The 57,088-nt window shown below is 46.2% G+C and carries 54 protein-coding genes, 1 other RNA gene and 4 pseudogenes (2 of these 59 running past the window's edge); 32 read left to right on the top strand and 27 right to left on the bottom strand.

Going from position 1 to position 57,088, the window contains the following annotated elements:
* From JCM23214_RS04320 to JCM23214_RS23905, 4 genes are all read right to left on the bottom strand, one after another.
* Window positions 1-325, bottom strand: the beginning of a protein-coding gene (locus tag JCM23214_RS04320; protein ID WP_025897758.1) for a sensor histidine kinase. Its footprint begins 470 nt before the window's first position; the window shows 325 of its 795 coding nt (coding positions 1-325); its start codon is at window positions 323-325; its stop codon lies off the left edge, out of view.
* Window positions 325-726 (bottom strand): CBS domain-containing protein, encoded by a 402-nt coding sequence (locus tag JCM23214_RS04325; RefSeq protein ID WP_148301764.1) that lies wholly within the window; start codon window positions 724-726, stop codon window positions 325-327. Before JCM23214_RS04325 ends, JCM23214_RS04320 begins: the two co-directional genes overlap by 1 nt.
* 313 nt (window positions 727-1,039) lie before the next feature.
* Window positions 1,040-2,026 carry a chromate transporter gene (locus JCM23214_RS19020; RefSeq protein WP_199899285.1) on the bottom strand — a complete coding sequence of 329 codons (987 nt, stop codon included), beginning with the start codon at window positions 2,024-2,026 and terminating at the stop codon, window positions 1,040-1,042.
* Window positions 2,026-2,313 carry a chromate transporter gene (locus JCM23214_RS23905; protein ID WP_199899286.1) on the bottom strand — a complete coding sequence of 96 codons (288 nt, stop codon included), beginning with the start codon at window positions 2,311-2,313 and terminating at the stop codon, window positions 2,026-2,028. The genes JCM23214_RS19020 and JCM23214_RS23905 overlap by 1 nt, the downstream gene beginning before the upstream one ends.
* Before the next feature lie 376 nt (window positions 2,314-2,689).
* Here JCM23214_RS23905 and JCM23214_RS04335 point away from each other — a divergent pair, with 376 nt between their 5' ends.
* The 5 genes from JCM23214_RS04335 to JCM23214_RS22075 are packed head-to-tail and all read left to right on the top strand — an operon-like array spanning window position 2,690 to window position 8,506.
* Window positions 2,690-4,702, top strand: coding sequence for a hypothetical protein (locus JCM23214_RS04335; protein WP_148301765.1), 2,013 nt, complete (start codon window positions 2,690-2,692; stop codon window positions 4,700-4,702).
* On the top strand, window positions 4,692-5,792 hold the full coding sequence (locus tag JCM23214_RS04340) for a hypothetical protein (protein WP_025897761.1): 1,101 nt from the start codon (window positions 4,692-4,694) through the stop codon (window positions 5,790-5,792). The genes JCM23214_RS04335 and JCM23214_RS04340 overlap by 11 nt, the downstream gene beginning before the upstream one ends.
* 11 nt (window positions 5,793-5,803) lie before the next feature.
* The gene (locus JCM23214_RS04345; RefSeq protein ID WP_025897763.1) at window positions 5,804-6,355 is read left to right on the top strand and encodes an RNA polymerase sigma factor; all 552 of its coding nucleotides are present in this window, start codon (window positions 5,804-5,806) and stop codon (window positions 6,353-6,355) included.
* Window positions 6,352-6,897, top strand: a complete 546-nt coding sequence (locus JCM23214_RS04350; RefSeq protein WP_025897765.1) for a zf-HC2 domain-containing protein — start codon at window positions 6,352-6,354, stop codon at window positions 6,895-6,897. Before JCM23214_RS04345 ends, JCM23214_RS04350 begins: the two co-directional genes overlap by 4 nt.
* A gap of 58 nt (window positions 6,898-6,955) precedes the next feature.
* The gene (locus JCM23214_RS22075; RefSeq protein WP_025897767.1) at window positions 6,956-8,506 is read left to right on the top strand and encodes a S8 family serine peptidase; all 1,551 of its coding nucleotides are present in this window, start codon (window positions 6,956-6,958) and stop codon (window positions 8,504-8,506) included.
* Window positions 8,507-8,508: 2 nt separating this feature from the next.
* On the opposite strand, the gene JCM23214_RS04360 is transcribed toward JCM23214_RS22075, so the two are convergent.
* Window positions 8,509-9,384: a dienelactone hydrolase family protein gene (locus tag JCM23214_RS04360; protein WP_025897769.1), complete on the bottom strand. Its 876-nt coding sequence runs from the start codon at window positions 9,382-9,384 to the stop codon at window positions 8,509-8,511.
* Window positions 9,385-9,521: 137 nt separating this feature from the next.
* Here JCM23214_RS04360 and JCM23214_RS04365 point away from each other — a divergent pair, with 137 nt between their 5' ends.
* The 5 genes from JCM23214_RS04365 to JCM23214_RS04390 all read left to right on the top strand — a co-directional run bounded on the left by JCM23214_RS04365 (window position 9,522) and on the right by JCM23214_RS04390 (window position 13,113).
* Complete coding sequence (locus JCM23214_RS04365) at window positions 9,522-9,863, top strand: hypothetical protein (RefSeq protein ID WP_025897771.1); 342 nt, start codon at window positions 9,522-9,524, stop codon at window positions 9,861-9,863.
* Between the two features lie 75 nt (window positions 9,864-9,938).
* Window positions 9,939-10,334, top strand: a complete 396-nt coding sequence (locus JCM23214_RS04370; RefSeq protein WP_025897772.1) for a c-type cytochrome — start codon at window positions 9,939-9,941, stop codon at window positions 10,332-10,334.
* 162 nt (window positions 10,335-10,496) lie between these two features.
* Window positions 10,497-10,985, top strand: a complete 489-nt coding sequence (locus JCM23214_RS04375) for a hypothetical protein (RefSeq protein ID WP_025897773.1) — start codon at window positions 10,497-10,499, stop codon at window positions 10,983-10,985.
* 441 nt (window positions 10,986-11,426) lie between these two features.
* Window positions 11,427-12,206: an IclR family transcriptional regulator gene (locus tag JCM23214_RS04380; protein WP_025897774.1), complete on the top strand. Its 780-nt coding sequence runs from the start codon at window positions 11,427-11,429 to the stop codon at window positions 12,204-12,206.
* Window positions 12,207-12,339: 133 nt separating this feature from the next.
* Window positions 12,340-13,113, top strand: a complete 774-nt coding sequence (locus JCM23214_RS04390; protein WP_025897775.1) for an SDR family NAD(P)-dependent oxidoreductase — start codon at window positions 12,340-12,342, stop codon at window positions 13,111-13,113.
* A gap of 53 nt (window positions 13,114-13,166) precedes the next feature.
* Here JCM23214_RS04390 and JCM23214_RS04395 read toward each other — a convergent pair whose 3' ends face one another.
* The 4 genes from JCM23214_RS04395 to JCM23214_RS04410 form a co-directional block, all read right to left on the bottom strand.
* Complete coding sequence (locus tag JCM23214_RS04395) at window positions 13,167-14,120, bottom strand: cyclase family protein (protein WP_025897776.1); 954 nt, start codon at window positions 14,118-14,120, stop codon at window positions 13,167-13,169.
* A 172-nt stretch (window positions 14,121-14,292) separates the two neighbouring features.
* Window positions 14,293-15,489 (bottom strand): quaternary amine ABC transporter ATP-binding protein, encoded by a 1,197-nt coding sequence (locus JCM23214_RS04400; RefSeq protein WP_025897777.1) that lies wholly within the window; start codon window positions 15,487-15,489, stop codon window positions 14,293-14,295.
* On the bottom strand, window positions 15,486-16,382 hold the full coding sequence (locus JCM23214_RS04405) for an ABC transporter permease (protein ID WP_025897778.1): 897 nt from the start codon (window positions 16,380-16,382) through the stop codon (window positions 15,486-15,488). The genes JCM23214_RS04400 and JCM23214_RS04405 overlap by 4 nt, the downstream gene beginning before the upstream one ends.
* A gap of 66 nt (window positions 16,383-16,448) precedes the next feature.
* Window positions 16,449-17,450 (bottom strand): ABC transporter substrate-binding protein, encoded by a 1,002-nt coding sequence (locus tag JCM23214_RS04410; RefSeq protein WP_025897779.1) that lies wholly within the window; start codon window positions 17,448-17,450, stop codon window positions 16,449-16,451.
* Window positions 17,451-17,953: 503 nt separating this feature from the next.
* Between JCM23214_RS04410 and guaD the strand changes: the two genes are divergently transcribed.
* Window positions 17,954-19,318: a guanine deaminase gene (gene guaD, locus JCM23214_RS19030; protein WP_199899287.1), complete on the top strand. Its 1,365-nt coding sequence runs from the start codon at window positions 17,954-17,956 to the stop codon at window positions 19,316-19,318.
* Here the strand turns inward: guaD and JCM23214_RS23910 are convergent.
* Together JCM23214_RS23910 and JCM23214_RS23915 are read right to left on the bottom strand one after the other, a co-directional pair.
* The gene (locus tag JCM23214_RS23910; protein ID WP_199899288.1) at window positions 19,287-19,772 is read right to left on the bottom strand and encodes an IclR family transcriptional regulator; all 486 of its coding nucleotides are present in this window, start codon (window positions 19,770-19,772) and stop codon (window positions 19,287-19,289) included. The genes guaD and JCM23214_RS23910 overlap by 32 nt on opposite strands.
* Window positions 19,748-20,080, bottom strand: a complete 333-nt coding sequence (locus tag JCM23214_RS23915; protein WP_199899289.1) for a helix-turn-helix domain-containing protein — start codon at window positions 20,078-20,080, stop codon at window positions 19,748-19,750. Before JCM23214_RS23915 ends, JCM23214_RS23910 begins: the two co-directional genes overlap by 25 nt.
* 122 nt (window positions 20,081-20,202) lie before the next feature.
* Between JCM23214_RS23915 and JCM23214_RS04425 the strand changes: the two genes are divergently transcribed.
* The 9 genes from JCM23214_RS04425 (at window position 20,203) to JCM23214_RS04465 (ending at window position 29,383) form a co-directional block, all read left to right on the top strand.
* Window positions 20,203-22,374: a malate synthase G gene (locus tag JCM23214_RS04425; protein ID WP_025897780.1), complete on the top strand. Its 2,172-nt coding sequence runs from the start codon at window positions 20,203-20,205 to the stop codon at window positions 22,372-22,374.
* Window positions 22,375-22,554: 180 nt separating this feature from the next.
* Window positions 22,555-23,034 (top strand): MarR family winged helix-turn-helix transcriptional regulator, encoded by a 480-nt coding sequence (locus tag JCM23214_RS22080; protein ID WP_159104297.1) that lies wholly within the window; start codon window positions 22,555-22,557, stop codon window positions 23,032-23,034.
* A 609-nt stretch (window positions 23,035-23,643) separates the two neighbouring features.
* The gene (locus tag JCM23214_RS19045) at window positions 23,644-24,222 is read left to right on the top strand and encodes a hypothetical protein (protein ID WP_025897783.1); all 579 of its coding nucleotides are present in this window, start codon (window positions 23,644-23,646) and stop codon (window positions 24,220-24,222) included.
* Between the two features lie 18 nt (window positions 24,223-24,240).
* Entirely contained in the window at window positions 24,241-24,945 is a 705-nt protein-coding gene (locus JCM23214_RS04440; RefSeq protein WP_025897785.1) for a hypothetical protein, read from the top strand.
* 94 nt (window positions 24,946-25,039) lie between these two features.
* On the top strand, window positions 25,040-25,438 hold the full coding sequence (locus tag JCM23214_RS04445) for a PilZ domain-containing protein (protein ID WP_025897786.1): 399 nt from the start codon (window positions 25,040-25,042) through the stop codon (window positions 25,436-25,438).
* A gap of 15 nt (window positions 25,439-25,453) precedes the next feature.
* Window positions 25,454-26,392, top strand: coding sequence for a response regulator (locus JCM23214_RS04450; RefSeq protein ID WP_025897788.1), 939 nt, complete (start codon window positions 25,454-25,456; stop codon window positions 26,390-26,392).
* A gap of 84 nt (window positions 26,393-26,476) precedes the next feature.
* The gene (locus JCM23214_RS19050; protein WP_199899290.1) at window positions 26,477-27,406 is read left to right on the top strand and encodes a TAXI family TRAP transporter solute-binding subunit; all 930 of its coding nucleotides are present in this window, start codon (window positions 26,477-26,479) and stop codon (window positions 27,404-27,406) included.
* 176 nt (window positions 27,407-27,582) lie between these two features.
* Entirely contained in the window at window positions 27,583-28,965 is a 1,383-nt protein-coding gene (locus JCM23214_RS04460) for a leucyl aminopeptidase family protein (protein ID WP_025897789.1), read from the top strand.
* Window positions 28,966-29,035: 70 nt separating this feature from the next.
* Window positions 29,036-29,383, top strand: coding sequence for a MarR family transcriptional regulator (locus JCM23214_RS04465; RefSeq protein WP_025897791.1), 348 nt, complete (start codon window positions 29,036-29,038; stop codon window positions 29,381-29,383).
* A gap of 13 nt (window positions 29,384-29,396) precedes the next feature.
* Here JCM23214_RS04465 and JCM23214_RS04470 read toward each other — a convergent pair whose 3' ends face one another.
* From JCM23214_RS04470 to JCM23214_RS04505, 8 genes and pseudogenes are all read right to left on the bottom strand, one after another.
* Entirely contained in the window at window positions 29,397-30,326 is a 930-nt protein-coding gene (locus JCM23214_RS04470; RefSeq protein WP_025897792.1) for a 2-hydroxyacid dehydrogenase, read from the bottom strand.
* A gap of 16 nt (window positions 30,327-30,342) precedes the next feature.
* Window positions 30,343-31,948, bottom strand: a pseudogene (locus JCM23214_RS19055) (ABC transporter ATP-binding protein).
* Complete coding sequence (locus JCM23214_RS04480) at window positions 31,948-32,976, bottom strand: ABC transporter permease (protein WP_025897793.1); 1,029 nt, start codon at window positions 32,974-32,976, stop codon at window positions 31,948-31,950. Before JCM23214_RS04480 ends, JCM23214_RS19055 begins: the two are co-directional and overlap by 1 nt.
* A gap of 2 nt (window positions 32,977-32,978) precedes the next feature.
* A complete protein-coding gene (locus tag JCM23214_RS04485) occupies window positions 32,979-34,085 on the bottom strand; it encodes a microcin C ABC transporter permease YejB (RefSeq protein ID WP_025897794.1) in 1,107 nt (368 codons plus the stop codon).
* Between the two features lie 9 nt (window positions 34,086-34,094).
* Entirely contained in the window at window positions 34,095-35,972 is a 1,878-nt protein-coding gene (locus JCM23214_RS04490) for an extracellular solute-binding protein (protein ID WP_025897795.1), read from the bottom strand.
* Between the two features lie 18 nt (window positions 35,973-35,990).
* The gene (locus JCM23214_RS04495) at window positions 35,991-37,844 is read right to left on the bottom strand and encodes an extracellular solute-binding protein (RefSeq protein WP_025897796.1); all 1,854 of its coding nucleotides are present in this window, start codon (window positions 37,842-37,844) and stop codon (window positions 35,991-35,993) included.
* Between the two features lie 75 nt (window positions 37,845-37,919).
* Window positions 37,920-38,699 carry an inositol monophosphatase family protein gene (locus JCM23214_RS04500; RefSeq protein ID WP_025897797.1) on the bottom strand — a complete coding sequence of 260 codons (780 nt, stop codon included), beginning with the start codon at window positions 38,697-38,699 and terminating at the stop codon, window positions 37,920-37,922.
* 14 nt (window positions 38,700-38,713) lie between these two features.
* Window positions 38,714-39,259 (bottom strand): c-type cytochrome, encoded by a 546-nt coding sequence (locus tag JCM23214_RS04505; protein ID WP_025897799.1) that lies wholly within the window; start codon window positions 39,257-39,259, stop codon window positions 38,714-38,716.
* Window positions 39,260-39,415: 156 nt separating this feature from the next.
* Here JCM23214_RS04505 and JCM23214_RS04510 point away from each other — a divergent pair, with 156 nt between their 5' ends.
* The 3 genes from JCM23214_RS04510 to JCM23214_RS04520 all read left to right on the top strand — a co-directional run bounded on the left by JCM23214_RS04510 (window position 39,416) and on the right by JCM23214_RS04520 (window position 41,733).
* Window positions 39,416-40,177, top strand: coding sequence for a 3-deoxy-manno-octulosonate cytidylyltransferase (locus JCM23214_RS04510; RefSeq protein WP_025897802.1), 762 nt, complete (start codon window positions 39,416-39,418; stop codon window positions 40,175-40,177).
* 35 nt (window positions 40,178-40,212) lie between these two features.
* The gene (locus JCM23214_RS04515; RefSeq protein ID WP_025897803.1) at window positions 40,213-41,073 is read left to right on the top strand and encodes a prephenate dehydratase; all 861 of its coding nucleotides are present in this window, start codon (window positions 40,213-40,215) and stop codon (window positions 41,071-41,073) included.
* 96 nt (window positions 41,074-41,169) lie between these two features.
* Window positions 41,170-41,733, top strand: coding sequence for a VUT family protein (locus tag JCM23214_RS04520; RefSeq protein WP_025897804.1), 564 nt, complete (start codon window positions 41,170-41,172; stop codon window positions 41,731-41,733).
* A gap of 408 nt (window positions 41,734-42,141) precedes the next feature.
* Here JCM23214_RS04520 and nudC read toward each other — a convergent pair whose 3' ends face one another.
* Window positions 42,142-42,747, bottom strand: a complete 606-nt coding sequence (gene nudC / locus JCM23214_RS19060; protein ID WP_084264555.1) for an NAD(+) diphosphatase — start codon at window positions 42,745-42,747, stop codon at window positions 42,142-42,144.
* Between the two features lie 451 nt (window positions 42,748-43,198).
* Between nudC and ffs the strand changes: the two genes are divergently transcribed.
* The 5 genes and pseudogenes from ffs to recR all read left to right on the top strand — a co-directional run bounded on the left by ffs (window position 43,199) and on the right by recR (window position 46,159).
* An RNA gene (ffs, locus tag JCM23214_RS23020) (signal recognition particle sRNA small type) lies at window positions 43,199-43,289 on the top strand.
* Window positions 43,290-43,380: 91 nt separating this feature from the next.
* Window positions 43,381-44,640 (top strand): annotated as a pseudogene (locus JCM23214_RS19065) (DNA polymerase III subunit gamma/tau); the annotation flags it as partial.
* Between the two features lie 173 nt (window positions 44,641-44,813).
* On the top strand, window positions 44,814-45,209 hold the full coding sequence (locus tag JCM23214_RS19070) for a hypothetical protein (RefSeq protein ID WP_148301766.1): 396 nt from the start codon (window positions 44,814-44,816) through the stop codon (window positions 45,207-45,209).
* A gap of 13 nt (window positions 45,210-45,222) precedes the next feature.
* Complete coding sequence (locus JCM23214_RS04545; RefSeq protein WP_025897805.1) at window positions 45,223-45,546, top strand: YbaB/EbfC family nucleoid-associated protein; 324 nt, start codon at window positions 45,223-45,225, stop codon at window positions 45,544-45,546.
* A gap of 16 nt (window positions 45,547-45,562) precedes the next feature.
* Window positions 45,563-46,159 (top strand): recombination mediator RecR, encoded by a 597-nt coding sequence (gene recR / locus JCM23214_RS04550; protein ID WP_025897806.1) that lies wholly within the window; start codon window positions 45,563-45,565, stop codon window positions 46,157-46,159.
* On the opposite strand, the gene JCM23214_RS04555 is transcribed toward recR, so the two are convergent.
* Window positions 46,160-47,359: a DNA recombination protein RmuC gene (locus JCM23214_RS04555; protein ID WP_025897808.1), complete on the bottom strand. Its 1,200-nt coding sequence runs from the start codon at window positions 47,357-47,359 to the stop codon at window positions 46,160-46,162. It abuts the gene before it with no gap.
* 117 nt (window positions 47,360-47,476) lie between these two features.
* On the opposite strand from JCM23214_RS04555, the gene def reads away from it, so the two are divergent.
* The 3 genes and pseudogenes from def (at window position 47,477) to truA (ending at window position 49,671) form a co-directional block, all read left to right on the top strand.
* On the top strand, window positions 47,477-47,998 hold the full coding sequence (def, locus tag JCM23214_RS04560) for a peptide deformylase (protein WP_025897810.1): 522 nt from the start codon (window positions 47,477-47,479) through the stop codon (window positions 47,996-47,998).
* Between the two features lie 16 nt (window positions 47,999-48,014).
* A pseudogene (gene fmt, locus JCM23214_RS19075) lies at window positions 48,015-48,928 on the top strand (methionyl-tRNA formyltransferase).
* Entirely contained in the window at window positions 48,928-49,671 is a 744-nt protein-coding gene (gene truA / locus JCM23214_RS04570; RefSeq protein ID WP_025897811.1) for a tRNA pseudouridine(38-40) synthase TruA, read from the top strand. The pseudogene fmt and the gene truA overlap by 1 nt, the downstream one beginning before the upstream one ends.
* On the opposite strand, the gene astB is transcribed toward truA, so the two are convergent.
* From astB to JCM23214_RS04595, 5 genes and pseudogenes are all read right to left on the bottom strand, one after another.
* Window positions 49,659-51,002 (bottom strand): N-succinylarginine dihydrolase, encoded by a 1,344-nt coding sequence (astB, locus tag JCM23214_RS04575; protein WP_025897812.1) that lies wholly within the window; start codon window positions 51,000-51,002, stop codon window positions 49,659-49,661. The genes truA and astB overlap by 13 nt on opposite strands.
* Window positions 51,002-52,470 (bottom strand): annotated as a pseudogene (gene astD, locus JCM23214_RS19080) (succinylglutamate-semialdehyde dehydrogenase). The gene astB and the pseudogene astD overlap by 1 nt, the downstream one beginning before the upstream one ends.
* Before the next feature lie 4 nt (window positions 52,471-52,474).
* Window positions 52,475-53,500 (bottom strand): arginine N-succinyltransferase, encoded by a 1,026-nt coding sequence (locus JCM23214_RS04585; protein WP_025897813.1) that lies wholly within the window; start codon window positions 53,498-53,500, stop codon window positions 52,475-52,477.
* Window positions 53,497-54,723 (bottom strand): hydrolase, encoded by a 1,227-nt coding sequence (locus JCM23214_RS04590; protein WP_025897814.1) that lies wholly within the window; start codon window positions 54,721-54,723, stop codon window positions 53,497-53,499. The genes JCM23214_RS04585 and JCM23214_RS04590 overlap by 4 nt, the downstream gene beginning before the upstream one ends.
* Before the next feature lie 7 nt (window positions 54,724-54,730).
* Window positions 54,731-55,906: an aspartate aminotransferase family protein gene (locus JCM23214_RS04595; RefSeq protein WP_025897816.1), complete on the bottom strand. Its 1,176-nt coding sequence runs from the start codon at window positions 55,904-55,906 to the stop codon at window positions 54,731-54,733.
* 261 nt (window positions 55,907-56,167) lie between these two features.
* Here JCM23214_RS04595 and JCM23214_RS04600 point away from each other — a divergent pair, with 261 nt between their 5' ends.
* Window positions 56,168-56,653 (top strand): Lrp/AsnC family transcriptional regulator, encoded by a 486-nt coding sequence (locus JCM23214_RS04600; protein WP_025897817.1) that lies wholly within the window; start codon window positions 56,168-56,170, stop codon window positions 56,651-56,653.
* Between the two features lies 1 nt (window position 56,654).
* On the opposite strand, the gene JCM23214_RS04605 is transcribed toward JCM23214_RS04600, so the two are convergent.
* A protein-coding gene (locus tag JCM23214_RS04605) for a hypothetical protein (RefSeq protein ID WP_025897819.1) crosses the window boundary here: on the bottom strand, window positions 56,655-57,088 show its 3' portion. It continues 145 nt past the right edge of the window; only the last 434 of its 579 coding nucleotides appear in the window; its start codon lies beyond the right edge, outside the window; its stop codon occupies window positions 56,655-56,657.

Here is a 57,088-nt window from a genome sequence, read left to right on the forward strand (position 1 = left end):
CAACGTCAATCAACTGCTCATTAAGGTTGTAGCGACCAGCTTCAATTTTGCTCATGTCCAGAATATCACTGATCATGGCCAGAAGATGCTTGCCGCTTTCTAGTATGTCTTCAGCATATTGCCGATAGCGCGGTGGTTCGACCGGTCCGAAAGCTTCCTGGCTGATAAGCTCTGAAAAACCGATAATTGCGTTTAGCGGCGTGCGCAGCTCGTGGCTCATGCCAGCCAGAAATTGCGATTTAACCAGATTTGCATGGTTGGCAAGTTCAGTACTTTTGGCAAGTTGGCGGTTTTGCAGGCGAGTTCGTTTGACGCTTTCTTTCATCAAGCCAACGCGTTACCCATTCCCACATACTGACCGTTGTCAGTGATGATAAATCCGGCAGTCAGCGCGGTTTCATATCCGGTTGTTATCATATGCTCAACCGTATCAATCGTCTCACTTATTTCGACGATCAGAGGTTCTTTGAACATTAATTCTGCTACAGAGCGCTTCCCGTAAACTGCATGTCCAAATTGTGTTGCAAGTTTGATTGTAAGGTCGTCACGGCCAATCAAACCGATTGGATAACCATCCTGTAACACTGCAAAACCGGTAGCACCCGCCAGTCTCCTAAAAAGCTCTGCGGTTTCATGGCAGGTCGTTGTGCTTTGCAGAGCCGGAACGTTGTCCAGTATCACGGCCATTGTCGCCGGTTTATTTTTTGACAGTTCTGATACATTCAATTCTCTGTCTCCAAAACGTGGTAAGCAAACGCGTTTATTGGCGGTTGTTTCAATTTCAGAAACTACACAGATGAAAGCAAAGGCTGTCAAAGGATGTGTTGTGAATTTATTGTGACAAATTAAGTCTTTGTTAAATATCGTAAAAATCAAATTTAGATGGCGCGGCTTTATGTGGGGTTTGGCAGCTTATTTTTTTAACGTTTAACGCTGATTTTAAGAAATTACATTCGTCCCGGTTGGAAAGTGGGTCAGGTTTACAGCGCCGCAATTAGGTGCAGCGTGACTAAACGAATGGAATCGCTATCGCGTCAGATCATAATAGTGTTGCAAGAAATGCGGTAGTTGCGGCAACGATCAGAAGGATTGTAATTCCCCATTTCAAGGCAAAAAGCAAAAACAGGCTGAGTATGAAGATTGAAAGCGCATGCAGGTTAAGTGAGGTTGGATCGGGGATCCAGAAGTAAAACAATCCTGCTTTTTCAAGCGTCACCGATGAAAACAAGACATGTAGTGAAAACCAGACTGACAGGTTTAATATCACACCGACAACTACTGCGGTTATGGCTTTAAGGGCGCCTGAAAGCCGGGGCATTGTGGTCAGTTGTTCAATATAGGGGGCGCCAGCAAAGATCCAGATAAAGCAGGGAACAAACGTGACCCATAATGTGACACCTGCCGCAATAATCCCCCCCATTAAGCCAAATTCTTTGTAACCGGCAATAAAACCAACGAATTCAGTTACAAGGATGAGCGGCCCCGGTGTCGTTTCCGCAAGTCCTAATCCATCAAGCATTTCAGCAGCGGTTAGCCATCCCAGTTGCGTGACTACTTCCTGGCTCATATAGGCCAGAACGGCATAGGCCCCCCCAAATGTAACCATTGCCAGCTTGGAGAAAAATATGCCGATATCTGACAGCAGCGGATAGGGAAAAAATAAATCTATGATAAGAATTGGCGAAAACCAGATTACGGCTCCCACAATGCAGATGGCAATTGTGCGCACAAAGTTTGCTTGCGGCTCTTCGACTGCCAGGGTTTCAGAGCTTTCCAAATTCCAGAAAAAGAAACCAATGACAGCGGCAGAAGCGATCAGCAAAGGAAAGGGGATTGCCAGAAAAAATATGGCACAAAATCCAAGGACAGCTATCATCCAGGCGCCAATACCCTGAAGCGCTTTTCGTGAAATGTTCAAGAGGGCCTGCAGTACAATTGCAAGAACAGCGGCTTTAATCCCAAGGAAGAGAGTTTGCGTGATTTGAAGGTCGCCATAAGAGGTGTAGAGCAGGGCGAGGATAAGCATCACCCGGCGCCCGGCAAAACAAACAGAAGGCCAGCGATTATTCCACCTGATATACCGCGTAACCGCCAACCGGCATAGGTTGCAAGCTGCATGGCTTCAGGTCCTGGCAGTAACATGCAAAAACTCAGAGCTCTGAGAAACTGGGCTTCGGTTAAAAGCTTGCGATCTTCAACCAGCTTTTGATGCATAATAGAAATTTGCGCCGCGGGTCCGCCAAAAGATTGCAATCCAATTTGAGAAAACAGTTTCCAGAAATTTTTGGCGTCTACGGAGTTGAAGCTATTCATTCTGTTGTGCCGGGTAAAACAAGGTTTGTAAATTCGATATAAGTTCAGGGTCGCTTTTAGTGTTCGTGATTACCCTTTTAGGTCAGCTTTGGAAATTTTTTAAAGATTTTTTGAACTTGCGCGTGCTGATCCACGTCAGACTGACAAGGTTTGTGAGTTCTATGACCCAGATTACCGCGGGTTAGAATTCGACAGAAACTGTGGGTAAAAGGCAACACCAGTTCAGGGTTGGAGACTAATTGTGCGCATTGTTGAGCTTTCGCTTATTTGTTTTGTGGGTTGAGAGGTAAAACTACTTAAAATTCCGATTATGACGGGAGGCGGGGACATTTTTCGGAACTTATCGATTTTAGCAATAACCTGCATTTTTTTAATTGTGGGACAAGGTTCAGTAGGTGCTGCCGTACAGGCAGAATTTGTTGCGCCGTCTGCGGGATCAGATGTTGTCCGGATCAAACTTCCAGAAGATATTGATATTTTAACTCTCACCACGTTGGCGGTGGAACTGGATGCGATTGATGTAACCGCAATTTTGTCACTTGATGGAACCGATTTTGTTCTCAAACCATTGAAGCCATTTGCGGCGGGTATTCATCAGGTGCGATTGCTCGATATTACGAACGCTGAAAACCCTGTGGAACTTGGTTCGTGGATTTTCGAAATTCATGGCGGCTCATCTTCAAATGCTGGCGCATTGGCGGATTTACCAGATGAGACTGAATTGTCGCGTGCAGAAGCCATGCTCACAAGTGGCAGTATTCGTTTTGATAGCCTGACAGAGACGAGCCTCAGGTTGGCTGAACGGAATATTACAAATGCCCCGGACAAGGGTATCCTGAGCGGCGCTGGTGATTTCAATGCAAATCTGGAAGTTGGTAAACTGCAACTGCAGTCGCGCGCAAATTACTTCTTGCAAACGGATAACGACAAATCTCTCACCGGGAATGCGCTGGACTTGGGTGAATATGAGCTGTCTTTGAATTATTCAGGAGAAGATCTCGCATTGGGGGCGACGCTTGGCCATCATGATATCGGTGTCCAATCTTTAACGATGAGCGGGTTTTACCGTCGGGGCGCTTCCGTGCAGATTGGTGACGCTGCCGGCCATGTCCGTGCGAAAGCATTTTCGCTTGGCACTGAGTCAATTGCCGGCGGGGAAAACTTTAGCGGATTGAATAACGGTGATGAGCGGATTTCTGGCGGAAGCCTGACAGTGCAGCCCTTTTCGCTTGAGCCGGGGGCATTGAAAATTACGGGTATTTTCTATGATGGCAAGGGTGCGGGTATTGGCGATGGCATAATGGTGACAGAGCCGGTGGCTGAGGGGCGGGGCTGGAGTGCTATTGTTGAAAAATCATTTGCAGATCAACGCATTGTTGCTCGGGGAGAATACGCCCATTCAATCTATGATCAGGATGGTGATGCCGGGTCTGCACCAACCAAAGACAGTGATGCGATTTCAATTTCACTGGACCTGAGGCCGTTTGCATCTCCGCCGATCTGGTTGGGAGATACGGCCGATATATCTCTAGGTGTTTCTTACAACCGGTTGGGAACCTATTTCCAGTCGTTGGCCAACGCAGGCGTTGCAGCTGATCGCGAAGCATATGCGCTCTATGGTTCAATGAACTGGGGCAAGTCTTCGAGTAATCTTCAGTATATTTATGAGACCAACAATGTGGATGGTCTGGAAGCTGTTGCAACGGATTATCTGCATAACCTGTCCTTTTCGACCAATTATGCGATGGAGCCATTCGAAGGCGCAATGAGCTGGTTAGGTACGCCAAGTGTGTATCTGTCGGGGTTTGTCGCAGATGCTGGACGGCTGGATACTCCCAGTGGCTATCTTGGGCCAGGTACAAACAATCTCACGAAATCGCTTACGCTTGGCGGAAATACAAGTGTAGGAAACTGGTCATGGGGAGTGTCACATACTATTTCATCTTATGAAGACTTTACGAACACAAGTAGTGATACGCTGAATAATGGGACTGCTTTTAATGTAAACTGGACAGACTTTGATCGCTTTAACTTTGGAGGCGCAATCCAGTTTAATGTGTTTGAAGATCTGGACGAGAATACAAGTAATTTCGGTACAAATATCGGTGTAGATGTTTCCGCAGCAATAATTCGCGATATTCTGGATCTGAACCTGGATTATAATTTGAACCTTTCAGCGGGAAGCGGCGACCAACCAGATACACATTTGGTAAATGGTGAAATTGAATGGACTTTCCTGCAAGCGGAACCCAATAACCCTGGGATGGCGTTGGCATTGGGCGGTTCGATGGAGAGTAGCAATGGAAATGCTGACAGCGCCGATGATGAAACAATCTACCAGGTCTTCCTTGTTTTTCGAGTTAAGGCTCCTTTCGCCTATGATTACTAGACTTATTGCATTTCTTCTTTTTATTTTGGCACCGGCACTTGCTCAGGCAAATGTTAACAGTGTCACGCCCTCACCTTCCTCTGTAGCCGTTGCTGTTGTTGGCGCTCCTCGCGTGACGGTGACATGGACGGTGAACCGAACAGCAGCTACCACAGCCACAGTTTCAGTTACATCCGCCAATGCTGATCTTAGAGTGGGCGGCGTTGTGGTCTCTACGCTTGGAAATATTTTGTCGCAAAGTTCCTCTTTGATTGGCGGGCAATCCGAAACTTTAAGATTTACCGAAACCCTTGTGTTAACTCCTGCGCAAGCAAACACTGTAGCAACCTCTGATGCGGGTAGTGTTACCATCACCCGAACATTCACCGATACTGAGACTACGCTTGTTGGAACAATGCAAGTCGCGGCAGGGGGCGGCAATACAGGTGATTTGCAGCTAAGACGAATTGATCTGTCGTTTGAAAATGATGCAAGAGCAGACGTCATCCGGCAAGGAGATAGGCAGCGCGCAGTTGCTCGGGTCAGTTATCGCAGTTCGGGTTTGCTCAAAGGAGAGTGGAGAATTGTTGACCCCACGAGCAATTATGGTTCTGCCCGATATCGGATATTGCAGGTGGTCCGTCAGCAATTGGTCAGCTCGGGTCAGGGTGAGACACGTATCGTCAGTCCACCTTTACCAACTCAAAAAAATGGATTGTATCTGGTTACTTTCGTTGCCGAAGATGAGAGCGGAGTTCTTGATTTTCCGGTCTTGCGTTATTTCGTGTTACAAGGATCAACTGAAGCACCGGTTGAAAATCTGGATGTTGTATCGCCTGCTGAGGGGGCTATCCTTGCAACAGATACAGTTTTTTCGTGGTCATATGTGAAGGGCGCCTACGCCTACCAAATCGAACTGTTCGAGCCTGCCAGTGAAGATATCGTTACTGGAAAACTAGTTGGAGCCGAAACTCAGAATTTGAACTTTTCTGTATTCTCACTGGATCGATTAAAGCCCGGTCAAGTCTATGATTGGCGTCTTAGAGCTATTGATCGAGGTGGAAAAATCTTGGGTGTATCAGCGCGCCGTAAAATTATGATGCCCCAATAGGCAGCTAACATATGACAGCAACGGACACAGAATTGATCAGGAAAATCAGTGAAGGCGATGAGAAGGCTTTCGCTGATTTTTATCGTATGTTTGAAAAACGCCTTTACCATTTTATCAAACAAAAATTGAACGATCCGTTTGAAGCAGCCGACATACTAAATGAAACTTTCTTGGAAGTCTGGCGTAAAGCAGCGACATTCGAAGGAAGATCTAAAGTATCAACCTGGCTATTTGGAATAGCTTATTTCAAAACGGTGGATCGGATGCGTAAAAACGGCAAACTGGTTGTTGGAGATGAGGAAATACCGGAGCAGGTTGATGAAACGGCTGATGCAATGGCGTGTCTCCTCGCCAAGGAAAATGGTGCACATATTCAATTTTGTCTCGAGCAACTAAAACTCGCTCATCGTACTGTTATAGAGTTGGCCTTTCTCAATGACATGGCCTATGGCGAAATAGCAAAAATTGTAAGCTGCCCGGAGAATACGGTGAAAACCCGCATGTTCCATGCAAAGCAGTTGATGAAAAACTGCTTGTCCAACCGATTGGGAGGCACCGCATGAGCAGAAAAATAGAAGAATTGCTTCCGTTTTATGTGAACAACACCCTTGATGAGACGGAGCGAGCGGAGGTTGAAAAGGCGCTGGATAACAGTGAGCGTCTTCGCGAAGAGTTGGAGATTTTGCGTAAATTGCGAAGCGAGATGCAGCAGATTGAACTGGAACAGTCACCAGGCGAATTTGGGCTTAAGCGATTGCAAAATAGTCTGAAGAGTGAAATCGATAAGCCTTCCGCCGAAATAGCAAATGACAACAGGTCAGCTGTATTCTGGCGAGTTGGAGCTGTGGCGGCTTGTTTGTTGCTTGCAATTCAGACTGTGATGTTTGTACCAGATTGGAGCGGCGAAGACCTGGATGCGGCGAGTGGTGTGAGCGTTCAGCCTCATGGAGTGCTTTACAGTATTACCTTCGCCCCGGATGCCCGTGAAGAAAATATGCGATCGTTGATGCTTTCGCTAAATGCTCGGTTTGTTGACGGCCCATCAGTCTTGGTGTTTACAGAGTATCCATTCCAGGAGAGAGGGAAGCTGTGCTCAAGAACTTGAGAGCTCGCATCCACCTGATTGAAAGTGTTCAGGTTGATCAGCCTGAAAAACTGGAAAAATGAAACGGGTTCTGATCAGTTTATGCTTTGTATTTTCCCTGGCAGGGTTAGCCGTAGCACAAACAGGGACCAGTCAGCCTGACCCAGTGACGCGGTCCAATGATTTTCAAGTGGTTGATCCCGATAGGGAACCGAAGAGAAGAATTCCCGCTACAGGCCCGGCCTCAACTTTACCAGGAGCTGCTCCTCATCGTCTGAGTACGGATAATGAACCAGCCTTTTTGGCAAGTAGTCCCGGTTGTATCCGACCCAATGAAATTCTGTTGGTTTCAGGTGAGCGATTATCTGTTTTGCAGATTGAAAACGCTTATTTACAGCAGGGCTCTTTATCCATTCCGCTCAAATTGCTCAATCGGAGTGATCGCCAACTGGCGTTTAGATTGCCAGCAGCAATCCCGGATGAAAATAGTGAATATAGCCTAAGTCTCCATGATAAACGCAGAGGGAATATTCTCTCAGGTTTAAAGGTGAGTGCATGTCCGGTAATCACAGTTGCACAAGTAGAAAGCGGTCAAGAGTTACTGGTATTTGGCGCACTGGAAGTGCAGGACCCTGTGCGGGCAGAGCTTGAAAATTTGGGAGTGGTGATCGGGCAAAGTTACTCTCTTGTCGGGTTAGGCCAGTTCATGTTTGTCATACGCAGTCAGGAGCTCACAAGTCTGAGAGATCAACTGAAGGATAAATTTCCGGATGTATTGATTGATCAAAATCTGGATTTAGAAGCGTCGGCTGCTAAACCGCGTCTATATGCAGCCCGCATGATTGGCTGGGAAAATAGTCAGCGTTGCGGCGATACTAATGCTTCTTTGAAAATCGGGTTGCTTGATGGAGAAATAGAAATTTCACATCCTGCCTTTAAGGGAGGTGGAATTGTTACTCATGATTTCATTGTTGGGCGCGAAAAAGACAATTCACATGCAACGGCAATCGCGTCCGCTCTGATTGGTCATGCGCCGGAATTGGGTATACAGGGATTATTGCAAAACATAATTTTGCATAATGCGATTGTTCTGCGTCAAAGGCAGGACGGAGTGGCAAAAGCAAGTGTAGAAGCAATAGTGCTCGGGATGGACTGGATGATAACCAGTGGCGTTCGCGTTGTAGGGATTTCACTGGCAACTTTACAAGAAAACAGGGTTTTGGAAAAAGTGGTTTCGATAGCGAATTCCAAAAGCCTGCTGATTTTTGCCGCGGCGGGTAACTTTGGGCCTGAAGCAAGGCCTTCTTACCCGGCAGCCTTGCCGGATGTTTTTGCGATTACGGCAGTGGATGCTGCGTTTCGTTTGTTTTCAGGAGCTAATACCGGACGATATATCGATTTTGCTGCACCCGGTGTTGATGTTTGGCTCGCGATGGCGGATGGAAAAGCTGGTTATCAAACAGGTACCAGCTTCGCGGTGCCCTACGCGATGGCAGTTGCTGCCAATTATTTGAAGCGAAATACTGCTCTTTCAAGGCAGGTGCTTGAAAAAGTTTTGCAGCAAGGATCTCGTACCTTAAGCGCGAACAGCGAGTTATTTCAACTACGTCTCATTCAGGTGGCATGCTGATCCTATTTCAAATGTTTTCCAAGAAACTCGGATATTAGGTCCTTGGCTTTATTATGTGCGTTTTCAGAGTAATGATTGCTTTCGAACCACAAGGGTTCAAGTTCCGTCTTTAAGGGTTTGCGATATGCTGGATCATCGAAAAAGTGGGTTGCACCTTTGAGCAGATGCAATTCAATCTGCTCTCCTTTTGAAGAAGAACTTTTTGACAGTTTTTTGCAGGTGTCGATCGTCATTAAATGATCCCGATCGCCCGCCAGCATCATAACTGGTGCTGAAAATACCCGGTCAGATGAACAGTTTGGGTATAGGGCTACACCTGCCGTGAAGCCTTTGTTGGTTTGAGCAAAAGGGTGGTTTTTGCTGAGAATGGCGAGGGTTCGGCTGGCTCCTTGATCAAATCCGAGTAGGGCGATCTTGTTTGGTGCCGCATATTGGTTGCTGATAAGATATTGGGCTGCGCCCAGTGTGTCCTCGATTGTCGGGACTGAGGCGAGGTCCTTAAAATTGCGCGCGCGCCGTGAGCCATAGTGGTCAATTACCAACGCATTATAACCCAACTCGTTAAGATGTTGCGCCCAATCGAGATGCGAAGCCTGCAGTCCGTTTACGCCAGGAAGTATGATAACGGCGGCATCGCTGTTCGGAACTACTGCCAGTTTACCACGTACATCGCTGTTGGATTTCTGAATATCTTCGATAGCTTCTTTTCCCAATCGTTGCTGGCGGAATTCAGAAATGTCGTACCGGGCCCCGGCAAACGAAACATCTGTGAGTGCATTCTTTGCAGGTAGCTGTGAAGGCGTGTAATTGCTGATGAAAATAATTAACGCCAGAATGACGAAGCGTAACCGGAACGGCCTGGTTGAAACGGTCTGCATTTCTTACCTCGAAGGAAAAGAACGACATGTATTCAACTCATATAGAGCGAAATAAAAGGGAAGGAATACTGATTGTTTATTGGATCTAAATTTCCTGCTAATTAGATGAGAGTCCCAATTTTTTGCAAGTATCACCTATGATTTCACGGATACAACCCGCCATTGTTAAAGTTACTATTCTTGTTGCACTTATTTTTAATGTAACTTTGTTGGAAACAGTAAATAAGCTGGCGCTTGCATGTGAGGCTGGTTCCGTTCTTGAGATGGCTCAGATGATCGGCACTGACGTTGGTGTTGAAACGAATGATAACGGCGCGATAAAGTCCAAAATATGCGGGATGCTTTTTTGCGATATTCAGTTAATTCAAGAAAATTACCTGTTAAATAGTCACCCTTATAATGTAGTTCAGTATAGCTTTATGATGAGTGAGCTTGCCGGACATGTCTTGCAGCCTCCTAAAGCACCGCCGAAATACTGAAACTGTGGTTACAGAGGCGCTACTTCGCCTCTGGTTCATATTTGCAGTTTTTATATTCGCGGTGGAGGTGAAATCGTGAAATTAACTATTATCATCGTAAGTGTCTTAGGCGTTCTATTCGGTTTGTACTTTTTGGTCTCCAAAGCTGGAGAAGAGGAGGAAGCCATTGTTACGCAAAATCGGGTGTCTCAGGTTTCAGCGATTAATGGGCGGAGTTTGTATGAGGAAAACTGTGCTTCCTGTCATAGTGTGAATGGGCGAGGAACCGAGAACGGCCCTCCTTTTCTGCATAAGGTCTATGAAAGCAGTCACCATTCTGATGCCGCTTTTTTGCGCGCGCCGAAGCAGGGGGTGAGAGCGCATCACTGGAAATTTGGTGATATGCCGCCAATTCCCGGGTTGGATGATGAGGAGATAGTTGCAATTACAGCATACATCCGGCAAATGCAGCGAATGGTAGGCATCAAGTAGTTGTGCTTTTCAATAAACTGTTTTAAATCTTCGGGCAGGTGCTGATGGGGCGCCTGCCCGCGAAAGATGAAGTCACCCATTTTAATATTCAATGCTCACAAATGCAGTTTGCTTTTGAGTTGGCGAAGCGGGAGAGCCAGTCAATAACTTGAAGGTGAAACCATGACCGAGCTTATTCAGGAATTAAAAATTCGTGCGCGTCTGCGCCATAAGTCGCTGCTAGCTGGCGATCATCATGTTTTTAGGCGTCTACGCAAGCGTTTTCCACACGAGCAGGAATTCAGACTCAAACACAGTTTGCATCTTGTCGCTTATGAGAGCGGTTTTGCAGATTGGCCGATGGCATTACGTTATCTGCAGGGCCGATCAAATAACCCGGCTGATGCGGGCAGCTTTTGGTACAGTACAGCCTGTATGACGATCCTTAATCATTGGTTCGCGGATTATGAAGAGGCAAGCGCATTTCTCGAAGATAATGCTATGCACTTTCTGGTTCCGTATAAAAGGCAATTTGTCGTCGTGGACAGAAATTACATGTTGTTAATCGGATGTAATGGATGTGAGACGGCTGGCCGGGGTGTAAATTTAGTAACGGATTATGGCAGTCCGCTTTGGCAACAGTTTGCGGCGCAGCGAATTGGCTTAACCTAAATCAAAACCTAGATGGATGCGGTTTTTGCCGCATCTGTCAATTAGAGCGGAATAGGTAACTTTGCTGTTTAGACTGAATTTCTGGACCAATCGTTCAACATGGGTATTGACGCCCATTTAACCGCCTCATATAGTCTTTCCGGTAAATTTCACATAAACGTGATGTTTAGAGTTAATGAGACGCCGAGATGGGGGCTTCGGCTTTGGCTGCCAGTATATGGGGGTATATTAGGCGCCGGTTGAACCAAGCGGCTTAGCTGGCCGAAGTCACCCAACCGTCTCTACAGTCTTACAGAAAGTATGATTTTCTGTAAACGAGTGTTGCATCAAATTGTGATGGTGGTGACACTCTTTCTAAGAATAGGCCGGTTTTTGACTTCCATAACCCATAATAATTCGTATATTCGCATTTAGTCTAAATATGCGAATATGGAGTCCGCGATGTCAGCTGCTCGAAATGAAGGTCCTATGGTCTTGCCGCGCGCGTTTTCCTTGTTGCGTCTACTTTCAAACATGCAGGATGGGTTGAATTTATCCCAAATTTCCAATCGCTTGGACGTTCCCAAGAGTTCGTTGTTAGCAACTTTGAAGGCTTTAACCGATCAAGGGTTTCTTGTGCGGAGGGGGACGATATATCAATTGGGACCTGAAGCATTTTCACTGGCATCCATCATTCTGGCAGGAAGGTCATTGCGGCAGATTGCCAGGCCATTCCTTGAGAAATCCATGGAGGACTGCGGCGAGACGGTTTTGCTAGCTGAGTTGGCCGCAGATCGTCGAAATGCAATTTATGTAGATTTGGTTGAAAGTCCAAAATCGGTTCGGTTCTCCGTGTCCGTTGGTACTCAGCGACCCCTCTATGCGTCTTCCAGTGGGCGTTTGTTGCTGGCACACATGTCAGACGAAGAGAGGGATGAATATTTATCGACTGTCGAGTTTAAGAAATGGACAGAAGTAACGATAGTCGATCCTGATGAACTTCGAACTCACCTGAAAGAAACTGTGATTAAGGGAGTAGCCGAGACTTATGGGGACTTTACTGCAGACGCGAGTGGGTTTTCATCCCCGGTTTTTAATTCAGATGGGGATGTGGTTGCGGCGCTAACTATTGCAGTTCCGATCTCAAGAGCCTTGCGGGAAAAAGAGAAATTCGCAAAAGCTGCTGTTCATTCTGCGGCGGAAATTTCAAAAATTCTGGGCTTTAAAGGAAGTGTTGAATAATTCGGTTGCGCTCTTATTCAGTTGACAATAAACCGTGTAATTGATTTAATTTTCGAAATTTTTTCCAATAACGGAAAATATTTGGACGTTACTCCAAAAACCCGCAAAACAAAAAACAACAAACGGGATCAAAATGAAAAATCCAATGAGCCTGCAGGGGCATAATATTATCGTAACTGGTGCCGCACAGGGTATCGGCGAAGCTGTTTCCAGACTGGTTGTTGACCTTGGTGGTCATGTAACCATGGTTGATATGCAAGGGGATAAGCTGGAAGCTTTGACGTCGGATTTGGGATCCGAAAATGCTGATTATTATGTAGGATCTGTCGCTGAGCCTGCATTTGTGCAGGATTTTGTTCAGTCCACAATTGAAAAACATGAACGTATCAATGGTCTTGTCAATAATGCCGGTATTGTTCGTGCAGCGATGATCAATAAAATGCCGATTGAGACATGGCAGCAGGTTATCGACGTGAATTTGTCTGGTGTTTTTTACTGTTTGCAGGCAGTGGGCCGTCATATGACGGAACGGGCAAAAGCTGGCGATACCAGTCCGTCGTCAATCGTCAATATTTCAAGTGATGCAGGCAGACGTGGAACCATCGGTCAGATCAACTACGGGGCCGCAAAATCTGGTGTTATGGGCATTACAATGAGTGCTGCTCGTGAATATGCTGCGGATCAAATCCGCGTAAACTCGGTTTGTTTCGGTATTGTTGAGACAGAAATGACAGAGACTATCCGTTCGGACAAATTCCGGGATGGAGTAATGGCGCAAGTCCCAATGAGGCGCTTCTCAACACCTTCAGAGGTTTCAGAGCCGGTCTGTTTCCTGTTGTCAGGTGCCGCAAGTTACATAACGGGTCAACATTTGTCAGTAAATGGCGGTTATACCATTAGTTCTTAACGGTTGCTGAAGTCTTGCCCGGCTTATTTGCTGTAAACCGGGCAAGGCAAATTTTACCACATGGCGACGGGATTAATGATCATTTGCACTGTTCCGCGAATGCGGGCCTGTCCCAGTACAAACATAAACTCTGACACATTTTCCTGTGCCAAGCGCCCGGTATTCATTGTTTCCAGAATGTAGATACCATGATCTTTAAGCAGGGTTACATGGCCATAAAAAAGTTTGTCTCCTTTTTTGGGGGGAACTGCTTCTAATCCCCAGGTGTCTGCGCCAACGGCCATAACATCCAGTTCAGCCAGATAGACGGCTGCGTCATTTGATAGGCCCGGCTCACCTGAAACCCACGCCTTTGGGTCGCTTTTCAATTTGCCATCGGTCCAACCCGTGTGAAAAAGAACCACATCACCTTTTTCAATTTGAACGGATTGCGCCTGTGCGGCTGCCTTGATGTCATCTGCGGTGATGGCCTGTCCAGCGGTCATCACATCCACACCAAAATGTTTAGCCATATTTATCAGAACGGCGCGGCCGACAAGAGGAGGGATTTGATGGACACCCAGTTTGGTCAGTCCAGTAAGTTGTGAAATTTCTTTTTCATCATTGCAATTGTAGTAGTAGCCATCTTCTCCCAGATGACCAAGACCATCAATCTGCGGTCCAATCCCGAACCAAAGTTGAGCGATATCGTCATTATAGTTCCCGGCATATCCAAAGTCTGTCAGTTTTTGGCCGCCTTGCTGATTGGGTTGCACAACTTGAAGCATCATTCCGCGCGGTGGGAAGGCAGGTGTATTTGGATCAATAACGATCCCAAGTGGATGGCTTTCTCCTTTTTTAATGAGCTTGCTCGCTTTGAGAACTTGCTCCGGTGTTACGTGATTTGCGGCACCTATTTCGTCATCGGCCCCCCATTTGGACGGTTTACAGTGATCGTCTGCAACAGCATTGCCTGAAAGCAACAAGCCAAATAGGCCCGCGCCCAATGTTCGAGTAAACTTGTTCATGATTTCTCCCTTGTGAGTGCATTTCCGGAAAGTTTTTGGCCGGAAATTTTCGTTATTATTTGGGTGTACTCACTACTACTTCGGTAACTTTGAAGTAATTTAAGTATATCCTAAATAATAATTCCTGCAAGGAAGTGAGATGGGGCGTGTGTTGGCGGCGTTAAAAAGGGGGCTAGCCCCCTTTTTCCTGTTCGCCGGATAGCACTTCGGCTACCGAGGATCTGGGGAGCTCCCCTGTCAAATCACCTTTGTCATCAACAACAGGCAACGCATATCTGCTCTCCATGCTATCTGGGATGACTTCTTCAAGCACAGTATCGGGTGAAATTGTCGCGACATCCTCATACAGTTTCTCATCAATGGCAGTGTTCGATCCGGCTTTGGCTGCAGCTTCCAGCTTTTTCTGTGTAATGATGCCTTGATATCCGTCATCATTTACATAATAGCCATAATCACCCTTAAAGGTTCGCATCTGCTGCAAGGCTTTTTCGATATTGCTGCTGGTAATCCGATGTGCTGGCGGATTCATAACTGTTTCCACCGTGAGGGCACGGGCTCGGTTTACGTCCTTAACGAAGGCTTCCACATAATCGGTTGCCGGATGCAGAAGGATATCCTCTGGTGCTCCTTGTTGTACCAGTTCACCGTCCTTTAGAATGGCGATACGATCACCTAGGCGAAGTGCTTCATCAAGATCATGTGTAATAAATACAATGGTTTTGTGCAGTTTTTCCTGAAGCTCAATAAGCTGGTCCTGCATCTCGCTTCTAATGAGCGGATCAAGGGCCGAGAAAGCTTCATCCATAAGGAGAATGTCGGCATCTGTACAGAGCGCTCTGGCGAGGCCAACACGTTGTTGCTGTCCGCCAGAAAGCTGGGAAGGATATTGATTTTCATAACCGGCAAGACCAACGGTTTCCAACCATTCCTGCGCTTTTGCAAGACGTTCTTTTTTGTCGACACCCTGTACTGTGAGGCCGTAAGCCACATTTTCAATAACCGTGCGATGCGGCATCAGACCAAAACGCTGGAAAACCATCGACATACGATGACGACGAAACTCTTCCAGAGATTTCTGATCCAGCTTCATCACATCCTCGCCGTCCACCAGAATTTTACCTTCGGTGGGATCAATCAGTCGATTTAAATGGCGGATCAGTGTGGATTTGCCTGAACCAGACAAGCCCATCACCACAAAAATCTGACCTTTTTCTACCTGTAGGTTGATGTCCTTGAGACCGACGGTATGGCCTGTATTAGCCAGAATGTCATCTTTGCTTTCACCTGCTTTCACCATGGGCATGATTTTTTCAGGTGTTTTGCCAAAGACCTTATACAGGCCTTCAACTTTAATAAGTACTTCCGTCATGACTGGCGACTCTCCAGATGTTTCTGGGTGCGCTTGCCATAAGCCTGCGAAACCCTGTCAAATACAATTGCCAAAGCCACAATGGCGAGACCATTGAAGAGGCCCAAAGTAAAATACTGATTTGTAATGGATTTCAAAACCGGTTGGCCCAGTCCCTTAACTCCAATCATCGATGCAATAACAACCATGGCCAATGCCATCATAATCGTCTGGTTAATGCCAGCCATTATCGTTGGCAAGGCGAGGGGAAGCTGTACACCGAAAAGGCGTTGGGTGGAATTGGCGCCGTAAGCTCGTGCCGCTTCCAGTACTTCCTCATCGACCAATCTTATGCCAAGGTTTGTCAGGCGAATGACGGGCGGAATGGCATAGATAACCACGGCGATGACGCCAGGAACTTTGCCGATACCAAGAAGCATAACAACAGGGATAAGATACACGAATGCGGGCATTGTTTGCATGATGTCCAGCATTGGCGTAATCGTGGATTGCACTCTGTCAGATCGGGACATAAGGATGCCAATGGGAATACCGATGGCAATGGAAAGCAGTGTGCAGACGAATATAATACTCATCGTGCGCATTGTGTTTTCCCACATTCCGAAATAGCCAATCAGGACGAAGGCGGCAAGGACGCCGACGCTTAGCTTCCAGGATCGAGTTGCGAAATATACGATCGCGCAAATTATCGCAATGATAAGCCACCAAGGTGAGTTGACGAGCAGTTTTTCAAACCAGACAAGAAAGTAGAGCAAGGGGTCAAACAGACCCTCAATAATATCGCCATAGCTGCGTGAAAACTCTTTATATGCACCGTCGAGTGCTTTGCGAATTGCCAGAAGGTCTGATCGGTCCATGGCTGGAAATTCGATCAGCCAGTTAGAGTCAGCCATTAATGGTCTCCGGTAAAAAATAAATAAAAGAAGCCTGCCGATTTGTGGTCGGCAGGCTTGTACTGCTTAGAGGTTGGCGAGGGCCTTTTTAATCTTTGCAGCCGCGTCTGCAGACACCCATTTTGACCAGATATCTTCATTGTTTTTCATGAAGTGTTCCATAGCAATGTCGCCATCTGCCTGGTTGTCTTCCATCCACGCAAGGAGCTCATTCATTTTTGCGTTGGTGAAGGAGCGTTTGCTCAAATATTCATAAGCAGCAGGTGCTTTAGAGGCAAATGCTTCTGTCGTGATTGTATGCACTGGAGCAGGCGGATAGAGAGTCACTTTCGGGTTTTCGCAATCCGGCTTTGTGGTGCAGCTTCTGAAATGTTCCAGATCGGTTCCATTTCCTGTGTCAACCTTGACCATCTTGTATTTACCCAAAATGGCTGTTGGTGCCCAGTAATAACCGAACCAGCCTTCACCGCGCTCATAGGCTTTTGCAATGGAGCCTGCAAGGCCAGCTCCTGAGCCCGGATCAATCAGTTCAAAACCGGCATCTGCAAGATTAAGCGCTTTAAAAAGGTTGCCTGTCGAAATCTGGCAGTTCCAGCCTGCTGGGCAACCCATCATCGCTGATTTGCTAGGATCTTCAGGGTGTTTGAAAAGTTTTGCGTTTTTGATCACGCCTTCGATTGTGGCCATGCTTGGGTCTTTTTCAACCATGTATGCAGGTACCCAGAAGCCTTCTTCGCCGCCATCAGACAGTGATTTACCAGCATACCGCAAGCGTTTTTCGGCGACACCTTTATCCAGCGCTTCTTTCATTGCGTTGCTCCAAAGTTCTGGAGCGATATCCGGTTCGCCTTTTTCCACCATCGAGGTGCCAGTTGGCATTGTATCGCCGGGGACGAGTTCAGCGTCGCAGCCAAAGCCTTCTTCGAGGATAAATTTATCTACATTGGCGATTACGGTCGCAGAGTTCCAGTTCATATCTGCAATTGTTACTCTACCGCAGCTATCTGCTGCAGAGGCAACGCCAGTTGATGCGGCCAGAATGAGCGCGGCACCTAATAGTTTTTTCATCGGTTTCTCCCAATCAAATGCTCGATAAAAATCAGCAATAGTCTTAGTATTTTTTAAGCTTGTTTGACGAAATTTTGAATATATTAAGGATATAATAAGCAAGTTTGTCTGTCAACGACGGCGTGTTTTTCTATTTATTATTTAAAAGTATAGTTAAATTAAAATATAGATATTAAATTTTATAAGAATAGAATTAATTTTTTCTAATTTTCTATTTAATTCGTTTTAATTTTGTAGTTAATGGCGGAAATATTTTTGTTTTTACTTTGTGTCTAATATTTTTTTGCTTCGATATCGTTGATTTGATTTTTGCGCTATTTGGCGGCGCTACTAATGCAGACTATAATGTTATGCTTTTCTAATGTTTTGTGGTTTATTCCACGATTTGGAAAATGGCCCATTTATTATTTAACCGGCAGAAAATGACTCAACGATGACAGCTGGATTTGTTAGGCTACGCAGTTGCGGCTAAATCATGGCTGAGACATACTTGAGTAGGTAAAATGAAACTGGCTATCCGTGGATCCGTCCTCACATTTGTAAAAAATCCTTTCCATTTTCCAGTGGAGGAATCCTTCGTTTTTGAAGAGGATGGTGTTGTTGTTGTTGAAGATGGAAAAGTTGCTTTTTTTGGACCTGCTGCAACAGGGCTATCCCAGCTGGAAGAGGTTGATGAGGTTCATCACTATCGCGACAGTCTGATAATGCCAGGTTTCATTGATTGTCATGTGCATTATCCGCAAACAGAGATTATAGGCGCATATGGCACACAGCTCATTGAGTGGCTGAATAAATATACCTTTGTTACTGAACAAAAATTTGCCGACAAAAACTATGCCGAGCAGACTGCTGAGATTTTTATTCGTGAGTTATTGGCTGCGGGTACAACAACAGCATCTGTCTTTTGCACGGTGGCGCCAGAGTCAGTTGACGCTTTTTTCAAAGTGTCGATAAAATATCGGATGCGGAATATTGCGGGCAAAGTCTTGATGGACAGGCATGCGCCCGACGCGTTGCTGGATACCGCACAGAGTGGTTACGATCAGTCTAAGGAGCTGATCGAAAAATGGCATGGAAAAGATCGCTCCCTGTATAGCATAACGCCCAGGTTTGCTCCAACCAGTACACCAGAACAGATGGACATGACTGGTGCGCTGTGGTCTGAGTTCGAAGGAACATACCTGCAATCACACATTTCGGAAAACCTGGACGAAATCAAATGGGTCAAGGAACTTTATCCAGAGTGCAGCGACTATTTAGCGGTTTATGAGAAATATGGTCAGGTCGGACCTCGTGCAATTTATGGCCATGGAATACATTTATCCGAAGACGAATTGGCCAGATTGAGCGAGAGTGGGACTGCCCTTGCGCATTGCCCGACGTCGAATTTGTTTTTGGGAAGTGGCCTGTTTTCTGCGTGGGGCGCGAGTGATTTGAAGCGACCTGTCCGCACTGGTCTCGCGACCGACTTGGGGGGTGGTACAAGTTTTTCTCAGCTAACATCGATGAATGAAGCCTATAAAATCGCGCAGCTTAACGGAGAATCTTTAAGCGCATTTCATGCATTTTATCTGGCGACTCGGGGTGCTGCAGAGGCGCTGTATCTCGAAGATAAGATCGGAAGTATTGCGCCTGGTTTTGAGGCAGATTTGGTGGTGATGGATTTGAAGGCCACCCCGCTCGTGGAACATCGGTTATCCCATGCAGAAAATTTACATGACTTGTTGTTTGCCTTAATGATTTTGGCACAGCTCAAACAGTTAAGGCAACATATATTGCTGGTGAACGCATGGCTCTTCGAGGGGAGAGTTACAATCAATATACTTACGCGTGCGACTAGGGCATTTTGCCGCCCAACGCGGAAGTGATATTGGACGAGAAGGTCTTGGCTTTTTCACCTAGTTCCATTAGTCGGTCCATTGAAATGCGAGCGGTTGGTCCAGATATGGACAATGCAGCAATGGGCTCGGCATACTCATCAAATATGACGCTTGCAACGCAGCGCAGCCCAACAGCGTGTTCTTCGTCATCTGTTGCGAACCCTCTTTGTTTACTATGTTGGAGTTCTTCTATTAGTTTCGATGTCGATTGAATTGTTTTTTCGGTTAGTTTTGGCAGAGTGTCACTTCCCAGAATGCGGTTGATTTCTTTTTGCTCCATCTGCATTAAAATTGCTTTGCCGACACCAGAACAATGAAGAGGCACTCTGTTTCCAGGTTTTGAATAGACGCGCATCATTTCACGGCTTTCAATCTGAGCCATATAAATTACGTCGTCCCCCTCGGAAATCGCGAGATTTACTGTCTCTCCGCTGTCTTCCATGAGGCGGCGCATATAGGGGCGGGCCACGCTACAAGATCGCGAGAAGACAGGAAGCCGTTACCGGTTACGAAAGCCTGAATCCCAATTTGCCAACGCGTGCTGTCCCGATCATAATGGACGTATCTTTCTTCCTGAAGAGTGGTGAGCATCCGGTGAGTTGTTGATGGCGCGAGTTTTAGCTCACGCGAAATTTCGGTTAATTTCAGGCCAGTGGGGCTTTGGGCAATTTCATTCAGGATGGACAAGGCACGGGTAAGTGACTGGACCTGACCTGTTCTTGCGCTGGATTTGTCTTCTACCTCAGTCATCAAATTTCCACATAATGAAAACGTTTCCATTTATTATTTCTTCTTATGGGGCATCATGTCAATATAGAGAAAATTGGTCCCCCCGGAACTCTGATCCGGTTTTCGCATGAGAGGAGGCGCGCATGCCAAATTACATTCAAGTAGGTCAGTTGAAGGTAGCAGAGGAGCTGCATAAATTTGTTGAAGCCGAACTTGTTCCAGGCTTGGATTTCGATGCAGGTCATATTTGGTCATCACTTGAAAAGCTGATTGATGATTTTGCCCCTCGTAATCGAGAGCTTTTGCAAAAGCGGGATGATATTCAACAGAAGATGGATGACTGGTGCAAGGCACATATGGGTCAACAGACTGATATGGCGGCATATCGTCAATTCCTTTTGGATATTGGATATCTTGTGCCAGAGGGAGAGCTATTTAAAGTTTCCACCGAAAATGTCGATCCGGAAATTGGCAGTGTAGCTGGGCCGCAACTTGTTGTGCCCGTAATGAATGCTCGCTACGCACTCAATGCTGCAAACGCAAGATGGGGAAGCCTTTTTGATGCACTATATGGGACCGATGTAATCGCTGAAACTGACGGCGCGCAGAAAACAGTTGGCTACAACCCTGGTCGCGGTGCGAAAGTTATTGAATATGCGACGGCTTTTCTGGACAAATCTGTACCTCTCGAAAATGCAAGCCATGCCGATGTAACAGAATATGTTCTTGGCCCGGATAGCGAATTGCAGGTGAAGCTCAAAGATGGATCAACTGCGGGGCTTGTCGATGGATCGCAGTTCGTGGGCTATCTTGGCGAGGGTACACTTAGCAATGTCCTGTTAAAGAATAATGGATTGCATCTGGATATTCAGATTGATCGGAGCCACCCGGTTGGAAGTACGCATAGTGCAGGCGTGAAGGACGTCCTGATGGAAGCTGCAATGTCCACCATTCAAGACTGTGAAGATTCAGTCGCAGCGGTGGATGCAGAGGATAAGGCGCTTGTTTATCGAAACTGGCTTGGTCTTATGAAGGGTGACCTGACCGATAGTTTTGAAAAAGGCGGCAAGATGCAGGTCCGCTCTTTGGCTGATGACCGAGAGTATCTCTCCAAAAACGGTGAGAGAATGACACTGCATGGCAGAAGTTTGCTATTGGTTCGAAATGTTGGACATTTGATGACCATAGATGCGGTTTTGGATGCGAACGGAAATGAAATTCCTGAAGGTATTTTGGATGCACTGATGACATCCGCCTGTGCGATGCACAGCCTTAAAGAGGGAGCGAAACTTAAAAATAGCCGCTCTGGCAGCGTTTATATAGTAAAGCCTAAAATGCACGGCCCTGAAGAGGCAGCCTTCACCAATGACTTGTTTGATGCAGTCGAAGATCACTTGAAACTGCCCCGTCATACCCTGAAAGTTGGGGTGATGGATGAAGAACGCAGGACGACCGTCAATCTGAAAGAATGTATTCGCGCTGTTTCCAATCGTATCTTTTTTATCAATACCGGTTTTCTGGATCGCACAGGTGATGAAATCCACACCAACATGGAAGCAGGGGCTTTTAAACGTAAAGATGACTGTAAAGCAGAGCCATGGATTTCCGCATATGAAGATTGGAATGTTGATATCGGGTTGGAGGTAGGCCTTCCAGGCAGGGCGCAAATCGGTAAAGGTATGTGGGCCAAACCAGATGAAATGGCAGAAATGATGCAAGTCAAGATTGGTCACCCCAAATCCGGTGCCAATTGTGCATGGGTGCCATCTCCTACCGCTGCAACACTGCACGCGATGCATTATCACGAAGTTTCAGTGGCGGCCCAACAGCAAGAATTGTCAAAACGTCCGCGGGCTAATCTGGATGATATTTTAACCCCGCCAATCATGAAAGGTGAGAACCTTTCGGAGAGTGAAGTTGTCGCTGAGCTTGAGAATAATGCGCAAGGAATTCTCGGGTATGTAGTGCGATGGGTCGATCAGGGTGTCGGCTGCTCCAAAGTCCCGGATATACATGATGTTGGATTAATGGAGGATCGGGCGACACTGCGTATTTCCAGTCAGCATATCGCCAATTGGCTTCATCATGGCATCTGTACAGAAGAGCAGGTAATAGAGGTCATGAAGAGAATGGCTGCTGTTGTTGACAAGCAAAACAGTGCAGATCCGTTGTATAAGCCCATGGCAGGTAATTATGAGACTTCCATTGCGTTCCAAGCCGCTATGGATCTCGTCCTGAAGGGGAAGGAACAGCCCAGTGGTTACACTGAGCCCATTTTGCACGCGCGCAGATTGCAAGTGAAACGCGCATCCTAAATCATTAGTTTTTTGTGAGACATGTGGGATTTTTGTCCTGCATGTCTCTTTTTGGATGAAATTTGTTCTAAAAATACAACTCCTTGTGCTTAAATTCTTGATTATAGGCTTTTGAAATGCCTATAAAAAAGTGTGATGCAGCAGAATGCATTTAACGAAAAGTGCTGGGAGAGATTTTTCGTGACCTCAAAAAATATACTGAAAAAGTCTGAAGATGCCGCTCATGCGCCAATGGATTTAGGTGCGCTTGAACATAATGTCGGCTATTATATGAGGAAATCTGTCCTCGCAGCACAAAGCAGCTTTCTTCGTGAAACAGGCGTAAAGCTGATGACCGGGCAATATTCAGTTATGGAAATTATTGCCAACAACCCCGGTCGAACACAATCAGCGATTGCCTGGGCGGCTGGATTGGATCGGTCGTCATTGGTGCCTATCCTGAACCAGTTTGAAAAGAATGGTTTTATCCGCAAAGAGCCCGTCCAAAATGACAAGCGCGCTTACGCCGTGTCTCTGACGGCAGAGGGAGAAAAGGAACTCGCTGAACTCCGCGTAAAGGTGGAGGAGATGGAGCAGGTCTTTATTAAGGGAATGGGCGCGAGGAACCATAAGCAGCTAATTTCATTGCTGGGGAAATTCCTGGAAACATTGAAAGACTGAAGTGATCGATTCGGTGAAATCAGGCATTTTGAACACAATTTATTTAAAGTTGTGATTTGGTATTTAAAAAATCTTTAAAATAGTATCATTGATTTCCTCTACATTTGGTAGGTGAAATGTCTCATGGCGCGATATCTTCTCTGGCATATACTTAAAAGTGTTATTTTGGGTTTTTAATCAAATATAGCGGTTGAATAAAAGCAATCTGACCCGGTACCCTAATGCTTCTTTGGTGTAGAATTATTGGGGAACTGGCCGTGAAATTGATGTTTAACGACATGAAATGCACTTTATCCGTTAGGAATGAATATGCAAAATTCCTTAAGGTAGCATATTTGGGTTTAAGTAGTTTATTTGCGCCTGTCTATTACCTGCTACACTACGGACGAGGAGATGATTGGACTCACATTACCCGCTGGCTGGAAATAACTTTCCTGATTGGTTAGGGGAATAATTTTGAGGCCTAATGTTTAGCTAAATTCCTCAATTTATATGTGTATCAACGAGATTTCCGTTGAAAACAAAGACTTCTTTAAGACTTGTCCATTATTTCTATTCCCTAAAGTAGGTCGTGACGGTTTTGCAGTTTCAAGACCGTTGAGGGTGTGTATGTCTGATAATTTGAGTGAAGTAGAGAAGTTCAGAGCGAAAGCGATTGGCACAAATGTCAACGCAACTTCTTTGCTGGCTACAGATTATCTCAATCATTTCAATGAAGCGCTCATGTTGGCGGAAATGATAGCTGATATGCCTGATTTAGCCGAAGAATTTGCTGAATGGCGGCCCAAGCTTTACAAAGATCATTTTCTGGAAAGTGGTATCGCAGACAAGGATCTCGCGGTTGAGGCTTATGACCATTGTCCCAAAGAGTATAAAGCGCCCTTCGATAGTACTGTCTCCAAGATTAACCGACAACTTACCTTGTTACAGTCATCCTTGCTCAAAGATCCAGAAGGGCTGGCCGCTGGTGAGAAAGCCGGATTTATCACCAGCAAATGCGGCTTAATCCGTCAACTTATTGATCGCGCCGCAGGGATAATCAATGGGCAACTCTTGCTTGAGGCTCCAACCGAAATTCCAGATAAACCCAGTCGCCGTGGTATGCCAGAAAATGAAGAAGGTGTTGTGGTCGATGTGGCCGATGGTAAGGTTCTTGATCAAACCGATATTGACGCATTGTTTGATTAGGTGAAACAGTTAACTCTTATGCCCGGAAAACTTAAAAGGCTGCTTTTTATTGCGACGATTTTCTTCAACTTCGCGGGCTTTGGGGTGGTTTCAGATGTGTTCGCGGCGGCAAGTGAGAGCCAACGGAAATGTCAAAGCACCTATAAAAAACCGTTGATTGAATTTGATGTGCAAACTGTGCCGCAAGTTTTAAATAAATCTCTTACCTCTAATCAGATTACGCGCTTTGCCGCGAAAAGAGGGAAATTGGTGCCGCTGGTCGGTCATAAGTTGCTGGGTTTGGCATTTGTGGAAGTGGATTTCAGATTTCAAATACAAACAGCAGAAGCGCGTATTGATGGGCGATCATGCATTTCATTACGGCAAGTTGCTGTATCGTTCGGACGCAAGAAAAGCGAAATTTTCGTTGCGAAAGAATACCGCCCGGGAACCTGTCAATTTCGTGCGATCTTGCGACATGAGCAGGAGCATATGGATATAAATGCGCGTATCCAAAAGAAATATGAGAAAAAGATACAGCAATTTCTGATCAGTAAGGCCAAAAGCATTCAGCCTTATTTCACAACTAGCCCCACTCGAGCCCCCGAAGAGCTAGCAGGTAGATTTGGCGAGGAAATCAAACGACTTATTAGTCAGTTCAACGAAGAACGACAACGTGAAAATAACAAAATAGACACACCCAAGAGCTATCAAAAGGTACGTGCACAATGTGCGGGATGGTAGTTTGCCATTTGTTAATGTCTTTTTGATGTAATTGATGTCAATTATCTTCAGGGAGAGAGTGCATTTAAAGTACTCCTAATAACAGGAAAAATTGATGATTATTGGCAAAGATATCCAGGAAATGCTGAACGAGCTGGATGTACAACGCGCAAGTGACCAGAATAAAAATAGTGAAACCTATGTGGAAAATAGGCATTTCCGCCGTAGTAGGGTTGTGTGGGAAGCTAAAGTCAAAGTGTATTTTAATGACGTCACGTTAAAAAGTGACGTTCGCGAAATTTCGGGTGTTGTTCGGGATATTTCTGCCAATGGCGCCAGGGTAGAGCTGGAACGGCCAATTCTTGAAAAAGTCGGATTGGAACTCATTATTCCCAAGCTTGGAATATTTCCCTGCGAGACAGTCTGGAGCAAGGATAGTCAGGTTGGAATTCGCTTTAATGAAAAGCCGGATGTGGTTTTCAAGCACTTGGTCAAGGTTTTGCCCAACGCTTAGATCGCGAAATTTTAGATGTTAGACCCGCGTTTCAGCTCAGCTTCCGTACTTCTTTATGACCCTCAGTCGTCTCTGCGGCACAATACACGTGTAGCCTTATTGAGTCTGGGGTTTGGCACGGTTGAGGCTGTGAACGATTGGGCTGAGTTTTTAGAACGGGCGGAGAAGGGGAATTTCGACCTTGTGGTCGGGGACCTGATTTCTCGAGAGGGGAGTTTACAAACTATTGTCCGGCAAATGCGTCAGCAGGAAATTGGAAAAAATCCTTTTATAAACATAATTCTGACCTTGTGGGATACCAGCAGAGAACACGTGTATGAAGGGATTCAAGCCGGAGCTGATGATATACTTTCGCGGCCCATGTCAACAAATCAGCTTGCTGATCGTGTGCATGGGCTAGTCAATGCACGAAAGCCATTTATCGTGACCGAAGATTACGTTGGCCCTGAACGGCGGCAGATTGTACGGGGACTTTCGCAAGGGAGTTTGATGATTGTGCCCAATTCGTTAAAGGCAAAGGTTGAAAATAAGCCTGAGCTGGATGCATCGCCAGAGAATATCGAATTGGCTATGACCGCGATAAAAGATCGACGTGTGTCAATTTTTACAGAGCAGTTCTTAAGATTGTCGAGTAAGACCGTTTCGATGGGCGCTGCATTGAAAGAGTTGGATGATCGACAAGCTTTGATTGAGAAAATGATTTCAATGAATGAAGAACTGCTCCGGTTGATACAAGGCACGGAATATATTCATGTAGAAACGCTTTGTTCTGCGTTTCATGATGTACTTGGGCGGGTTTATAAATCAGCAAAAGAACTAACTGAGCAAGACAAAGAATTGATGTTTCAGATACCGTTTGCAATTCACACCGCATGCAAAGAAGTTCGTAAATCAGCGAGTTTGGCATTTGATATTGAAGAAGTTTCAACGAAATTGCGGCGATCAGCGACATAAACCTGATCTAAGGCAGTTCCTTTATTTTGACCTAAACTGGGTTTATAACTGGATACATCAGGTTTAAGAGCGGAGATCGACAGGATGCGAAGCGAAAAATGGGGCGGTGTTACATTTATCTGTGTAATCTTGGTTAGCCTTCTATTGCCTGTATCTTTGTCGTCCTCCGAAGATATCACTTTTTTTAGAATAGGAACCGGTTCCAGTTCGGGGACCTATTTTCCCATAGGCACCTTAATTGGATCGACGATAACGGGGCCGCCGGGAAGCCGCCCCTGTGACGATGGGGGCTCATGTGGTGTGCCGGGCCTGATTGCGGCGGCGCAAACAACAAGAGGATCTGTCGCCAACATCCGAGGTGTATTGCAAGGCCAGTTGGAATCAGCTCTCGCCCAGTCTGATATTATTTACGCTGCATATTACGGGACAGGTGTGTTTGAAAGGCAGGCGGATCTTGGCAAGTCTTTGCGGGTAATTGCTAACCTGTATCCAGAAGATGTTCACTTGATCGTTCGAAAGGGAGCACAAATTAAGACTGTCGCTGATCTAAAAGGTAAAAGGGTTTCAATCGATCTGCCTGGATCCGGTACCCGACTGAATGCGAGAAACATATTACGGGCATATGGAATAACGGAAAAAGACTATCACGCGATAGACGCGAATTCTGACAAGGCGCTGAATTTGTTGAGATCTGGTGAGCTTGATGCGTTTTTCTTTATTGCGGGCTATCCGGTAAATGCTGTCGCAGAGCTTGCCAGTTCGGGATTGATTGAATTACTTCCTATTGAGGGAGAAAAGGCTGAAGAGGTTGTGAACCTCTATGAGTTTTTTAGTCTGAGCAGAATTCCAGAGGGCGTATATGAGGGGATTGGTGAGGTTCCCACTCTAGCCGTGAGTACACAATGGGTTGTAAAAGCAACTTTGTCGGATGAGCTCGCCTATGGAATTACCAGCGCGCTTTGGCACCCTAGACATCGTGCTATACTGGATAGTGGCATGCCAAGGGAAAATTGATCCGCTACGAGACATCACGCAGGGGCGTTGGAATACCGCTTCACCCGGGAGCTCGTAAATATTATCAGGAACGGGATTCTGAAGAAGAATAATCCAGTGTTCGAGCTCCTTATCTTAATTATGTTGTTTGCGGTTTGAGCCTTTGATAGTTTCTTCGCAATTAAGAGGAGAAGCAAGTGATCCCACATATTTCAGAAGATTTCGATCAACCATCCACTCCAATCCTTCCTGTAGGTGCCGAAGACTTTGACGGGTGGCTTTCATCCCAGTCGGAACTTGTAAAAAATTGGGTTGCTGTTCAGGATTTTAAGACAAAATCAGGTAGTCATCTGGTAATTCCGACCAGTGAAGGTGACATATCACTGGTATTGCTAATTGCTGAGCCGGACCAATGGGGTATTTGGTCTCTCGCAAAGCTACCATCTTCTCTTCCACCGGGCCTGTACAGGCTGGATGCTGAACTTGACGAGAGACAGGCCACCGATGTGGCGATTGGCTGGTCACTGGCCACATACAACTTTGACCGTTACAAGAAAAACGACAGAGAATATGCATCTCTCCTTTTGCCAGCTAACGCTGACAAAGCACATGTTGAGCGCACTGTGTTTGCAACAAACCTGGCAAGAGACCTTGTAAATATACCCACACAGGACATGGGACCGAAGGCACTGGAGGGGGCGGCCTCACAAATTGCAGGCGAGTTTGAGGCCCGGCAGATGAACATTGTTGGTGAAGATTTGCTCACCTATCATTTCCCGATGGTTCATGCGGTTGGCAGGGCGTCTGCTCAGGATCCACGTCTTATTGATATTGTCTGGGGAGACGCAGATGCCCCGAAAGTTACGATTGTAGGTAAGGGTGTCTGCTTTGATACAGGTGGGCTTGATTTGAAGCCGTCGTCCGCAATGCTGCTCATGAAGAAAGATATGGGGGGCGCCGCGATGGCACTTTCACTGGCTTACATGATTATGCATGCAAATCTGCCAGTGCGCCTGAGAGTTTTAATACCGGCAGTGGAAAACTCAGTGTCTGGTAACGCGTTCCGCCCCGGAGATATTCTGACCAGCAGAAGCGGTAAAACGGTTGAGATTGGTAATACGGATGCAGAAGGGCGCTTGATACTTGCTGATGCGATGACGGCGGCAGATGAAGAAGAACCTGAACTCCTTATTGATTTTGCGACGCTAACCGGAGCGGCAAGGGTTGCAGTTGGTACAGAATTGGCAGCTACTTTTACCGATGACGATGAGCTTTTTGACTTGATTGAAAAGCATTCAGCGACCGAGAAGGACCCCGTATGGCGATTGCCTTTGTGGGATGAATACCGGTCTTTGATAGATAGTCCGATAGCGGATATCAACAATTCTGGTTCAACGCCTTATGCGGGTGCAATTACAGCCGGACTTTTCTTGAAAGAGTTTGTGAATAAATCCAAAAGCTGGGTTCATTTTGACATCATGGCTTATAATACTCGCGAGCGTCCTGGCCGGCCGGCTGGGGGCGAAGCATTTGCAATTCGAGCAATGTTTGCGGCGCTCAAAGAGAAGTTTGGCAAGTGAGTTGAAGGGCACCAACGACTTGATAAATGTTTCGATTGCGAAATAAGTTTGAATATTATAGACTTGCTAAATGAAAAATTCGACGACACAAGCAACACTGAACATGTGGAAACAGGCTTTGGGGGAGCTTGTGCGCCGTCAGGGACCTGATCTTTCCTCCCGGCAAATGGCAATCTTGTTAATTGTGTATCTGGAGGAACCTCCGCATACGGTGCGCGGCTTGGCGGCCCGTTTGAAAATTTCAAAACCGGCTGTCACGCGTGCACTGGATACGATGGGAAAACTTGACCTGTTAAGGCGCAAGCCTGATGAGAAAGACTTGCGCTCTGTGAATATTGTTCGAACTGTTAAAGGTTCAGTTTATTTAAGTGAAATTGCAGATGTCATTGAAAAAGCCGCATGGGAAAATCTGGGCTAGCATATAAAACTCCTTAGTATCCTTTTTCTACATCCACCTGATTTAATAACGCCTTTCCTTCTCGTGCACGTTTAATATTTTGTGCAACGAGCGCCGCTACGCGATTTGGAGCTGCAATACTTGCAACATGTGGAGTTATGAGAATTCTTGGATGTTCCCATAGTGGGTTTTCCGTGGGCAGAGGCTCCTGCGTAAATACATCAAGGGTCGCAGCTGACAGATGACCGTTGTTGAGTGCATTAATCAAATCCTGCTCAACGAGATGTGGCCCCCGGCCTGGATTGATAAGTGACGCCCCTTTAGGGAGCTTTTCAAACAGATCTTTGTTTAATATTCCCGTTGTCTGTTCCGTTAATGGTAACAGGCAGACAAGAATTTCAACATCTTTTAGGAAGGTGCCTAGTTGATCTTCCCCGGCATAAGAGGTTACCCCATCAATGCTTTTTTTGCTTCGGCTCCAGCCTGAAACCTGAAATCCGATTAAATTTAAAGTTTTCGCTGCATGGGCGCCAAGTGCTCCCAATCCAAGGATGCCGACTTTGCGACTGGATGCAGCCGGTGGATGATGAACCTTCCACACTTTTTCTTTCTGCTGCTGATCATATGTCAGCTGATCACGATGATGATTGAGGACGTGCTGCGTGACATATTCGGTCATGCGAGCACTCAGTTCATCATCAACCACTCGTGCGAGTGGGACGTGTTTTGGAAATGTGGGATCTTTAAAAAAGTGATCTACGCCAGCACCCAGTGAAAAAATCGCTTTCAAATTTTTGAATTTTGCAAGCTCACCATGAGGCATATTGAAGCAAAGAGCGAATTCAATATCGTCTGGATTACCAATCTCAGGATGAAAGCGCATTTCCAGATCTGGAACATGCTTGGCCATTTCGGCTTTCCACCAATCATCGCGCTTGATTGAGCTGTGAAATATCAACGCCATTTATTACTCCGTGTTCTTATTGTTTGAGGGTTGCCAGATCAAAGGCAGCCTTCATAAGCGTTTTTGTGTAGGTTGTTTGGGGGTTATCGAATATTTCGGCGGCAACACCCTGCTCGACTACTTTGCCATCTTTCATGACCATGACAGTGTCAGCAAGAGCTCTGACGACTTTGAGGTCATGACTAATGAAGAGGTAGGTCAGATTATAGCGTTTTTGAAGATCGCGCAGCAAGTCGACAATTTGCGCCTGAACAGACATATCCAAAGCTGACGTTGGTTCATCCAGGACAATAAAGGCCGGTTTAAGTATCAACGCGCGAGCAATTGATATGCGTTGCCGTTGGCCACCTGAAAATTCGTGAGGGTATCTGTCTTGTGCGTCACCATCGATACCAACTTCTTCAAGTGTTTTAGAAATTAGTGCTCGGCGCTCGGCCGGGTCGCCTTTTCCTTCGTGAACCAGAAGCCCTTCTTCAATAATCTGGCCAACTGAAAGCCGCGGGCTTAGGCTGGAATAGGGGTCTTGAAAGACAATTTGAAAATCAGCCCGCAATTTACGCAACTCTTTCCACTTTCTGTCTTGAATCTCTTCTCCTTGAAATACAATTTTGCCTTCTGATTTGATTAGTTTGAGGAGCGCGAGACCTAGTGTGGACTTACCCGAGCCACTTTCACCTACAATCCCAACCGTATGGCCTGCCGGTATCGAGAGCGAAATATCGTCAACAGCTTTAACATAGTCTACTGTACGTTTGAGCAATCCTTTTTTGATGGGGAAGTATACCTTCAGCCTTTCCCCTACCATAACCTGATTTGTGGTTTCGTTTTTCTTTTCAGGCAACCCTTTTGGTTCGGCGTCCAACAGCATTTTTGTGTAATTGTGGCGGGGTGATCTAAAAATCTGTTCTGTTTCACCACTCTCAACTATTTCCCCTTTGGTCATAACGCACACGGTTTTCGCCATTTTTCGGACAATTCCAAGATCGTGCGTGATGAGCAGGATCGCCATTCCCATCTTTTCCTGAAGATCTTTTAAAAGTTCCAGAATTTGGGCCTGGATTGTCACATCAAGGGCTGTGGTAGGTTCATCTGCTATTAACAGGTCGGGCTCATTGGCGAGAGCCATAGCGATCATAACTCGTTGCCGCTGTCCCCCCGATAACTGGTGAGTAGGCATTTAGCCGATCCTCACTTGTATCAAGGCCTACCAGTTCGAGCAGTTCGATGACCCTTTCTCTAGCAGCGGATTTGGACATGTTTTTATGCGTAAACAGAGTCTCGTTGATCTGTTTTTCAATGGTATGCAGCGGGTTCAAAGAGGTCATTGGTTCCTGAAAAATCATTGAGATTTTATTTCCCCGTATCTTTTGCATTTTCTCAGGAGGCGCACCGATTATATCTTTACCATCAATGAGTATTCTACCCTTGGGGTGACTGGCTAGCGGGTAGGGAAGGAGTTGTAACAAGCTAAGTGCGGTTATGGATTTACCCGATCCACTTTCACCCACCAGCGCGAGCGTTTCTCCTTTATTCAAATCGAAGGAGACATGTTTGACCGCCGGGACTTCACGGCCATTGACCTTAAACGAAATGTGGAGATCTTTTACGCTTACGAGTGCCATCAGTTAAAAGTCTTTCTGGGATCAAAAGCATCGCGGATGCCTTCTTGCATAAAAAAGGCCAGTGTCAGCATGATGGATAAGACCATGAAAGCTGTAATTCCAAGCCAAGGAGCCTGCAGGTTAGCTTTTCCTTGCGCGAGAAGTTCACCTAGAGAAGGTGAGCCGGGTGGCAAGCCCAGACCCAAAAAATCCAGAGAAGTGAGACTGACTATTGATCCAGTGAGAATAAAGGGCAAAAAAGTTAAAGCTGACACCATGGAATTTGGCAAAAGATGCTTGAAAATAATCACACTGTCGCGAACACCGAGTGCCCGTGCTGCACGGACATAATCAAAATTTCTTGATCTGAGAAACTCGGCTCTGACCACGCCAACAAGGCTAGGCCAGCTAAAGAGTAGCAATAGGAAAAGCAGTATTAAAAATGTGGGTTCGATTAATGCCGCCAGGATAATCAGAATATACAGGCTTGGCATTCCGCCCCATATTTCGAGGAAACGTTGGAAAATCAAGTCCACCATTCCTCCAAAATAGCCTTGCACTGCACCGGCTGCTACCCCGATGATAGAACTGAGAACCGTCAGGATAAGTCCGAAAGCAACTGATATTCTGTAGCCATAAATCACTCTGGCGAGAACATCCCTCCCTTGATCATCCGTTCCCAGCCAGTTTTCACTATCCGGCGGACTCGGAGCTGGAGATTGAAGGTTGTAGTTTATTGTGGTGTAGCTGTAGCGAATTGGAGGCCATAACATCCAGCCATCTTCCTCTGCAATCAATTCTGCTACAAAAGGGTCGCGGTAATCAGCCTCTGTTTCAAAATCACCTCCAAAAGCGGTTTCGGGATAGGTAACCAGAAAAGGGGTGTAGAGCTCACCTTTGTAAGAAATGAGGAGAGGTTTATCGTTGGCAATGAGTTCTGCAAATAGAGAGATAATGAAAAGGCCCAGAAACAATATGGCCGAATAATAGGCGCGCTTGTTTGTTTTAAAATTTCGAATTCGACGCTGATTGATCGGTGAGAGCTTCATACCTAGGCCCCCCTCGCTTCAAAATCAATTCTAGGGTCAATCAAGGTGTAAGTGAGATCACCTATGAGATTCATGATCAAACCGAGAAGAGCAAAAACATACACGGTCGCGAAGATAACCGGGTAATCTCTGTTAATTGCAGCTTCAAATCCGAGGAGGCCAAGTCCATCCAGACTGAAAATCACCTCGATCAGTAAGGAGCCTGTAAACAGGATTCCGATGAATGCGCTTGGAAATCCAGCAATAACTATCAACATCGCGTTTCTGAAAACATGTCCATAGAGGACGCGTTTTTCCGTAAGTCCTTTCGCCCTTGCGGTAAGCACATATTGTTGATTGATTTGATCAAGAAATGAGTTTTTTGTCAGTTGTGTTAAGGCTGCGAATCCACCAATGACCATCGCGGTGACAGGAAGTATCAGATGCCACAAATAGTCGATAATCTTCTCAAATAATGTCATTTGGTCAAAATTTTCCGAAGTCAGACCCCGTAATGGAAACCAGTCCAGATATGAGCCGCCCGCGAAAAGGACAATCAGCGCAACGGCAAATAGGAAGCTTGGAATTGCATTTCCAACAATGATGAGGCTGCTGGTCCAGACATCAAAGCGTGAGCCGTCGCGAACTGCTTTTTTTATGCCGAGTGGGATTGAGATCAAATAGACAAGTAACGTTGTCCAAAGTCCCAACGATATCGAAACAGGCATTTTCTCAAGGACAAGGTTGACGACGGTTTCATCGCGAAAATAGCTGGTTCCGAAATCGAACATCAGATAGTTTTTCATCATAAGGAAAAAACGTTCATGCGCAGGCTTGTCGAAACCAAACTGCTTTTCCAGCTCTTTAATGAATTCCGGGTCCAGCCCTTGCGCTCCCCGATACGCACTTTCGGTTCCTGAAGATGATGACGGTGAACTTCCCGATGAAAGGTCTCCGCCGCCAGAGCCACCTATTCGCGCGGTTGCACCAATTGCGGTGCCTTGGATCTCAGCAATGATCTGTTCGACTGGTCCGCCCGGTGCGAATTGAATAACCACAAAGTTAAGCACCATGATCCCAAACAGGGTCGGTATCATCAACAGAAGTCGTCTGATAATATATGCCAGCACGGCAACCCCCTATTTGCTCTGAATTTCAGCTATCCTAGCCGCTTTGGCCGGATCATACCACCAAGTGTCGAGCATGGCACGATCATAGCCCGGTTTATTGGCCGATGGTTTCGAAAATTTATCCCAATAAGCGATGAAATGGCTCGCCTTATACCATTGCGGTATCGTGTAATGGGAGTGCATGAGTATGCGGTCAAGAGCACGTGCAGCAGTGATTAGCTCATCTTTTGAGTTAGCAGCAATAATTTTTTCAACAAGCGAATCAATTGCTGGGTTTTTTACGCCTGCAATATTAAGCCCACCTATTGTGTCAGCAGAGTTGGAATGCCACCAATTGCGAAGTTCCACCCCAGGAAAAGCGGGTTGAGAAAAACGTCGGGTGGCGATTTCAAAATCAAAGTTCTGCATTCTGTTTTGCCAACTTGCAACATCGACAAGCCTGATTCTTGCATCCACCCCGATGCGCTCCAGATTTCGAATAAAGGGATTTATTATGCGCTCAAAGGACTTGGAATAGATTAAAAACTCTAGGCTCATCTGCTCCCCAGCAGCATTGACGAGCTTTTTATTTTGAATTGACCACCCCGCCTCTTTCAATTCTTTAAGTGATTGACGCATTGCGGTGCGAATATTTCCATTCCCTGAGGTTTGAAATGGCTGAAAAGGTTCTTTAAAAACCTGGTCGGGAATTTGATCACGCCAAGGTTCAAGCAGGGCCAGTTCGGCCTCGGACGGCTTGCCAGACGCTTTCATCAATGAGTTTTCGAAGATTGACGTTAGGCGCTGGTAACTGTTGTAAAACAGGTTTTTATTCGTCCATTCGAAGTCAAACATACGGGCTAATGCGGCTCGAACACGAATATCGCTGAATTTTTCGAGACGGGTGTTAAAGAAGAATGCCTGGTAACCAGTCAATGACGCATCATTCAGGACCTCTTTTTTGATCAAACCCTTTTTAAATGCGGGTTTGTCTGAATATTCCGTCGCCCAACTTTTGGATGTGTATTCCTCTCTAAAATCATATTCACCGGCAAAAAAGGCTTCAAGAGCGATACTGCGGTCACGGTAGTAATCAACTTGTATTCGGTCGAAATTGTATCTGCCAACGTGGACCGGCAGTTTTTCTGCCCAATGGTTTATAACTCGTTCATATGTAACGGATCTACCAGGCTGAACATCAACAATGCGATACGGCCCTGAACCCAATATCGGTTCGAGAGTTGTTTCATTAAAGTTACGTGTTTCGAAATGTTTTTCTGACAAGATGGGCATTTTTCCCAAGGTTAGGGCAAGCCCGCGGGTAAGCGCCCCATCCTTAAAATCGAAACGGATTGAATTCGGACCTGTAATGATTGGCGGCAGGATATCTTCATACGCCAAACGATAGCGGGGATGGCCGTCGTTCTTGAGAGTCCTGAAGGTGAAGGCTACATCACTAACCCTTATTGGGGTGCCATCATGAAATACAGCATCTGTGCGCAATCGAAACTCAACCCATTTATCGTCTCGGTCCCGCGTAACTTCTTTGGCGAGCAGTGGGTAGATAGCGTCTGGCTCATCATGTGCTCGTGTCATGAGGCTGGTGAAGTTAAAGGAAAGATCCCCTCCCTTGTCAGCGTTAATGAGCTCATAGACTCCCTTCAAGATGAAGGGGTTGATGCTATCAAAGCTGTTCAGGTTGCGGATTTTTACAGTTCCGCCCTTAGGAGCATTTGGAGTTACATAATCGAAATGTTCGAAGTTTTTTTCGTATTTCAAATCACCGAAACTGGAAATGCCATGTGTGGTATAACTGCCATCATCGCTTAAAGCAGAGGTGGGGTGTAAGATCGACAGTAAAATGGGTAGAAATAAACGGGAATACGTCAAATTTCTGCTTCTTTTCATGCTTTTACCTAGGCAGTGTTATTGTGATTTAAGTTCTTTTAGGCCTTCCTTTAATTGTTTTTCTTTTTCCGGATCTACCCACCATGCAGTGATATCTGTACCTTCAGATGGAACTACATCCGTTTTCCCAAACTTGTTCCAGTATGCGATACGGTCATAAGCTGAAGTGAATTGGGGAATTATATAGAAATTCCAGGTCAGGACGCGATCAAGCGCCCGAACAATCGGCTTAAGACTTTCATAGTCTGGTGCTGCGATCAGGCGTTCAATTAAATCGTCGACTACTGGGTTATCAATACCCATCAAGTTTCGACTGCCTGATCGCTTACCCGCTGCACTACCCCAAAACTCCCTTTGTTCATTGCCGGGACTTATAGATTGTGCAAATACGGATGTGACAATATCAAAATCGTAGTTCCGAAGCCTTTCAGTATATTGAGCCGTGTCGACAACACGTGATGAGGCCGTAATACCCAGCTTTTCGAGATTCTTTATGAAAGGACCTGTGATCCGCAGGCTGTTGGGATCATACAGTAAAAATTCGATCTCAAGTGGCTTTCCGGTTTTAGGATTAATCAGTTTTCCATCCACAACTTTCCAGCCAGCTTCCTTCAAGATAGCCTTTGCCGTTCGAAGGGGTTTTCTATCACGGCCACTTCCATCTGTTACAGGTGGCTCATACGCAGGACCGAATACCCGTTCAGGGACTTGTCCTTTATATTCCATAAGGATTTCAAGCTCCTTACCTTTTGGTGAGCCTTTAGCGGCCATCACCGAATTGTAAAAAAAGCTGTTTGTTCGTTTATACTGATTATAGAAGATATTCTTGTTCAGCCACTCAAAGTCAAAGGCGTAAGTAAGTGCCTCCCGTAGGGCGGGGTCCTTGAATTTTTCTTTTCTGAGGTTGAAAACATACCCCTGTTGCCCTGCCGGTGATGTGCTGGGTATATTTTCTTTAATAACCAACCCTTTTTTGAGGGCTGGAAAGTCGTATCCGGTAGCCCAGTTCTTTGCACTGTTTTCTGCCCGGTAATCATATTCGCCTGCTTTGAAAGCTTCTAGAAGGACGGATGAGTCGCGATAATAATCATAGCGAATAGTATCGAAGTTATAACGCCCTTTGTTGATCGGTAAGTCTTTACCCCAGTAGTCTGTAACACGCTCGTATGTGATGAAGCGGTTGGCTTCGAATTCTTTGATGAGATATGGGCCAGAGCCTAAAATCGGGGTAAGTGTGGTTTCATCAAATGAGCGGGACTCAAAATGTTTCTTTGACAAAATGGGAAGCAATTGACCCACGATTTGCGGGAGCTCTCTGTTAGGGGGGCCTGTAAATGTAAATTTTATTCTGTGCGGACCGAGTACAATGGCCTGATCAACATTGGCATAATAATATCGAAAAAGGGGGCGACCTTTTGTTTTCACCATTTCCAAGCTGAATACGAGATCATCTGCTGTAATTTTACTGCCATCATGAAATCGCGCTTCAGGGCGCAGGTTGAAAATAGCAAAACTTAAATCCTCGGCCACTTCAACCGTTGAGGCAACCAGACCATATTCCGCACTGGGACTATCTGCAGGTTGCGTCATTAATGTTTCAAAGGTAAGACCAAGGCCAGAAGCGCTGTTTCCTCTTGATATATACGGATTGAGATTGTCAAATCCGCCCAAGGCGGAAAGACGTACATCCCCACCTTTGGGGGCATCAGGATTTACATAATCGAGATGCTTGAAGTCAGCCGTATATTTCAATGGACCTGCAAGGGACAGTCCGTGACTTTTGATTGTTTTGACGTCTTCTGCAGATGAAATACCTGTAGCCGTCAACATGAAAAAGGTTGCAGCAGCGGAGGCGAGCCTTCTGAATGTCATAGTTCCCCTGTCAGTTTTAGTGCTTATTGCTCACCAAGATGGGGGTAAAAGGCGGCAACATCAAGGCCTAAAGCTTTAGCCTTTAAGAATGGGTAAGGCTGCGTCGTGCAGTTTTTGGTTTCCGCTGGCCAGCACATAGCCCGGATTTGTTAATGTAAGCGGATTACCGTCCCAATCAGAAATAGTTCCACCAGCATTTTCTACAACAGGTACAAGAGCGCAGTAATCAAATGGTTTCATGTCTGCATCTGCGACAATATCTACAAAACCATGTGACAGCAGCGCAAACGCGTAACTGTCATAACCAAAACGAACGCGCCTGACAGTCTCGGTCAATTGTCGATACTGATCGCCTCTTTCGCATTTGAATAATTCCAGACCGTAAGAGAATAGCGAGGCTTGCGAAACCTCTGTCACCGCCGGGTTGGTTTGAATGGCTATGCCATTCAGTGTGGTTTGACCATTTGCGCCAACCCACCTTTCGCCAGAAATCGGTTGATCGACAACACCCATTATCGGTTTGCCAAAACGAGTCAATCCTACCAGAACCGCAAAAGTAGGCGCGCCGGAGATAAACGAATGGGTTCCATCAATTGGGTCAAGAACCCATACATATTCTGCATCGGTGCGAACTTGCCCGTGTTCTTCCCCGTAAATACCGTGATCAGGAAAGGCCTCTTCGATCAGTTTGCGCATCGCCATTTCTGCATTTTGATCAGCAATGGTGACTGGGCTGAGATCATCCTTACTGATGATATCAATTTTTTTCCGATAAAGAGGACGGATAATCTCGCCCGCTGCATCAGCAAGCTTGTGGGCGAGATCAATAAATTCCCTTGGGCAGGTTTCTGTCATGCAAAAATGCAGTTTTATTCAGTTGGAAGTGGAACTGATGAAGAGCCAAGAGTTCGCAGATATGCAATCAAGTCTGCTCTGTCAGTTGGCTTTTTCAAACCGGCAAAAGACATCTTAGTGCCTTTTACATAGTCTTTAGGTTTGGTCAGGAAGGCGTTTAGTTCTTCGTAACCCCATTCACCGCCAAGCTCAACAAGGGCGTCGGAATATGAAAAACCTTCAACGCTTGCCATTGCCTTGCCAAGAATTCCGTAGAGATTAGGGCCAATTTTATTAGCGCCGCCTTCTTCAACTGTATGGCAGGAACCACATTTTTTGAAGACTTTCTCACCTTTGGCTTCATCTGCAGATGCCATGAGAACGGCCAGAGAAGGCCCTTCGGGTTTGGTATCTTCCGATGCAACCGTACTTGCTTCTTCCGCACCTGTATCGATAACATATGCAGGTGTTTCAGGCATTGTTGGCGAGATGGCAATATTCGCAATCTCATTGATTGCAACAATCGCAAGGGCGCTACCGAGTACGGCGCCGGCAATCTTATTTAGCTCAAAACTGTTCATTGCTTACCTCAGCTCTTATTTTCTGGGGGTAGCTCTACCAAACGCGGCAGAAAAAAGCGAGTGGAATTTAACGGCTTTTACTTGGAAAGTCCAAGACGTATAAAAAGAGAGCGAATATGACACACCAGACAAGCGGTTAATAAACAGGAGTAAATAATGTCAGAAGGGTACACCCCCTTGATTGTGATCCCTGCACGAATGGCGTCAAGCCGTCTTCCAGGCAAGCCGTTGGCCGATATAGATGGCAAGCCGATGATTGTTCAGGTGATGAACCGTGCGTTGGAAGCGGATCTCGGCCCTGTTGTTATTGCCTGCGCTGAGGTGGAGATTGCGAATGTGGTTAATGACGCTGGCGGAACAGCCATTTTGACCGATGCGTCGCATCCGTCCGGGTCGGACAGGGTTTTTGAAGCGGTAGAGACTTTCGACCCTGAACAGAAATTTCAGTCAATTATTAATTTGCAAGGTGACTTGCCGGGTCTGGATCCGGTTGCCATTTTGGCAGCCAATGAAGCACTGCAAAAAAATAACGCTGACATTGCGACACTCGTTGCTGAAATTACGGATCAGGCGGAGTTGAATGATGAAAATGCAGTAAAGGCTGTTGTCAGTATGCGCGCGGGTGAAAAATTTGGCAGAGCCTTATGGTTCAGTCGACTGAAAACCCCTTGGGGGGAAGGGGCATATTTTCATCATATCGGCATCTATGCCTATAAAAGGGCATCTTTAAAGAAATTTATTTCACTTGACCCTTCACCGCTTGAACTTCGCGAAAAGCTTGAGCAGCTTAGGGCCTTGGAGGCGGGAATGAGAATAGATGCAGCTTGCGTTGACACGGTGCCGTTAGGTGTTGATACTCCGCAGGATTTGGAACGCATGCGCCAGTATTTCGTGTCGCGATCTGAGAGCCCAGAATAAATCCAGTTAGATTAAACAACAGGTTGGTTGATAACATGTCCAATGCAGAACCAGAAAATTCAATAGCTTTCCAAGGTGTCCCAGGGGCATATGGGCATTTATCCTGCAAAAGCGTATTTCCTGAAATGGAAGCAATAGCCTGTGAGACTTTTCTTGACGCAATCAATATGGTGCGTGATGAAAAGGCAAAATATGCGATGATCCCAATAGAGAATTCTTTGGGTGGACGTGTTGCGGACATTCATCACCTCTTGCCTGAAAGTGGACTCTTTACTATTGGTGAGCATTTTCAATCTGTTCAGCATCAATTATTGGCTGTTCCGGGCGCTACGCTTTCAGATATCAAAGCTGTTCACAGCCACGAGCAAGCATTGTCTCAGTGCCGCAATTTTACTAGAGAGCTTGGCATAGAGCCGGTCATACATGCTGACACTGCGGGTTCTGCGAAAATGATCGCCGAATTGGGAGATAAATCTCAGGCATCCATTGCTTCCAGTTTGGCAGGTGAAATATACGGCCTTGAAGTTTTGCGAGATCGTGTTGAGGATCGATTGGGTAACACGACACGGTTTTTGATTCTGTCGCGGGAACGGCGGGATCCTGGAGTTAAAGGCGGGCCATGTATGACCAGCTTTGTTTTTCAGGTCCGTAGTCAGCCTGCTGCACTTTACAAAGCTTTGGGTGGCTTTGCGACGAACGGAATCAATGTGACGAAGCTTGAAAGCTATATAACCGATGAAAGCTTTGAGGCAGCGCAGTTCTATATTGATGTTGAAGGCCACCCTGAGGAGGCAAATCTGTCGAGAGCAATAGAGGAATTGCAGTTTTTTTCGGCCAAGCTCAAAATATTGGGTGTATACCCACAGCACGCCTATCGCAGGGAATATAGCTCTTAAAGCTTGATTGATAGTTGATTTGAGCATATAAGCGCCTTCAAATTTAAGCTGAGGGCGTATTGCTCTCCTGCGTTTGATTACAGATTAGGAAGTATAATGTTTAACCTCGCGCAAACAAATTCAACGCAACGCGGATATTTGCTGGCCGGTGTTCTGGCGATGGCTGTTGTTGTGACCGCGTCAAATATTCTAGTGGAAATGCCTATTAATGATTGGCTCACTTGGGGTGCGCTTAGCTATCCTTTTGCGTTTCTTGTGACGGATTTGACCAATCGCGCATTGGGTGCGTCCATGGCGCGGATAGTTGTCTGTGTGGGGTTCTTGGCGGCTGTCATCATGTCCCTGGTTTTGGCAGACCCCAGAATCGCCCTAGCATCCGGGTCCGCTTTTTTAACCGCCCACCTGTTGGATATTTTGTTGTTTGATAAGTTGCGCAAGGCCAGTTGGTGGAAAGCGCCGCTGGTTTCATCAATCATTGCGTCATTTTTAGATACGCTAATTTTCTTTACGTTGGCATTTGCAGGAACGGGACTTCCTTGGACTACATGGGCACTGGGAGACTATGGAATCAAAATTGTCATGGTGATTGTTCTGTTGCTGCCTTTCCGTGGGTTGCTGAAATATACAGATCCATTGACATTGGCGAGCACTGCTAGATAATATCAAAAAAAAGGGCCAAGCGGTGAAGCTCGGCCCTAAGTAAGGGAGGAAACGCTCTCTTGCGAGAGCAGTCAGTGTGTGTGTGCTGACAAGGGATATATTGCACTTGCGAAAAGAATTCGCAAGTGCATTTTTTTTGATTTTTGATAAAAATCGAAAAAAAATGAAACTATGATGAAACAGTGGGCAGATTGGTTAAAATCTATGCGGTGATTGATTGAAAATTCACCTGATTAAGGTTTTTCGACGATTGCAAATAGTTTTGCATCAATCAAAACAAGTTAAGATGATGCCTCGATTCACTGAGAGATTTTCTAAAACGAAAGTATTTCATCACTGGAAACAACCATATGAATTTGTGCATTGCAGCAAAATATCCGACCTGATTGTTATCTGCTTCTGTCACATTTAGTCCTCAACCCATGACTTTGCCAATTGGTGGGCGATGGCCATTGGCGGTGACATACGGGGTGTTTCACTGGTGCCCGACCTTGCCAGCATTTTGCGAACTTCCGCTTTGCTGAACCAGCGGGCATCTGCAAGCTCTGCTTCTTCGAGAGTAATTTCTTCGCTCAAAGCTTCCGCAAAACAACCGATCATTAACGAGGAGGGATAGGGCCACGGCTGTGAAGAATGATAGGTTACCTCACCTGTGCGCACGCCGGTTTCCTCGAAAACTTCACGCCTCACACCCTGTTCTATTGTTTCGCCTGGCTCAATAAAGCCGGCCAGTGCGGAGTATTGCTGTTTGGGAAAGTGATGACCAGTACCCAAAAGACAGTTATCTCCCTTGACCACCATCATTATCACAACAGGGTCCGTTCTGGGGAAGTGGGTCGCATTACACTGGTCATTACAGCATTTTCGCGAGTACCCAAGCTCAGCAGATTCGGTTTTTGATCCACATTTTGCACAAAATTGATGAGTTTCGTGCCACGCAAGCAAAGATCGCGCCTGTGCCAGAGCACCTGCTTCTCCTGGGCGTAATTGTGATGAAATATTGCGAACATCAATAAATTTTCCCCAGTCGGAATTGGGGAGTTTTTTGGGTTTTCAATTGTGGAAACGTCGATCGCGAAATGAGCGGCAAAGTCGGCTAGGCCAAGAAAAACCAGTGTCGCTCCCGCTTCCAGAAACGACTTGATGTCACTGGCGCCTCTCCAGTCAATGCAAGGATCCCCCGCCAGTTCAATGAGCGCTTTCAGATTGTGCATTGGCAGGAAACGGCTGGATGGGTCTTCAAGTTTTTGTTTAAACCAGTCTACGTCATTACGCAGATGAGAGGCCCGGTCAAAGCGGTTGCCGGTAAATACGAGAGGCTTTGTCATTTGGATTCGTTTCTTGGACTCAAATTGATTTTACGGTTCAGTTTTTTTCACAGACTATCGTCAAATTGGGAGCTGTTGCAAATTTTTCCCAAAAAAGGGTTGCATCTCAGGTCAAGCTGACTGATATAAGCGGTGGAAGGCTGGCGTGGGCGTGCCCCTCGCGAACCCGGTCAGGTCCGGAAGGAAGCAGCCGTAACGAGTTTCGGTGCGGGTCATTGCCAGTCTTCTTATATTTCCCACTTATTCTGAACAGATATTTCCGATCTCTTGTGACGATTAGGCTTTGATTGCTCTTAAAACTATCTGGTAAGCTGGGCACATGTCAGAAGAAACTCAAAAATCAGCTTACCGCGTCCTTGCCAGAAAGTACCGCCCATCCAATTTTGACGATCTGATTGGTCATGAGGCGATGGTTCGAACTTTATCCAATGCACTGGATTCCGGACGTCTTGCTCATGCGTTCGTCTTAACAGGCACCAGAGGGATCGGCAAAACTACAACAGCACGCATAATAGCGAGAGGGCTGAATTGCATTGGTGAGGATGGAAATGGTGGCCCCACTGTTCATCCGTGCGGTGTTTGCGACAATTGTAAAGCCATCGCAGAGGATCGTCATCAGGATGTCCTAGAAATGGATGCGGCCAGCCGCACCGGTGTTGATGATATCAGAGAACTGATTGATGGCGTTCGATATCTTCCGATCAATGCTCGATACAAGATTTATATAATCGACGAAGTGCATATGCTGTCGAAAAATGCCTTCAATGCTTTACTAAAGACGCTTGAGGAGCCGCCGGAGCATGTGAAATTTATTTTTGCGACAACAGAAATTCGAAAAATACCAATTACGGTTCTGTCGCGGTGTCAGCGGTTCGATTTAAAACGCGTCGATGCAGATACATTAAAAGATTATTTCTCTAAAATAGCGGAAAAAGAAAACGCGTCGGTAGATGAAGATGCTCTTGCGCTTATTGCGCGGGCTGCAGAAGGGTCTGTGCGTGATGGATTGTCTTTGCTGGATCAGGCAATTGCGCACGGTGACGGGACTGTAACCGCAGAGCAAGCCCGGGATATGTTGGGTTTGGCTGACCGAACCAGAATGCTTGATTTGCTGGAATTTATTTTTGCAGGGAATGTCGCAGAGGCACTTGGTATTTTACGAAATCAATACGATCGCGGTGCCGATCCTGTTGTGATTATTCAGGATTTGCTGGAGCTTACTCACTGGTTGACCACAATAAAGGTGACGCCAGATTCGGCAAGTACGGCTGCTTTGGGAAGCTCTGATATTGAACGTGCAGGTGCTATGGCGGGCAAGCTAAACATGCCAGTGTTGGCGCGTGCCTGGCAAATGTTACTAAAGGGGCTTGAAGAGGTAAGGCAAGCGCCGATGGCAATTGCTGCTGCTGAAATGGTGCTGATTCGTCTGGCATTTGCCAGCGATCTACCGAGCCCCGAAGATTTGGCAAAAAAAATTGAATCCTCAAATTCATCTGAGCACTCGATTTCAGGAGGTACAATTTCAACGCCAAGCGGAGGAACGTCAGCTCGTGCAGGGACAAATGGCGTATCGGCAGCATTAGCTGTCTCAAATCCGACCCCCCATCAGAAGGCTGAAGCGAACAATGCTCCAAGGCGCATCTGTCAGTCGTATCTGATAGCGCGGTTGAAAATATCGCAGCCGAACAACCAGATATCGCTCTAAACCCTTCACCTGTGAGTGAAACTGAACAGCTAACTTCGGTCGAGCAGATGATTGAGCTGCTGCAAGATCGTAGTGATGTGATGCTTAAGGGGCAGGTTATTAATTTTGTCAGGCCGATCAAATTTACTGATGGTGAGCTATTGTTCAGCCCAGCTCCCGGCACGCCTGCTGATTTGGGGGCAAAACTTGGCCGGCGTCTTCGTGAAATTACCGGAAAGCCTTGGCAGGTCTCAATGAGTTCGGATGTCGAGGGTGGGCCCACGATTGCGGAAATGCGTATGAGCCGCAAAGCAGCGATGATTGCTGCTGCTGAAAATCATCCGGTTGTTCAGAAAATTAAAGAAGTTTTCGCAGGCGCGTCTGTACGCGAAGTCCGTGACCTGTCGCCAGATATTGAAAATATGATTCCTGAGGATATATCCGAAGGTGATGACATTGAGTAGTGGAGAGTTTTAAATGAAAAATCTTGGAAACCTGATGAAGCAGGCCAAGGAAATGCAAACCAAAATGGCTGAAATGCAAGCGTCACTGGAGAGTCATGAGATAACTGGTGTGGCGGGTGCTGGCATGGTCAAAGTCACGTTAAATGGTAAAGGTGACATGAAGGGTCTTTCGCTGGATCCAAGTATCGTAGATCCGGAAGAAATTGAAATGATGGAGGATTTGATCAAGGCTGCACATTCAGACGCGAGGGCCAAGGTAGAAGCCTATACGCAGGAAAAAATGAAAGAAATGACTGGCGGTTTGCAGCTACCTCCCGGAATGCAAATGCCGTTTTAAGTCGGTCCTTTTATCAATGGGTACATCTGAAATCGATCACTTGGTCAGGCTTTTATCCAAACTGCCAGGGCTCGGAGCGCGTTCGGCACGCAGGGCTGCGCTGCATTTAATTCAAAATAAGGAAAATCTGCTGGTCCCTCTTGCAGAAGCTATGGATGACGCTGCAAGGAATGTGCAGGAATGCACTGTTTGTGCAAATCTGGATACCATTAACCCATGCGCGGTCTGCCAAAATGATCGCCGGGATTCCAAGATCCTTTGCGTTGTGCAGGACGTGTCAGATCTTTGGGCGCTGGAGCGTGCGGGTGTGTTTAAAGGGCTGTATCATGTTCTCGGAGGTACCTTGTCAGCGCTGGATGGTGTGGGGCCTGAGGATTTGCGAATTGAAAGTTTAATTGATAGAGCTGAAAGTAGCGTCGTGGAAGAAGTGATTATTGCACTGAATGCGACCGTTGATGGCCAGACAACCGCACATTATCTAGCAGAAAGACTGGATGAATGTGACGTGACGATCAGCCATCTTGCTCATGGGGTACCAGTTGGCGGAGAGCTTGATTATCTGGATGACGGAACTTTGGCAACTGCACTGAATTCACGACGGAAAGTGCAGTGATTACTGCCGCAGAGCTTCCGTTGGATTTGAGAGCAGTTCATCACTTGCCTGCTCTCCCAGTTGCAAATCTTCAATTTTTTCAGCACGGCTACTGATTTTTCTTGAAGATGTCTCAATATCCGCAATGTCCCGACTGGCCTGAGAAAAATGTTTGGACAGATTTTCTACCCGTTTATCGAGGCGTTCGACATCTTTGAGTAACGTGCCCACCTCTTTTTGAATGACGCCGGCTTGCTCTCTCATCTGACTATCTTTCAAAACCGCTCTGACCGTATTAAGCGTGGCCATTAAAGTCGTTGGGGATACGATCCAGACACGGGCGTCATATGATTTTTGAAGGATCTGCGGAAAGTTGCTGTGCAGCTCCGCATAAACGGTTTCGGATGGTAGAAAAAGGAGCGCTGATTCCGCTGTTTCTTCTGCAATTATGTATTTCTGATTAATGTCACTAATATGTTTGGTCATGGCGCTTACAAAAGCGCGGTTTGCATTTTGCCTGTCTGCATCGGTCTGTGCATTGCGCATTAAGTGAAAACTTTCGAGTGGAAATTTGGCGTCCACCACAATCGACCCTGGAGGGTTTGGCAGTTTGATGAGGCAGTCCGCTCGCTTGCCGTTGCTCAAGGTAACCTGAAACTCATAAGATGAGGGGGGGAGTGCCGACTTTACGAGATCGTTGAGTTGAATTTCTCCAAATGCTCCCCTGGCCTGCTTGTTTGCCAGAATATCCTGAAGACTTACAACTTGTGTTGAAAGGTCAGTCAGGTTTGATTGCGCCTGATCAATAATAGCGAGGCGCTGCTGCAATTCGCTTAGGGATTTACTTGTTTTTTCAGTTGTTTGATTAAGACTGTCACCCAGTAGCTTAGAGACTTTATCGAGACGTTCAGTCACTGTCTTATTGGTATATTCGGTTTGCTGGGCGAGGCTATCTCCTAGACGCTTAGACACGGCATCCAATCGTTCAGAAAGTGTTTTGTTAATGGCACTCTGGCTTGCTGCACCTTCACTGGACATTTGGGCAAGCTGGCCTTCCAGTCTGGATTGCTGATTCATGACATTTTCTGTCAGCCTTGCCAGATTTTCGCTGCTACGAAGTGCGTGTTGTAACATTTTCTCCGATCTGGTGATTTTCCAAGAAACAAGTCCGATCGCTAAAACGAGCACAATAACGGCACCGACCAATATAATTTCCAGCAAGGAAGCCCCCGATTATAACCACAAATTCTGCATAAACCTTGACGTTTGCCCAGCAGAGTAATACCTAAAGGATAATTTTTAGACCCGCTATTGTAGCTTGAAGAATGTTGGAACACCATGGCCCTTTTGCCAATTATTACTGCACCTGACCCACGACTTAAAACGGTTTCTACGCCAGTAGAAACAGTTGATGACGAGACTCGCAAGCTTGTCGCTGATATGTTTGAAACCATGTATGACGCACCGGGAATAGGGTTGGCGGCGATTCAGGTCGGTGTACAAAAACGTCTGTTAGTGGTTGACGTTGTTGGTAAAAATGATGAAAGCCGTGATCCGCAACCGATCGCGCTTATTAATCCGGAAATTACGTGGGTCTCCGACGAGGATAGTGTTTATGAGGAAGGGTGCCTGTCGGTTCCCGCTCACTATGCAGATGTCGTTCGTCCGGCAGAAATAAAAGTTTCCTACCTTGATGAGCAGGGCGATAAACAGGAATTGCACGCTGATGGTCTTTTAGCGACATGCATTCAGCATGAAATCGACCATCTGGATGGAATACTTTTTGTGGATCATTTGTCAGCGCTTAAACGCAATATGATCCTCCGAAAGCTTCTCAAGCAAAAGAAAATGGCTGGTTAGCATTACTATGACAGCGCTGCGTATTGCGTTTATGGGAACACCAGATTTCTCGGTTACGGTGTTAAAAGCGCTTTTAAAATCTGAACACAAGGTTGTCTGCGTTTATTCCCAACCTCCCAGACGTGCCGGACGCGGTAAGTCATTGCGTCCAAGCCCTGTCCATCAAGTGGCATCTGAAAATGCGATTGAGGTAAGAACTCCCCACTCTTTGAAGGATGAGGCTGAGCAGGAAAAATTTGCTGCGTTGGATATCGACGTTGCAATAGTTGTCGCTTACGGTTTGATCTTGCCTTTGCCGATATTAACTGCCCCCAGGCATGGTTGCTTGAATTTGCATGCTTCTCTTTTACCGCGTTGGCGTGGCGCTGCCCCCATACAGCGCGCGATAATGGCGGGAGACACAGTCACGGGGGTAGGCATCATGCAGATGGCTGAAGGGCTTGATACGGGAGATGTGTTGGCAGAGGAGCAAGTTCCAATAACGAACTCCATGACGGCCGGTGAATTGCATGATGAACTTGCAATCGTGGGCGCTGAGTTAATGATCGATACCGTAAACAGGCTCGAGACAGGCACCCTAATCCCGAGACCCCAACCTGAAGATGGAATTACGTACGCCCATAAAATTGATAAAGCTGAAGCGCGTATTGAATGGTCCCGTCCGGCGGAAGAATTATGCAGACATATTCGTGGATTAAGCCGTTTCCAGGGGCATATTTCGAATATGAAGGAACGCGCGTAAAAGTTTTGAATGCAGAGGTTGTTGATGGGGAAGGGCGTGCCGGAGAACTGCTCGATAACGAGTTGACTGTTGCGTGTGGCCACGGGGCGTTAAAGTTGACCCTGTTGCAGAGATCAGGAAAATCTCCGATGGCGATGAAGGCATTTGTTAATGGTTTTCCATTGCCAAAAGGGAGCAGGCTAGGCTAATGCCGCGGTACCGCGTCACCATAGAATATGACGGAACAGATCTGGTCGGATGGCAACGCCAGACAAATGGACCATCTGTTCAACAGTATATCGAAGAGGCAATCGCTAGGTTTTGCGGTGAAGATATCCGAATTCAGGGAGCTGGACGCACAGATGCAGGCGTTCACGCTTATGGTCAGGTTGCTAGCTTTGATTTGACGGACCGTCATGAACCACGAACAGTCAAGAATGCTGTTAATCATCATTTGGGAAGCAGTAGGATTTCGATTCTGGACTGTGAAGAAGTTTCAGAAGACTTCAATGCCAGATTTTCAGCGACCGGACGGTCTTACATTTATCGAATAATAAACCGTCAGGCACGGCTGGCCCTGGATGCAGGGTATGCGTGGCACGTAAAACGTGAACTTGACCACAAAGCTATGCAGCATGGTGCAGAAATTTTAATCGGCAAGCATGATTTTTCGAGCTTTCGGGCGGCGGCATGTCAGGCCAAAAGTCCGATCAAAACCTTAAGTAAGCTGGATGTTGTTAGATCTGGTGATGTCATAGAGTGCCATGTAAGCGCACCCTCATTCTTGCACAATCAAGTACGCGCCATGGTTGGTACACTGTCTTTAGTAGGGACAGGACAGTGGAATGTTGACGATGTCAGAAGTGCACTGGCTGCTCGTGACCGGCAAAAAGCTGGCCCAAACGCACCACCTTGGGGCTTGTATTTGTCTTCTGTCAGTTATGACAGTTGAAAATCGTATACGGATCCCAGTTTCAGGATGTTTGTTAATTCATCCAATGCTGTTCTGCATTCTTTCAATAGTTCCGGATCGCCCAGATCTGTGAAACTCAGTTTGTCCCGGTAATGGCGTTGGATCCATGCTTTTAAGTTTGAGTATAAGGCATCAGTTAAAAACACATTAGCGTTTATTGATTGCTTTTCTTCATCAGTGAGAGGAACTCTCAGTCTCAAACAGGCTGGTCCTCCTCCATTTTTCATACTTTGTCGGACATTGATGAACTGAACATCCTGAATTGGTGTTTCCTGTTGAATGAGCTCATCAAGGTAAGACTTTACATTTGTGTTTTCCATACACTCCATAGGCGCAATAAGGCACATCGTTCCCTTTTCTTCATTAAGATTCACAAGCTGGGTGTTGAACAGATAGCTTGTAATTGCGTCTTTTAGTGGAACTGCAGTTGAAGGGACTTTTACCAATGTAATAGACGGTATGCGTGTTCTTAAGTCATCCATCAGTTTAGACGTATTTAGAAAAGCTTCTTCATGGAAAAACAAACAGTTTCTGTTGCCTACTGCAATAACATCGTTATGAAATACACCGCTATCAATAGCGTCGGGGTTCTGCTGAGCAAAAACCGCTGTATTTGAATTCAGCTTATGTAAACGCGCTACCGCTTGTGAAGCTCTAAGGGTCTGCCGCGCAGGAAATTTGCGTGGTTGGATTGTATGAGCGTGACTATCTAATTCTGGAGTGCCGTAAACAAATAGCTCCACCCCTGCTGCATTGTCAGTATTATAAAAACGAGTGTGGTTTGCCGCACCTTCGTCACCAAATTGACTGATCGATGGTAAAGGGTCATGGTGCTCAAAAAGGTGTGGTGCCGAGAATATGGATTGTAATATCCGTTTTGTCGTTGCTGTTTCGATGGATCGATGTGGCATCGCAACCAGATTTGCCGGTGTGAAATGTGTTTTGTGATCTGTCGTGTCAGCAGATGGGCTTACCGTGGCGGCATTTGCAACCCACATAGCGGAAGCAGAGCTGACGGTAGCAAGTAATGAGGGGTCTTGCTGCATGACTGTTTTCAGGATTTGCTCATCAGATCCACTGAAACCCAGTTTTTTGAGTGTCGGAATATGTGGCCTTTCCTGAGGGGGTAAAACGGCTTGCAGGTAACCCATTGAAGAGAGGGTTTTCATTTTTTCAAGACCTTGCAAGGCAGCTTCCCTGGGATTTGAAATATCTGCAGCATTTTTGAAAGAAGCAATATTACCAAATGATAGTCCGGAGAAGTTATGGGTCGGGCCAACCAACCCATCAACGTTATATTCTTGAGGCATCAAAGTTTAATTCCAGGCAATAAAGTTTTAGGTAAGTCTGCTTGTGGTGCTTGCAAGGATGCGACTGGATAAGCGCAATAATCAGCGGCATAATAGGCACTGGGCCTGTGATTTCCACTGGCACCAACCCCTCCAAAAGGCTGGCACCACTCGCACCTGTAAGAGGCCTGTTCCAGTTCACTATTCCAGCCTTAATAAGCGCATGGAAGGTTGCAAACTCCTCGGCATCATCAGAAAACAGGCCAGCGCTTAGCCCAAATCTGGTTTTATTTGCGATCTCAATGGAATCTTCAAAGCTTTGGGTTTTTATAACCTGAAGCAAGGGGCCAAAATACTCCTCGTCAGGCAAATTTTCGATATCGCTGACATCCAGTATTCCCGGAGAGAGAAAGGGTAGATTTGCGTGAATGCGTTGCATCGTTAGCAGTGGCTTCGCGCCTTGGTCAATGAGGGAAGCTTGAGCCTCAAGAAGTCGATCTGCCGCTTCATTAGATATTACTGAACCGTAAAACGGTTCTTCGTTATTTTCTTGAGGGCCTACCTTTATTGTTTTTGCAGCGCTAATGAGTGTTTTAAGAAATTTTTCGCGATTTGAGGTCGCAGGCAAAATTAGCCGGCGGGCACAGGTGCATCGTTGACCCGCGGTAATATAAGCAGATTGCAGGCAATGATATACTGCCCCTGGTATGTCATCGACCTCGCTTATAATCAGAGGATTGTTCCCTCCCATTTCAAGCGCGAGAATTTTTTCAGGCTGACCTGCAAATTCACTGTGTAAGAGATTGCCTGTATGGGAGCTACCAGTGAACAAGAGGCCGTCGAGCTTGTCCGATGTACTAAGTGCGATGCCGCACTCCCTGCTACCTTGAACCAGATTCAAAACGCCTGTCGGTAGCCCTGCCTTTTCCCAAAGGCGTACCATATACTCTCCCACCGCCGGTGTTTGCTCGCTTGGTTTAAAGATTATTGTATTTCCCGCCAGTAATGCTGGCACGATATGACCGTTTGGAAGGTGACCGGGAAAATTGAAAGGCCCAAATACAGCCAATACGCCATGAGGCTTGTGTGTTAAATGGCTAATAACACCGCTATTTTCAGAACTTTTTGTGCCCGTCCGGTCATTATAGGCTTTGATTGACAGGTCAATTTTTCCGACCATCGTGCCCACTTCAGTTTTAGCTTCCCATAGTACTTTTCCTGTTTCACTTGAAATGAGGTGAGCCAGTTCATCTGAGGCGTCTTGTAGGGCCTTTTGGTAGCTTTTCAGAATTTCAATTCGGTTTTGCACAGATGTTAACGCCCAATCCCGGAACGCGTTTGAAGCAGCATCAATTGCCTGTTCCACATCTGAAGTAGAGGCTGAGTTTCCAGACAGGATAATGTCGTGATTCACGGGGTTTCGTGACTCGAGTTTTCCTCCAGTGCCTTGCCGCCAGTCGCCATTGATATAGAGCTGTCCATAGTTCATTTGATTATTCCACATAACTGATTAAATCGCCGCTTGATAGCTTCAGAATTTTTGCCGCGATTTCGGAGATTGAAACTGTTTCGTCGTCATGGATGATTAAGTGATCGCAGACTAGCCTGTAGTGTTGGATGTTTCTGTTGCTTAAAATGCAGCGGGGTTGAGATGGGGAAATCTGTTCACCTGCAACAATCGATTTCACTGTGGCGGATTGTGCATTTCGGGTTGTCGAAATGTTATGGGACTGACATTGAACTGTTGGCCCTCCGTCAAAAATATCCACATATCCGCTTTGCCTGAAACCTTCTTTTTCCAAAAGTCGCAAAGCCGGGGCCGATGCATTGTGAGCCTTGCCAATCACGGTTTGAGCTTCGTCAGGGAGAATGTCGGCATAAATTGGATGTCGCGGCATTAGATCCGCGATAAACTGCTTTCCCTTAACAGAGCTCATGAAGTCAGCGTTTTCGAAACCAAGGCCAAAAAATTTCTGCCCTAGATGCTCCCAAAAAGGGGACCTTCCTGTGTCATCCTGCCAGCCTCGCAATTCGGCAATAATCGGTTCGCCAAAACGGCTCGGAAAATCGGCCAGCATTAAAAAACGACTTCTGGAAAGGAAGCGCCCATTGCCATCCTTTCGGTAATCAGGATGTAAATATAGCGAGCCAATTTCAGTGGCCCCGGTGAAATCATTTACCAAATGCAGGACTTGTAGCTCATTTTTCTTGTTGAGCTCTTTGGAGAAGGATACAAGTTTGGATACCTTGTAGGAGTAAAACGGTTGATCCAGGCCGACCCCAGCGTAAATCGCTGTTGTACCCACAACCTCACCAGAAGCGCTGTCTTCCATTACCATGAAGTAAATTTCACCCTCAGGGCCGGTTACATTTTTGGCAAAGCTGGCAATGCTGGTCGATATTTTTGATTTCCATGATTGTAGATCACTTGGCATGGAAGACATCCCGCTGCCGGTAACCAGAGAAATATTCAATAGGCTATCCAAGTCATCTGTCTGTGCAGGGCGAATGAAAATCATGACTGTCTACCGGTGGGAAAAAGTTCAGGAGACTCTGCCAGTCGGTGAAGGATCAAGGCGGATAATTGCGCTCTTTCAACAAGGCTTTCCACTACCATATATTCTTTATCTGAATGAATATTGGCTCCGCGGACACCCAATGTGTCAATGTTGACCAGGCCCGCATCCGCCAAATTGTTACCATCGCAACAGCCGCCCGTGGAAACATGGTTTATCGTGAGGCCAAGTTCTTTTCCGCATTTTGATGTCAGTTCAAAAAAGGCCCTTAATTCATCCGTCATTGGTTTTGGCGGTCTTGAAAATCCTCCATGCAAGGTGGCGTTGTAGTCAGGGTTCTCGTTGAAGGTTTTCAGCAAAGCATGGAGTTTTTCCAAAAGCCAGTTCTGGTCTTTTGAGTTGGCAAGGCGAACGTTAAAACTCATTTGGCAAAGGCCGGGAACGACATTGAGTGGACCTCCTCCCGCAACCTTTCCAACATTTACGGTTAATTCAGGAATTTTACCGCTCAGGTTGTCAATTTGAGCAATTAATGGGGCCATGGCTACAATTGCGTTTCGTCCCAGATGATGCTCGCGTCCTGCATGGGCTTCTTTTCCTTTGACGGTAATTGTGAAATTACCACTTCCTTTTCTCGCTCCAGCGAAGGTGCCATCTGGCATTGACGGCTCATACAGCATTCCAATATGGGCCTTTTGCGCATATTCTTTCAGGTAACGCGCTGAACCATGCGAGCCTATCTCCTCATCTGAGTTCAACAGGACGGTCCATCCAATCTGATCTTTATAAGGACTGTTTTCGAATGCCTGCAATGCTGCAAGCATGGCGGTGATTCCGCCTTTCATATCGGCGACACCAGGTCCGTGCAGGTATCCATCATCGGTGATCTTACAGCTTTGGAAATGGTTGTCCTTGGGGAAGACGGTATCCATGTGCCCGACAAGAAGCACTTGTCTGTTTGCTTTGGGGCGTTTTTGAGCAATGACAACAGGTCCGAGCGATTGAGTTTTTACGTTTCCTGCCGCATCAACAACTTCCATTTCGTCACTTTCACAGACCTCAACCTGGTCCGCAAAGGAACGCAGTTTTTCGGAGCATAGTTCAGCCATGTTCTGCAGGCCATCAATGTTCAAGGAACCCGAATTAACGTTTGCCCATGTGATCACCTGCTCGATAAGCTTGTATTGATCTTCAGTTAATTTTGCGATGAAATCGGGAAGGCTCATGACTTTATTATCCTGCAATTGACTTTAGCGTTTTATCTAGAATGGACAGAGCCTCATCTATTTCGGAGTCTGATAGGTTTAAAGGCGGCAGCAAGCGGAGTATGTCACTCCCCGCTCTTCCGGCGAGCAGGTAATTTTCGCGCAGATTGGAGATAAGTTCCGCATTTGAGATTGTGCACTTCAGTCCGAGCATAAGCCCCTTACCCTGTACATTTGTGATCAATTCGGGGTGAAGCTTTTGAATGTCTTCTAGCCCATTCCAGAGTGTTTTAGCGTGCGTTTGGACCGTTTCCAGAAATCCATCCTCTAGCATCAGATCAAGCACGGCATTTCCTACAGCCGTTGCAAGAGGGTTTCCCCCAAAGGTTGAGCCATGGGTGCCAACCACCATGCAATCGGCTACTTTTTGACTGGCAAGACATGCGCCGATAGGAAAGCCACCACCAAGCCCTTTGGCGGAGGCTAGAATGTCGGGGATGATATCCGCCCACTCATAGGCGAAAAGCTTTCCGGTGCGGCCCATGCCACATTGAATTTCGTCCACCATCAGCAAAATGCCATGTTGATCACAAAGTGTTCGTACCTGTTTTAAATACCCATCCGGTGCAGGTAGAACACCTCCTTCGCCTTGTACAGGTTCCAAAATGATGCCGGCAGTTTCATTGGTAATGGCAGCTTCCAGTTTCTCTATGTCTCCAAAGGGAACATGGTCAAATCCCATATCTCCTTTAAAGAACCCTTTGGTATGAGACGGATTGCCTGCGGCGGCAATTGTTGCCAGAGTTCTGCCGTGAAAGGAGTTGTTCATTCCGATAATTCGATATCGTTCTGGGTTCCCGTTGTCGAAATGGTAGCGGCGCATCATTTTCAATCCGGCTTCGACTGCTTCTGCACCAGAATTCCCAAAGAACACCTGATCTGCAAAACTGTGTTTTACAAGTCTTTGAGCCAGAATTTCACCAGCCTCTACCCGAAACATGTTTGAACTGTGCCAGTATTTACTGGCTTGTTCCTGCAAGGTTTGAACGAGATGAGGATGAGCGTGTCCGAACCCTGTAACAGCAATCCCTGAAATGAAATCGAGGAATTTTTCACCACTTTTCGAATAAAGATATGATCCTTTACCATATTCGAAAATTACTTCAGGAGGGGAGTAGGTTGCCATTAGCGCAGAGTTTGTCATCTGAAATCGAACCTCGTCTATTTAATTGTCAGATCATAAAAATACTTCAACCGTTGCGAAATGGGGTGCTGAACTTAAGCTAAATGAACGAATTATTTCGCTTTAAGAACAAATATCGCCGAATTTAATTTCGTAGGACAAAAATGGGCTTAACATTCAATTAGTTTAAATCTGCGCCAAGTCAAATCTGTTGTAATAAGGGAGTTTTGCGGCTATTGGATACAAAGAGAATTACGAGTACAGCAGAGTGTGAGCCAAGATATGAGAGAAAAAAGGGCTTTAGACCGAATTGACCAGAATATTCTTTCGGTGCTTCAGACCGAAGGACGCATCACCAACCAGCAACTGGCTGAGAAAGTGAATCTGTCGCCCAGTTCCTGTTTGGCCCGTGTTCGCAAGCTGGAAGAAGATAGATGTATTGAAAGCTACCACGCTCAGTTAAATCTCGAGAGATTGTGCCGGTATATCACTTGTGTTGCGATGGTATCGCTCGGGCAGCATCGTCAGGAAGACTTTCGTACCTTTGAACGATTTGTGAAAACCTTGGATGAAGTGGTTCAATGCGACACGGTTAGTGGAGGGTGTGATTTTATCGTGCGAATAGTCTGTGCTGATATGGAGCGCTATCACGAGGTAAACGAGATGCTTTTGAATTCAGGCACTAATGTTGTGAATATCAAAACTCACGTTGTGATGTCGGAAACAAAGCCTTTTAGCAAATACCCGTTGGATGACTTGCTTCAGTAGCTCAAAATACAACAACAAAGGTTAGTGTGACCAGAAATTCAATAAGTACGACACCGAGTGACATAAGCGGTGAAGCCTGCAAAGTGCGTGTTGTCATGTACCATAAATAGACATAACTGGCGATCAGGTAGAGGAAAAACGCAAGTGAGAAAAACTGAATGCCAACTGTGCCCAGTATAAAAACCGAGATTATAAACCAAATCCCAATAATGGTCAGTTGGCTCCAGTTATATACGATAAAGAAAGTCCAATAGTGATTGATTAGACCTGCAGAGCGGGCTGCAAAGTAGATAATTGTCAAAAAACTGATCCAACTTGCCAGCATTAACACTATTGGAACAAATGAGAAATCGAGCGGTTCGTCTTTAAGGCCCTGCACCGCGGGAATATCGCTACTGTTGAAGACGTGGATTTCAATATAAATCTGAACTGTCG

Origin of the sequence: Sneathiella glossodoripedis JCM 23214, assembly GCF_000616095.1 — a bacterium.
Classification (GTDB): domain Bacteria; phylum Pseudomonadota; class Alphaproteobacteria; order Sneathiellales; family Sneathiellaceae; genus Sneathiella; species Sneathiella glossodoripedis.

Excerpts from the sequence above, each read along its gene's own strand:
- JCM23214_RS04450 (WP_025897788.1), top strand. The coding sequence starts at position 25,454 with ATGTTAGACCCGCGTTTCAGCTCAGCTTCCGTACTTCTTTATGACCCT.
- def (WP_025897810.1), top strand. The coding sequence starts at position 47,477 with ATGGCCCTTTTGCCAATTATTACTGCACCTGACCCACGACTTAAAACG.
- JCM23214_RS04480 (WP_025897793.1), bottom strand. The coding sequence starts at position 32,976 with ATGAAGCTCTCACCGATCAATCAGCGTCGAATTCGAAATTTTAAAACA.
- JCM23214_RS04375 (WP_025897773.1), top strand. The coding sequence starts at position 10,497 with ATGACCGAGCTTATTCAGGAATTAAAAATTCGTGCGCGTCTGCGCCAT.
- JCM23214_RS04490 (WP_025897795.1), bottom strand. The coding sequence starts at position 35,972 with ATGAAAAGAAGCAGAAATTTGACGTATTCCCGTTTATTTCTACCCATT.
- JCM23214_RS23905 (WP_199899286.1), bottom strand. The coding sequence starts at position 2,313 with ATGAATAGCTTCAACTCCGTAGACGCCAAAAATTTCTGGAAACTGTTT.
- JCM23214_RS19050 (WP_199899290.1), top strand. The coding sequence starts at position 26,477 with ATGCGAAGCGAAAAATGGGGCGGTGTTACATTTATCTGTGTAATCTTG.
- JCM23214_RS04590 (WP_025897814.1), bottom strand. The coding sequence starts at position 54,723 with ATGAGCCTTCCCGATTTCATCGCAAAATTAACTGAAGATCAATACAAG.
- JCM23214_RS04360 (WP_025897769.1), bottom strand. The coding sequence starts at position 9,384 with ATGCAGACCGTTTCAACCAGGCCGTTCCGGTTACGCTTCGTCATTCTG.
- guaD (WP_199899287.1), top strand. The coding sequence starts at position 17,954 with ATGAAACTGGCTATCCGTGGATCCGTCCTCACATTTGTAAAAAATCCT.
- JCM23214_RS04405 (WP_025897778.1), bottom strand. The coding sequence starts at position 16,382 with ATGGCTGACTCTAACTGGCTGATCGAATTTCCAGCCATGGACCGATCA.
- JCM23214_RS04440 (WP_025897785.1), top strand. The coding sequence starts at position 24,241 with ATGCCCGGAAAACTTAAAAGGCTGCTTTTTATTGCGACGATTTTCTTC.
- JCM23214_RS23910 (WP_199899288.1), bottom strand. The coding sequence starts at position 19,772 with ATGGAAGACAGCGGAGAGACAGTAAATCTCGCGATTTCCGAGGGGGAC.
- JCM23214_RS22075 (WP_025897767.1), top strand. The coding sequence starts at position 6,956 with ATGAAACGGGTTCTGATCAGTTTATGCTTTGTATTTTCCCTGGCAGGG.
- JCM23214_RS04350 (WP_025897765.1), top strand. The coding sequence starts at position 6,352 with ATGAGCAGAAAAATAGAAGAATTGCTTCCGTTTTATGTGAACAACACC.
- JCM23214_RS04520 (WP_025897804.1), top strand. The coding sequence starts at position 41,170 with ATGTTTAACCTCGCGCAAACAAATTCAACGCAACGCGGATATTTGCTG.
- JCM23214_RS04585 (WP_025897813.1), bottom strand. The coding sequence starts at position 53,500 with ATGATTTTCATTCGCCCTGCACAGACAGATGACTTGGATAGCCTATTG.
- JCM23214_RS04340 (WP_025897761.1), top strand. The coding sequence starts at position 4,692 with ATGATTACTAGACTTATTGCATTTCTTCTTTTTATTTTGGCACCGGCA.
- JCM23214_RS19020 (WP_199899285.1), bottom strand. The coding sequence starts at position 2,026 with ATGCTTATCCTCGCCCTGCTCTACACCTCTTATGGCGACCTTCAAATC.
- JCM23214_RS04495 (WP_025897796.1), bottom strand. The coding sequence starts at position 37,844 with ATGACATTCAGAAGGCTCGCCTCCGCTGCTGCAACCTTTTTCATGTTG.
- JCM23214_RS04380 (WP_025897774.1), top strand. The coding sequence starts at position 11,427 with ATGTCAGCTGCTCGAAATGAAGGTCCTATGGTCTTGCCGCGCGCGTTT.
- JCM23214_RS04515 (WP_025897803.1), top strand. The coding sequence starts at position 40,213 with ATGTCCAATGCAGAACCAGAAAATTCAATAGCTTTCCAAGGTGTCCCA.
- JCM23214_RS19045 (WP_025897783.1), top strand. The coding sequence starts at position 23,644 with ATGTCTGATAATTTGAGTGAAGTAGAGAAGTTCAGAGCGAAAGCGATT.
- JCM23214_RS04445 (WP_025897786.1), top strand. The coding sequence starts at position 25,040 with ATGATTATTGGCAAAGATATCCAGGAAATGCTGAACGAGCTGGATGTA.
- truA (WP_025897811.1), top strand. The coding sequence starts at position 48,928 with ATGCCGCGGTACCGCGTCACCATAGAATATGACGGAACAGATCTGGTC.
- JCM23214_RS04390 (WP_025897775.1), top strand. The coding sequence starts at position 12,340 with ATGAAAAATCCAATGAGCCTGCAGGGGCATAATATTATCGTAACTGGT.
- JCM23214_RS04505 (WP_025897799.1), bottom strand. The coding sequence starts at position 39,259 with ATGAACAGTTTTGAGCTAAATAAGATTGCCGGCGCCGTACTCGGTAGC.
- JCM23214_RS04465 (WP_025897791.1), top strand. The coding sequence starts at position 29,036 with ATGAAAAATTCGACGACACAAGCAACACTGAACATGTGGAAACAGGCT.
- JCM23214_RS04600 (WP_025897817.1), top strand. The coding sequence starts at position 56,168 with ATGAGAGAAAAAAGGGCTTTAGACCGAATTGACCAGAATATTCTTTCG.
- recR (WP_025897806.1), top strand. The coding sequence starts at position 45,563 with ATGGGTACATCTGAAATCGATCACTTGGTCAGGCTTTTATCCAAACTG.
- JCM23214_RS04345 (WP_025897763.1), top strand. The coding sequence starts at position 5,804 with ATGACAGCAACGGACACAGAATTGATCAGGAAAATCAGTGAAGGCGAT.
- JCM23214_RS04510 (WP_025897802.1), top strand. The coding sequence starts at position 39,416 with ATGTCAGAAGGGTACACCCCCTTGATTGTGATCCCTGCACGAATGGCG.
- JCM23214_RS23915 (WP_199899289.1), bottom strand. The coding sequence starts at position 20,080 with ATGACTGAGGTAGAAGACAAATCCAGCGCAAGAACAGGTCAGGTCCAG.
- astB (WP_025897812.1), bottom strand. The coding sequence starts at position 51,002 with ATGCCTCAAGAATATAACGTTGATGGGTTGGTTGGCCCGACCCATAAC.
- JCM23214_RS19070 (WP_148301766.1), top strand. The coding sequence starts at position 44,814 with ATGATTGAGCTGCTGCAAGATCGTAGTGATGTGATGCTTAAGGGGCAG.
- JCM23214_RS04545 (WP_025897805.1), top strand. The coding sequence starts at position 45,223 with ATGAAAAATCTTGGAAACCTGATGAAGCAGGCCAAGGAAATGCAAACC.
- JCM23214_RS04395 (WP_025897776.1), bottom strand. The coding sequence starts at position 14,120 with ATGAACAAGTTTACTCGAACATTGGGCGCGGGCCTATTTGGCTTGTTG.
- JCM23214_RS04470 (WP_025897792.1), bottom strand. The coding sequence starts at position 30,326 with ATGGCGTTGATATTTCACAGCTCAATCAAGCGCGATGATTGGTGGAAA.
- JCM23214_RS04410 (WP_025897779.1), bottom strand. The coding sequence starts at position 17,450 with ATGAAAAAACTATTAGGTGCCGCGCTCATTCTGGCCGCATCAACTGGC.
- JCM23214_RS04365 (WP_025897771.1), top strand. The coding sequence starts at position 9,522 with ATGATTTCACGGATACAACCCGCCATTGTTAAAGTTACTATTCTTGTT.
- JCM23214_RS04400 (WP_025897777.1), bottom strand. The coding sequence starts at position 15,489 with ATGACGGAAGTACTTATTAAAGTTGAAGGCCTGTATAAGGTCTTTGGC.
- JCM23214_RS04595 (WP_025897816.1), bottom strand. The coding sequence starts at position 55,906 with ATGACAAACTCTGCGCTAATGGCAACCTACTCCCCTCCTGAAGTAATT.
- JCM23214_RS04425 (WP_025897780.1), top strand. The coding sequence starts at position 20,203 with ATGCCAAATTACATTCAAGTAGGTCAGTTGAAGGTAGCAGAGGAGCTG.
- JCM23214_RS04500 (WP_025897797.1), bottom strand. The coding sequence starts at position 38,699 with ATGACAGAAACCTGCCCAAGGGAATTTATTGATCTCGCCCACAAGCTT.